At 61.5% G+C, this 54,596-nt stretch carries 60 protein-coding genes; 37 read left to right on the top strand and 23 right to left on the bottom strand.

The features are described 5' to 3' along the window. Positions 1-241: 241 nt before the first annotated feature. The gene (locus E4656_RS18140; RefSeq protein WP_135484732.1) at positions 242-1,039 is read right to left on the bottom strand and encodes a transporter substrate-binding domain-containing protein; all 798 of its coding nucleotides are present in this window, start codon (positions 1,037-1,039) and stop codon (positions 242-244) included. 11 nt (positions 1,040-1,050) lie between these two features. After that, the gene (locus E4656_RS18135; RefSeq protein WP_135484731.1) at positions 1,051-1,821 is read right to left on the bottom strand and encodes an ABC transporter ATP-binding protein; all 771 of its coding nucleotides are present in this window, start codon (positions 1,819-1,821) and stop codon (positions 1,051-1,053) included. Positions 1,822-2,173: 352 nt separating this feature from the next. On the opposite strand from E4656_RS18135, the gene iadA reads away from it, so the two are divergent. Both iadA and E4656_RS18125 read left to right on the top strand, forming a co-directional pair. After that, positions 2,174-3,334 (top strand): beta-aspartyl-peptidase, encoded by a 1,161-nt coding sequence (gene iadA, locus E4656_RS18130; RefSeq protein WP_135484730.1) that lies wholly within the window; start codon positions 2,174-2,176, stop codon positions 3,332-3,334. A gap of 17 nt (positions 3,335-3,351) precedes the next feature. Continuing rightward, the gene (locus tag E4656_RS18125) at positions 3,352-4,299 is read left to right on the top strand and encodes an isopenicillin N synthase family dioxygenase (protein WP_135484729.1); all 948 of its coding nucleotides are present in this window, start codon (positions 3,352-3,354) and stop codon (positions 4,297-4,299) included. 90 nt (positions 4,300-4,389) lie between these two features. Here E4656_RS18125 and E4656_RS18120 read toward each other — a convergent pair whose 3' ends face one another. Further along, a complete protein-coding gene (locus E4656_RS18120; RefSeq protein WP_135484728.1) occupies positions 4,390-5,373 on the bottom strand; it encodes a glutathione S-transferase family protein in 984 nt (327 codons plus the stop codon). Positions 5,374-5,572: 199 nt separating this feature from the next. On the opposite strand from E4656_RS18120, the gene pip reads away from it, so the two are divergent. From pip to dtd, 4 genes are read left to right on the top strand one after another with little or no spacing between them, the layout of a single operon-like run. Then, the gene (gene pip, locus E4656_RS18115; protein ID WP_135484727.1) at positions 5,573-6,535 is read left to right on the top strand and encodes a prolyl aminopeptidase; all 963 of its coding nucleotides are present in this window, start codon (positions 5,573-5,575) and stop codon (positions 6,533-6,535) included. Positions 6,536-6,538: 3 nt separating this feature from the next. After that, entirely contained in the window at positions 6,539-8,629 is a 2,091-nt protein-coding gene (locus tag E4656_RS18110) for a GNAT family N-acetyltransferase (protein ID WP_135484726.1), read from the top strand. A gap of 32 nt (positions 8,630-8,661) precedes the next feature. Next, positions 8,662-9,264: a histidine phosphatase family protein gene (locus tag E4656_RS18105; RefSeq protein ID WP_135484725.1), complete on the top strand. Its 603-nt coding sequence runs from the start codon at positions 8,662-8,664 to the stop codon at positions 9,262-9,264. Next, positions 9,261-9,698 carry a D-aminoacyl-tRNA deacylase gene (gene dtd, locus E4656_RS18100; protein WP_135484724.1) on the top strand — a complete coding sequence of 146 codons (438 nt, stop codon included), beginning with the start codon at positions 9,261-9,263 and terminating at the stop codon, positions 9,696-9,698. Before E4656_RS18105 ends, dtd begins: the two co-directional genes overlap by 4 nt. 58 nt (positions 9,699-9,756) lie before the next feature. On the opposite strand, the gene E4656_RS18095 is transcribed toward dtd, so the two are convergent. The 3 genes from E4656_RS18095 to E4656_RS18085 form a co-directional block, all read right to left on the bottom strand. Beyond that, entirely contained in the window at positions 9,757-10,905 is a 1,149-nt protein-coding gene (locus E4656_RS18095; protein ID WP_135484723.1) for a serine hydrolase domain-containing protein, read from the bottom strand. A 121-nt stretch (positions 10,906-11,026) separates the two neighbouring features. Further along, the gene (locus tag E4656_RS18090; protein ID WP_135484722.1) at positions 11,027-11,920 is read right to left on the bottom strand and encodes a TIGR01777 family oxidoreductase; all 894 of its coding nucleotides are present in this window, start codon (positions 11,918-11,920) and stop codon (positions 11,027-11,029) included. A 108-nt stretch (positions 11,921-12,028) separates the two neighbouring features. Further along, positions 12,029-12,586: a hypoxanthine-guanine phosphoribosyltransferase gene (locus E4656_RS18085; protein ID WP_135484721.1), complete on the bottom strand. Its 558-nt coding sequence runs from the start codon at positions 12,584-12,586 to the stop codon at positions 12,029-12,031. Between the two features lie 78 nt (positions 12,587-12,664). On the opposite strand from E4656_RS18085, the gene E4656_RS18080 reads away from it, so the two are divergent. From E4656_RS18080 to E4656_RS18065, 4 genes are all read left to right on the top strand, one after another. Beyond that, a complete protein-coding gene (locus E4656_RS18080) occupies positions 12,665-13,171 on the top strand; it encodes a dihydrofolate reductase (protein ID WP_135484720.1) in 507 nt (168 codons plus the stop codon). 3 nt (positions 13,172-13,174) lie between these two features. Then, entirely contained in the window at positions 13,175-13,696 is a 522-nt protein-coding gene (locus tag E4656_RS18075) for a phosphoribosyltransferase (protein ID WP_135484719.1), read from the top strand. Between the two features lie 149 nt (positions 13,697-13,845). Next, positions 13,846-14,265 carry a lysozyme inhibitor LprI family protein gene (locus E4656_RS18070; protein ID WP_135484718.1) on the top strand — a complete coding sequence of 140 codons (420 nt, stop codon included), beginning with the start codon at positions 13,846-13,848 and terminating at the stop codon, positions 14,263-14,265. 78 nt (positions 14,266-14,343) lie between these two features. Further along, the gene (locus E4656_RS18065; protein ID WP_135484717.1) at positions 14,344-15,060 is read left to right on the top strand and encodes an SDR family NAD(P)-dependent oxidoreductase; all 717 of its coding nucleotides are present in this window, start codon (positions 14,344-14,346) and stop codon (positions 15,058-15,060) included. Here E4656_RS18065 and E4656_RS18060 read toward each other — a convergent pair. Further along, positions 15,038-15,691 (bottom strand): methyltransferase family protein, encoded by a 654-nt coding sequence (locus E4656_RS18060; RefSeq protein ID WP_135484716.1) that lies wholly within the window; start codon positions 15,689-15,691, stop codon positions 15,038-15,040. The two genes, E4656_RS18065 and E4656_RS18060, sit on opposite strands and share 23 nt — an antisense overlap. A gap of 201 nt (positions 15,692-15,892) precedes the next feature. Between E4656_RS18060 and E4656_RS18055 the strand changes: the two genes are divergently transcribed. The 5 genes from E4656_RS18055 to E4656_RS18035 all read left to right on the top strand — a co-directional run bounded on the left by E4656_RS18055 (position 15,893) and on the right by E4656_RS18035 (position 19,565). Then, positions 15,893-16,705 (top strand): DUF3750 domain-containing protein, encoded by an 813-nt coding sequence (locus E4656_RS18055; protein ID WP_240754026.1) that lies wholly within the window; start codon positions 15,893-15,895, stop codon positions 16,703-16,705. Between the two features lie 40 nt (positions 16,706-16,745). Beyond that, on the top strand, positions 16,746-17,555 hold the full coding sequence (locus tag E4656_RS18050; RefSeq protein ID WP_135484715.1) for an AraC family transcriptional regulator: 810 nt from the start codon (positions 16,746-16,748) through the stop codon (positions 17,553-17,555). A gap of 101 nt (positions 17,556-17,656) precedes the next feature. After that, on the top strand, positions 17,657-18,277 hold the full coding sequence (locus tag E4656_RS18045) for an NAD(P)-dependent oxidoreductase (RefSeq protein ID WP_135484714.1): 621 nt from the start codon (positions 17,657-17,659) through the stop codon (positions 18,275-18,277). Positions 18,278-18,289: 12 nt separating this feature from the next. Continuing rightward, positions 18,290-19,060: a helix-turn-helix domain-containing protein gene (locus E4656_RS20400; protein ID WP_205849268.1), complete on the top strand. Its 771-nt coding sequence runs from the start codon at positions 18,290-18,292 to the stop codon at positions 19,058-19,060. Next, positions 18,984-19,565: a DUF4287 domain-containing protein gene (locus E4656_RS18035; protein ID WP_135484713.1), complete on the top strand. Its 582-nt coding sequence runs from the start codon at positions 18,984-18,986 to the stop codon at positions 19,563-19,565. The genes E4656_RS20400 and E4656_RS18035 overlap by 77 nt, the downstream gene beginning before the upstream one ends. Here E4656_RS18035 and soxR read toward each other — a convergent pair. Beyond that, positions 19,531-20,013 (bottom strand): redox-sensitive transcriptional activator SoxR, encoded by a 483-nt coding sequence (gene soxR, locus E4656_RS18030; protein ID WP_135484712.1) that lies wholly within the window; start codon positions 20,011-20,013, stop codon positions 19,531-19,533. The genes E4656_RS18035 and soxR overlap by 35 nt on opposite strands. Positions 20,014-20,182: 169 nt before the next feature. Here soxR and E4656_RS18025 point away from each other — a divergent pair, with 169 nt between their 5' ends. The 4 genes from E4656_RS18025 to E4656_RS18010 all read left to right on the top strand — a co-directional run bounded on the left by E4656_RS18025 (position 20,183) and on the right by E4656_RS18010 (position 24,048). Further along, positions 20,183-20,746 carry an NADPH-dependent FMN reductase gene (locus E4656_RS18025; RefSeq protein WP_135484711.1) on the top strand — a complete coding sequence of 188 codons (564 nt, stop codon included), beginning with the start codon at positions 20,183-20,185 and terminating at the stop codon, positions 20,744-20,746. Positions 20,747-20,797: 51 nt separating this feature from the next. Next, the gene (locus E4656_RS18020) at positions 20,798-22,216 is read left to right on the top strand and encodes an MFS transporter (protein ID WP_135484710.1); all 1,419 of its coding nucleotides are present in this window, start codon (positions 20,798-20,800) and stop codon (positions 22,214-22,216) included. Between the two features lie 230 nt (positions 22,217-22,446). Then, positions 22,447-23,217 (top strand): helix-turn-helix domain-containing protein, encoded by a 771-nt coding sequence (locus E4656_RS18015; protein WP_135484709.1) that lies wholly within the window; start codon positions 22,447-22,449, stop codon positions 23,215-23,217. Positions 23,218-23,313: 96 nt separating this feature from the next. Beyond that, positions 23,314-24,048 (top strand): alpha/beta fold hydrolase, encoded by a 735-nt coding sequence (locus E4656_RS18010; protein WP_135484708.1) that lies wholly within the window; start codon positions 23,314-23,316, stop codon positions 24,046-24,048. Between the two features lie 188 nt (positions 24,049-24,236). Here the strand turns inward: E4656_RS18010 and E4656_RS20300 are convergent, their stop codons facing one another. Then, positions 24,237-24,386, bottom strand: coding sequence for a hypothetical protein (locus tag E4656_RS20300; protein WP_167856131.1), 150 nt, complete (start codon positions 24,384-24,386; stop codon positions 24,237-24,239). Between the two features lie 52 nt (positions 24,387-24,438). Between E4656_RS20300 and E4656_RS18005 the strand changes: the two genes are divergently transcribed. Continuing rightward, positions 24,439-24,690, top strand: a complete 252-nt coding sequence (locus tag E4656_RS18005) for a type 1 glutamine amidotransferase family protein (RefSeq protein WP_135484707.1) — start codon at positions 24,439-24,441, stop codon at positions 24,688-24,690. Positions 24,691-24,699: 9 nt separating this feature from the next. On the opposite strand, the gene E4656_RS18000 is transcribed toward E4656_RS18005, so the two are convergent. Genes E4656_RS18000 through E4656_RS20295 form a run of 3 tightly spaced genes read right to left on the bottom strand, consistent with a single transcriptional unit; the run spans position 24,700 to position 27,790 of the window. Next, positions 24,700-25,374 (bottom strand): RloB family protein, encoded by a 675-nt coding sequence (locus E4656_RS18000; protein WP_167856130.1) that lies wholly within the window; start codon positions 25,372-25,374, stop codon positions 24,700-24,702. Then, positions 25,367-26,791: an AAA family ATPase gene (locus tag E4656_RS17995; protein ID WP_135484705.1), complete on the bottom strand. Its 1,425-nt coding sequence runs from the start codon at positions 26,789-26,791 to the stop codon at positions 25,367-25,369. Before E4656_RS17995 ends, E4656_RS18000 begins: the two co-directional genes overlap by 8 nt. 12 nt (positions 26,792-26,803) lie before the next feature. After that, positions 26,804-27,790: an alpha/beta fold hydrolase gene (locus E4656_RS20295; RefSeq protein ID WP_167856129.1), complete on the bottom strand. Its 987-nt coding sequence runs from the start codon at positions 27,788-27,790 to the stop codon at positions 26,804-26,806. Positions 27,791-27,892: 102 nt separating this feature from the next. Between E4656_RS20295 and E4656_RS17985 the strand changes: the two genes are divergently transcribed. Continuing rightward, on the top strand, positions 27,893-28,918 hold the full coding sequence (locus E4656_RS17985) for a GlxA family transcriptional regulator (protein WP_135484704.1): 1,026 nt from the start codon (positions 27,893-27,895) through the stop codon (positions 28,916-28,918). Further along, positions 28,915-29,241 carry an antibiotic biosynthesis monooxygenase family protein gene (locus E4656_RS17980; RefSeq protein WP_135484703.1) on the top strand — a complete coding sequence of 109 codons (327 nt, stop codon included), beginning with the start codon at positions 28,915-28,917 and terminating at the stop codon, positions 29,239-29,241. Before E4656_RS17985 ends, E4656_RS17980 begins: the two co-directional genes overlap by 4 nt. Positions 29,242-29,250: 9 nt before the next feature. Here E4656_RS17980 and E4656_RS17975 read toward each other — a convergent pair whose 3' ends face one another. The 4 genes from E4656_RS17975 to E4656_RS17960 form a co-directional block, all read right to left on the bottom strand. Then, complete coding sequence (locus tag E4656_RS17975) at positions 29,251-29,688, bottom strand: MarR family winged helix-turn-helix transcriptional regulator (protein WP_135484702.1); 438 nt, start codon at positions 29,686-29,688, stop codon at positions 29,251-29,253. Between the two features lie 74 nt (positions 29,689-29,762). Then, entirely contained in the window at positions 29,763-31,061 is a 1,299-nt protein-coding gene (locus tag E4656_RS17970; RefSeq protein WP_135484701.1) for a TRAP transporter large permease, read from the bottom strand. Then, positions 31,062-31,580 (bottom strand): TRAP transporter small permease, encoded by a 519-nt coding sequence (locus E4656_RS17965; protein WP_240754025.1) that lies wholly within the window; start codon positions 31,578-31,580, stop codon positions 31,062-31,064. It lies immediately after the preceding gene. Positions 31,581-31,674: 94 nt separating this feature from the next. After that, positions 31,675-32,805, bottom strand: coding sequence for a C4-dicarboxylate TRAP transporter substrate-binding protein (locus E4656_RS17960; RefSeq protein WP_135484700.1), 1,131 nt, complete (start codon positions 32,803-32,805; stop codon positions 31,675-31,677). Between the two features lie 192 nt (positions 32,806-32,997). Between E4656_RS17960 and E4656_RS17955 the strand changes: the two genes are divergently transcribed. From E4656_RS17955 to E4656_RS17930, 6 genes are read left to right on the top strand one after another with little or no spacing between them, the layout of a single operon-like run. Further along, positions 32,998-33,762 carry a crotonase/enoyl-CoA hydratase family protein gene (locus E4656_RS17955; RefSeq protein ID WP_135484699.1) on the top strand — a complete coding sequence of 255 codons (765 nt, stop codon included), beginning with the start codon at positions 32,998-33,000 and terminating at the stop codon, positions 33,760-33,762. Then, positions 33,759-35,027, top strand: a complete 1,269-nt coding sequence (locus E4656_RS17950) for a thiolase family protein (RefSeq protein ID WP_135484698.1) — start codon at positions 33,759-33,761, stop codon at positions 35,025-35,027. Before E4656_RS17955 ends, E4656_RS17950 begins: the two co-directional genes overlap by 4 nt. Positions 35,028-35,029: 2 nt before the next feature. Beyond that, positions 35,030-35,794, top strand: a complete 765-nt coding sequence (locus E4656_RS17945; protein ID WP_135484697.1) for an SDR family NAD(P)-dependent oxidoreductase — start codon at positions 35,030-35,032, stop codon at positions 35,792-35,794. A 12-nt stretch (positions 35,795-35,806) separates the two neighbouring features. Beyond that, positions 35,807-37,549: an acyl-CoA dehydrogenase family protein gene (locus E4656_RS17940; RefSeq protein ID WP_135484696.1), complete on the top strand. Its 1,743-nt coding sequence runs from the start codon at positions 35,807-35,809 to the stop codon at positions 37,547-37,549. A gap of 26 nt (positions 37,550-37,575) precedes the next feature. Further along, positions 37,576-39,429, top strand: coding sequence for a feruloyl-CoA synthase (locus E4656_RS17935; protein ID WP_240754024.1), 1,854 nt, complete (start codon positions 37,576-37,578; stop codon positions 39,427-39,429). Beyond that, positions 39,422-39,874: an acyl-CoA thioesterase gene (locus tag E4656_RS17930; RefSeq protein WP_240754023.1), complete on the top strand. Its 453-nt coding sequence runs from the start codon at positions 39,422-39,424 to the stop codon at positions 39,872-39,874. Before E4656_RS17935 ends, E4656_RS17930 begins: the two co-directional genes overlap by 8 nt. A gap of 1 nt (position 39,875) precedes the next feature. Here the strand turns inward: E4656_RS17930 and E4656_RS17925 are convergent, their stop codons facing one another. Continuing rightward, complete coding sequence (locus E4656_RS17925; protein WP_135484695.1) at positions 39,876-41,420, bottom strand: carotenoid oxygenase family protein; 1,545 nt, start codon at positions 41,418-41,420, stop codon at positions 39,876-39,878. Between the two features lie 112 nt (positions 41,421-41,532). Between E4656_RS17925 and E4656_RS17920 the strand changes: the two genes are divergently transcribed. Then, positions 41,533-42,177, top strand: a complete 645-nt coding sequence (locus E4656_RS17920) for a TetR/AcrR family transcriptional regulator (protein WP_205849267.1) — start codon at positions 41,533-41,535, stop codon at positions 42,175-42,177. 38 nt (positions 42,178-42,215) lie between these two features. Continuing rightward, the gene (locus tag E4656_RS17915) at positions 42,216-43,121 is read left to right on the top strand and encodes an urea carboxylase-associated family protein (protein ID WP_135484694.1); all 906 of its coding nucleotides are present in this window, start codon (positions 42,216-42,218) and stop codon (positions 43,119-43,121) included. Here E4656_RS17915 and E4656_RS17910 read toward each other — a convergent pair. The 4 genes from E4656_RS17910 to E4656_RS17895 are packed head-to-tail and all read right to left on the bottom strand — an operon-like array spanning position 43,082 to position 46,962. Next, a complete protein-coding gene (locus E4656_RS17910) occupies positions 43,082-43,900 on the bottom strand; it encodes a heme ABC transporter ATP-binding protein (RefSeq protein ID WP_135484693.1) in 819 nt (272 codons plus the stop codon). The genes E4656_RS17915 and E4656_RS17910 overlap by 40 nt on opposite strands. A 14-nt stretch (positions 43,901-43,914) precedes the next feature. Beyond that, the gene (locus tag E4656_RS17905; RefSeq protein ID WP_135484692.1) at positions 43,915-45,018 is read right to left on the bottom strand and encodes a FecCD family ABC transporter permease; all 1,104 of its coding nucleotides are present in this window, start codon (positions 45,016-45,018) and stop codon (positions 43,915-43,917) included. After that, positions 45,015-45,893, bottom strand: a complete 879-nt coding sequence (locus E4656_RS17900; protein WP_167856128.1) for a heme/hemin ABC transporter substrate-binding protein — start codon at positions 45,891-45,893, stop codon at positions 45,015-45,017. Before E4656_RS17900 ends, E4656_RS17905 begins: the two co-directional genes overlap by 4 nt. After that, positions 45,880-46,962, bottom strand: coding sequence for a hemin-degrading factor (locus tag E4656_RS17895; protein ID WP_167856127.1), 1,083 nt, complete (start codon positions 46,960-46,962; stop codon positions 45,880-45,882). Before E4656_RS17895 ends, E4656_RS17900 begins: the two co-directional genes overlap by 14 nt. 99 nt (positions 46,963-47,061) lie before the next feature. Between E4656_RS17895 and E4656_RS17890 the strand changes: the two genes are divergently transcribed. From E4656_RS17890 to E4656_RS17870, 5 genes are all read left to right on the top strand, one after another. Then, positions 47,062-49,065 carry a TonB-dependent receptor plug domain-containing protein gene (locus E4656_RS17890; protein WP_167856126.1) on the top strand — a complete coding sequence of 668 codons (2,004 nt, stop codon included), beginning with the start codon at positions 47,062-47,064 and terminating at the stop codon, positions 49,063-49,065. 112 nt (positions 49,066-49,177) lie between these two features. Continuing rightward, positions 49,178-50,395, top strand: a complete 1,218-nt coding sequence (locus E4656_RS17885; RefSeq protein WP_167856125.1) for an HmuY family protein — start codon at positions 49,178-49,180, stop codon at positions 50,393-50,395. 8 nt (positions 50,396-50,403) lie between these two features. Beyond that, positions 50,404-51,351, top strand: a complete 948-nt coding sequence (locus tag E4656_RS17880; RefSeq protein ID WP_135484687.1) for a TonB family protein — start codon at positions 50,404-50,406, stop codon at positions 51,349-51,351. 15 nt (positions 51,352-51,366) lie between these two features. Further along, the gene (locus tag E4656_RS17875; RefSeq protein ID WP_205849266.1) at positions 51,367-51,717 is read left to right on the top strand and encodes a hypothetical protein; all 351 of its coding nucleotides are present in this window, start codon (positions 51,367-51,369) and stop codon (positions 51,715-51,717) included. Positions 51,718-51,761: 44 nt separating this feature from the next. After that, positions 51,762-52,079: a hypothetical protein gene (locus E4656_RS17870; RefSeq protein ID WP_135484686.1), complete on the top strand. Its 318-nt coding sequence runs from the start codon at positions 51,762-51,764 to the stop codon at positions 52,077-52,079. Positions 52,080-52,084: 5 nt separating this feature from the next. On the opposite strand, the gene E4656_RS17865 is transcribed toward E4656_RS17870, so the two are convergent. Further along, positions 52,085-52,426: a TraR/DksA family transcriptional regulator gene (locus E4656_RS17865; protein WP_135484685.1), complete on the bottom strand. Its 342-nt coding sequence runs from the start codon at positions 52,424-52,426 to the stop codon at positions 52,085-52,087. Positions 52,427-52,604: 178 nt separating this feature from the next. On the opposite strand from E4656_RS17865, the gene E4656_RS17860 reads away from it, so the two are divergent. Together E4656_RS17860 and E4656_RS17855 are read left to right on the top strand one after the other, a co-directional pair. Beyond that, on the top strand, positions 52,605-52,952 hold the full coding sequence (locus tag E4656_RS17860) for a type II toxin-antitoxin system RelE/ParE family toxin (protein WP_135484684.1): 348 nt from the start codon (positions 52,605-52,607) through the stop codon (positions 52,950-52,952). Beyond that, complete coding sequence (locus E4656_RS17855) at positions 52,949-53,269, top strand: helix-turn-helix domain-containing protein (protein ID WP_135484683.1); 321 nt, start codon at positions 52,949-52,951, stop codon at positions 53,267-53,269. Before E4656_RS17860 ends, E4656_RS17855 begins: the two co-directional genes overlap by 4 nt. Positions 53,270-53,994: 725 nt before the next feature. Here E4656_RS17855 and E4656_RS17850 read toward each other — a convergent pair. After that, positions 53,995-54,477 (bottom strand): hypothetical protein, encoded by a 483-nt coding sequence (locus tag E4656_RS17850; RefSeq protein WP_135484682.1) that lies wholly within the window; start codon positions 54,475-54,477, stop codon positions 53,995-53,997. Between the last annotated feature and the right edge of the window lie 119 nt (positions 54,478-54,596).

Raw genomic sequence — 54,596 nt, 5'->3', positions numbered from 1 at the left:
CTGGCGCAACACCAGATGCAGTGGGCTTTCTGACCGCCTGTGCCATGCTCTGGTCATTGTTATTGTAGAGTCAATATCACCCCAGCATTGTCACCAAAGCAATTGATCTGTCGCAAAAAACAAGTATTTGTTCGCAAAACAAAACCGTTGCCTGGCGCCGTCGGGGTATTGATGAACCTCCATTGAAGTCCGCATGCACTGATGTGGCGCGGGCTGCAGGGCACTGCGCCACAACTGCGCATCAGATCATGATGTCATAAGCAAAGTAGTTGTTCATGATGGCCTCATAGGTGCCATTTTCCTTAACCCGGCGCAGGCCTTCATTGAAGGTTTCGGCCAGTTCCTGTTCGTCCGGGTGAAAGGCAGCGCCTACACCGTCCCCGAAAATGTGGCGCGGCTCGTTGACCGGCTCGCCAATGACGGCATAGCCCGGGCGGCCCAGAATGGTCTGCTCACCGACCGGGAAGTCCAGAAAGATGGCATCCAGTCGACCGCCTTCGAGATCCAGTACGATGTCATCCGCAGTGCTGAAGCGGCGCACATCAATGCCTTCCAGATAGTCGGTGACATAGTCGTCCTGAATGGTGCCGCGCTGTACCCCGACCCGCAGACCGACCATGGAAGCCGGACTCTGCGGATCGAAACCGGCATCCTGACGGGCAAACCAGCCGCTGGGGGTGGTGTAGTAGGGGGCCGAGAACAGCACGCGCTCGGCGCGGTCCGGTGTAATGCTCATGGACGAAAAGATGACTTCGTAACGGCGGTCCAGCAGGCCGGGAATGATGTCGTCCCAGGCCTGCACGACCCACTGACAGTACAGCCCCATTTCCTCGCAGACGGCCTCACCCAGCTCGATCTCGAAGCCGGTCAGATTGCCATCGGAATCATAGTATTCGAAGGGTTCATAGGGCACATCCACGGCCATGCGGATGGTGCGGTCCTGTGGCTCGACCCGGTACAGGTCAAGCACGAACAGGGACGCGGCAATGGCCAGCGAGAAGACGATCAGGGGCGCTATGTAGCGGCTCTTGTCGGTCATGGGGCGGAAGCTCAGTACTTGGGTTTCAGAAAGGCGCGCAGGCGTTCGGATTTGGGGTTGCCAAACAGCTCCTTCGGCTCGCCCTGTTCTTCCAGCCGACCCTGATGCAGGAACAATACCTGACTGGACACGTCACGCGCAAAGCCCATCTCATGGGTGACCACGACCATGGTACGACCTTCGCGGGCCAGGTCACGCATGACCTGCAGGACCTCACCGACCAGTTCCGGGTCCAGTGCCGAGGTGGGCTCGTCGAACAGCAGCACCTCCGGCTCCATGGCCAGGGCGCGGGCAATGGCGGCACGCTGCTGCTGGCCCCCGGACATCTGTGCCGGGTAGGCGTCCTTGCGTTCATAGAGGCCGACCTTGCGCAGCAGGGCCTCACCTCGTGCAATGGCCTCATCCCGCTTCAGGCCCAGCACCTGTATCGGGGCTTCAATGACATTCTGCAGCGCGGTCATGTGCGACCACAGATTGAAACTCTGGAATACCATGGACAGGCGGGCCCGGATGCGCTGTACCTGTTTGGCATCCACCGGGCGCCGGTCATGCCCGTCGCCGCGAAACAGAATCTCTTCACCATGGACCCGGATCTCGCCCTGGTTGGGAATCTCCAGCAGATTGATGCAACGCAGAAAGGTGCTCTTGCCGGAGCCTGATGAGCCGATCATGGAAATCACATCACCTTTGTGGGCAGTGATGGAGATACCCTTCAAGACCTCGGTGTCGCCGAAAGATTTATGGATATCCTGAACCACCAGCGGTGGGTGTGCGTCAGACATGATGACTCCCGAATCTGTTGCGGTGCCGGCTCGCAGCCTCTGGATCGCGCTGCCTCGCGAGGCCGGCAGTTGTTGTTGTGCCAGTTTGACGCACACTAAAGCATCATGGCACTGACCATTGCAATTCTGCTGTCGCAAAACCAAAGCATCTGTTCGCAAAGCCAAACCGGTCCCGGTATTGGCTCTGATCGTGCTCTGGTAAGGTAAGAGCGCAGCGATTGCCCGAACCCGATCCGAAGCAAGATCGGCGCCAGAGCATTTTGCCACAAATTTGCAGGCAATGGCGTCAAGAATACGCCCGAGCCGACGATGCCCGTCAAGCAGACTGCACAGCACTTCAGCAGAGGACACCATGACCCCTCAGTCCGCCAATCCCCCGTTGTTGCTACGCAACGCCCGGGTTTATGCCCCCCGGCCCCTCGGCCTGCGTGATCTGCTGATGGTGGAAGGCCGCATTCTGGCCGTGGATGCCTCAATTGAGATCACCGGCCTGCCCGGCCTGCACGAAATGGATGCACAGGGCGCCGTGGTCAGCCCCGGACTGGTCGATACCCTGACCCATATCACTGGCGGTGGCGGCGAAGGAGGCTATGGCTCGCGCATGCCGGCCATGCCACCCGAAGATGCCTGGCTCAGTGGGGTGACCACGGTGACCGGCGCCCTGGGCACGGATGCGGTGCAGCGCAGTCACACCGAACTGCTGGCCCATGCCCGCCTGCTCGCCACCGCCGGGGTGTCGGCCCATATCTATGCCGGCAACTATCATCTGCCCATCCGTACCCTGACCGGCTCGGTACAGACCGATCTGGCCTGGATTCCGGAGGTCATCGGCGTCGGCGAAGTCGCCATTGCCGATCATCGGGGCAGCCATCCCAGTGCCGCCGAACTGGCCCGTCTGGCTTCAGAGGTGCGCGTAGGCGCCATGCTGGGCGGCAAGCAGGGTGTACTGAGTATCCATGTGGGGGATCATGACGCCGGGCTGAATGTGCTGTTCGAGGCGGCCGAGAACTATCCGGTGCGCCTGTCGCACTTCTACCCCACCCATATCAACCGCACCCGAGACCTGTTGCAGCAGGGTTGTCGCTTTGCCCGCGAAGGCGGCACCATCGACTTTACCGCCACCACCAATGCAGGCCTGCTGGCGGCCGGGGATGTGGACAGTCCGCTGGCAGTTGCCGAAGCGCTGGCCGCCGGCGTGCCGGGTGATCGCATCACATTGTCCAGCGATGCCTATGCCAGCCTGCCCGAATTCGATGCCGAAGGCCGTTTTCTGCGCGTTGGCATGGGGCGCCTGGACAGCCTGGCGGATGCGGTGCAGCGCGGTGTGCGTGATGTGGGGCTGAGCTTTGAGACATTGCTGCGTACCGTATCGCTGAACCCGGCCGAGACCCTGGGTCTGCCGCGCAAGGGGCGTCTGGAGGCCGGGGCCGACGCCGATCTGGTGCTGTGGTCGGAGCACCATGAGGTGCTGGGGGTGATCAGTGGCGGCGTGGTGCGCCGCTGGCCCGACTGAAGCGGAGACTGTGCGCCATGAGTGAAACCGCAGCGCCAGAGCACACCATTCCCGTGTTCGATCTGCGTGAGCAGGCCCGGCAGCCGGACGAGTTTGCCCGATGCCTGGGTCGGGCCTATCGGCAATGGGGGTTTGTGGGGGTGCAGCAGCACGGTGTGCCGGACGCAGTGATCGAGCATGCCCTGGATGCTGCGGAAGCCCTGTTTGCCCTGCCCGCAGCCACCAAGCTGCAGTATGCCGGCAGCCCGGGCGGCGCCCGGGGCTATACGCCCTTTGCGCGCGAGGTGGCGAAGGGGGCGGCGGTGCACGATCTGAAAGAATTCTGGCATGTCGGGCGCGAACTGGCGGCGCCCCGCTACGCGCAGCTGCAACCCAATATCTGGCCGCAGGAGCAGCCGGCCTTCAGAGCGGCGGCGCTGACGCTCTATGCCGAACTGGAGCGTGTGGGGCAGCAGCTACTGCAGGCGCTGGCCCGCTATCTGGACTTGCCAGCGGACTGGTTTGCTGCCCGTACCGACCAGGGCAACAGCATACTGCGCGTGCTGCATTATCCGCCGCTGCCTGACGAGCCTCCGGCCGGCAGTCTGCGTGCCGCCGCGCATGAAGACATCAATCTGATTACCCTGCTGGTCGGCTCGCGCCAGTCCGGGCTCGAGATCCAGAGCCGGCAGGGCGACTGGGTGCCGGTGTCCCTGCTGCCCGGCACCATAGTGGTCAATATCGGCGACATTCTGCAGCGACTGACCAATGGCCTGCTGCCCAGCACCACCCATCGGGTGGTCAACCCCACCGGCCCGGCGGCCAGAGTCAGCCGCTACTCGGTGCCGTTCTTTCTGCATCCCAATCCGGATATGGACCTGAGCGTACTGCCGCAGTGTGTGAGCGCGGACAACCCGCAGCGGTATGCCCCGATTACGGCCCATGAGTTCCTGCAAGAGCGCCTGCGCGAGATCGGTTTGCTGTAGGTCCGCCTCATTTGTAGGCTGTGGCCCTCGGCCACGCATGCGTGAGCAAGGCTCACCGCCTACAGATATGCAGCCCCCTGTTGCTCTTCCTCATCCCCGCCCGTGCGGTGCGTCCAGGTTCAGTGCCGGCCCCTTGGGCACGATCCGGGTCGGGTTGATGGTGTCGTGGCTGTAATAGTAGTGCCGCTTGATATGGGTCATGTCCACGGTGGCGGCAATACCCGGCTGCTGATACAGCTCGCGCAGATAACCACTCAGGTTCGGGTAGTCCGCAATGCGCCGCAGGTTGCACTTGAAGTGCCCCACATAGACGGCATCGAAACGCACCAGGGTGGTAAACAGCCGCCAGTCGGCCTCGGTGATGCGATCACCGGCCAGGTAGCGTCGTTCACCCAGCAGCTCATCCAGCCAGTCGAGACTGTCGAAGAGGTCGGTAAAGGCTTCCTCGTAGGCTTGCTGGGTGGTCGCAAAGCCGGTCTTGTAAACACCATTGTTGACGGTGTGATAAACCCGCTCGTTGATGGCATCAATGTCGGCGCGCAGCGACTCCGGGTAGAAGTCGTCGGTATTGCCGGTGATGTCATCGAAGGCACTGTTGAACATGCGGATGATGTCGGCGGACTCGTTGCTGACCATGGTCTCGCGCTCGCGGTCCCACAGCACCGGCACTGTAACGCGCCCGGTGTAGTGTCTGTCAGCCTTCAGATAGAGCTGGTAATGGAAATCATGGCCATACAACTGGTCGCCGACTGGGGTCGGTGAATCCAGCGTCGGGCCGCTGTATTCCCAGCCATTGGACAGCATGTCCGGGTGCACCACACTGACGCCGATGTGTGCGTCCAGCCCTTTCAGATGACGGACAATCAGCGTCCGGTGGGCCCAGGGGCAGGCCATGGACACAAAGAGGTGGTAGCGTCCGGATTCGGCCCGGAACCCGTCCTGCCCGGTCGGCCCGGCACTGCCGTCGGCCGTCACCCAGGAGCGGAACTGCGCCTCTTCACGCTTGAAGCGGCCGCCCGTCTTGCCGGTGTCGTACCATTTGTCGTGCCATTGCCCTTCTACAAGCAGACCCATTGCTGCCTCCTGTCATACTGAAAACCGGTCCGCAGTCTGCCCCATTAGCGAACGGCGAGACAGCGGAAACATCTGAAACCCTGGTTCACAATATTTGAATACGCGCTGATTCGCCCTCTCCTCGGGTGTGGTTTCCGAACCTCGGGGAACCCTATATAGTAGATGGGCTGAATTCCTGTTTGCCCAACCGGAGCTGTGCATGCGCTACTATCATCCCGAAATCCAGCCCTACCGGGAGCAACACCTGGCGGTGGGTGACGGGCACAGTCTCTGGGTCGCCGAGAGCGGGCACCCGGATGGCATACCGGTACTGATGCTGCATGGTGGCCCGGGTGTGGGCAGCAGCGAACGCGACCGGCAGTTCTTCAATCCGCAACACTATCGCATGATCCAGTTCGACCAGCGCGGCTGTGGGCACTCGACCCCGCATGGCAGCCTGGAAGACAATACCCCGCGCCATCTGCTGGCTGATATCGAACAGATTCGCAGGCGTCTCGGCATAGAGCGCTGGCTCTGTTTTGGCGGTTCCTGGGGGACCACCCTGGCGCTGCTCTATGGCCAGACCTACCCCGAGCGCGTACTGGGTTTTCTGCTGCGCGGTGTTTTCCTGTGCCGTGATGAGGACCTGAACTGGCTCTACGAAGGCGGTGCCGGCCACGTGTTTCCCGAGCACTGGCAGAAGTTCCGGCAGGCGGTGGGTGATGAGAGCCCCTTTCTGACCTCCTATCATCGACGTCTGACGGGCCCGGATGAACTGGAGCGGTCCCGCGCCGCCCGCGCCTGGGCCGCCTGGGAAGGGCTGATTGCAACGCTGAAACCGTCACCCAAGACGGTGGCGCGCATGATCGGTCATCACACGGCCTACAGCATGGCCCGCCTCTGTACCCATTATTTCTCCGGTCGGGATGAGTGGCTGCCGCAGCCGCTGCTGGCGGGCATGGACAGGCTGGCCGAGCATCCGGCCATTCTGGTGCATGGTCGCTATGACATGGTCTGCCCGGTCAGCAACGCCTGGGATCTGAAACAGGCCTGGCCCGGCGCCCGTCTGGAAATCATCCGCGAGGCCGGTCACTCGGCGCATGATCCGGCCATGGTGGATGGCCTGGTCAAGGCGGCTGAGGACCTGGCGCATATGCTGGGTGCGCCCGAAAGCTCCGCCTGAGCCATGGCTGTGCCCACTCCCGACCAGACATCCCGCCCCGCCCTGAGCCGGCTGCCGGATCGGCAATGGTGGTTGCTGGAAGGTGACGACACGGCCCTGGCGCAGGCCATCCCTGCCCTTGCCGAGCAGGCCCATACCGGCAGCGACCGGACCCTGTGGGTCACACCCGAGCCCGACTCCGAAGACAACTGGCCCGAGACCCTTCCCAGCCGACAGCTTTATCGCCTGCTGGGGCAGACCGTGGATCGCCTGGTTCTAGACTGGCGCCAGGGCTGGCACCTCAACCACCTGACGCAGGCGGCCGGTGCCGTGCGCGCCGGCGGTCAGCTGGTTATTCTGCTCAACCCGGATTGTTCCGAACGGTTCGGCTGGCAGCCGGGGCAGGCCTCGAACTGGTTTGTACACTGGCGCCAGGCGGTGCTGGCGCAGGGCGCCCGGGTGCTCAGCCAGGTGGCCGAGCTGCCGGCCCCTGAGGCGGCGGCGCCCCACTTGCACAGCCCGGTGCGCCAACCACTCACTGCGGATCAGGCTGCGGCCACCCGGGCCATCATCGATCTGGCTGCAGCAGCCGAGGGCTCTGCCCTTGTCATGACCGCCGCGCGCGGCCATGGCAAAACCATGGCCCTGTTGCTGGCGGCCCGGGCGCTGGCTCATCAGGGGCAGCGCCTGACCTGCCTGGCGCCGCAGGGCGAGCCCTTGCGCAGCCTGCAAAGCGGCTGGGCCGAAGTGACCGCAGACCTGCCAGCGGTACAGGCGCCCCGCTTCTGCACCTGGGACCAGTGGCTGGCTGAGCCGGATGCGGGCGATCTGGTGCTGGCCGACGAAGCGGCCATGCTGGGCGTGTCGCGTCTGCAGACCCTGTTTGCACGCAGCCGCCGGCTGGTCTGTGCCACCACCACCGAGGGTTATGAAGGCAGTGGCCAGGGCTTTCTGCTGCGTTTTCTGCCCTGGCTGCAGCAGCAGGCCCGGGAACTGACGCATGTACGCCTGCAGCAGGCCATCCGCTGGCGCAGTGATGATGTCATGGCGCGAGCGCTGCGCCAGTCCCTGCTCTATCCGGTGCGAGAGCCGCTGGAATGGCAGGCCGATCGACCGCAGGATACTGCTACTGCAGATCAGTTGGTGATCCGCGAACTGCCGCTGGCGCAGGTGGTGCACCGACCCGAATGGTGCGAAGACTGGGTGCAACTGCTGGCCACGGCACACTATCAGACCCGACCCGATGACCTGCGCCAGTGTATCGACAACCCGGACCTGCTGGCGCTGGGTGCCTTTGACAATAACCGCCTCGTGGGCCTCCTGGTGGCGCTGCATGAACCCCAACTGGAGCCGTCGTTGGCCGCAGCCATATGGGCCGGCCAGCGGCGACCGCCACAGCAACTGGCCAAACAGAGCCTGCTTGGCCAACTGGGTCATCGGCCGGCCGCCCACTGGACCGGCTGGCGGGTCTGGCGCCTGGTCGTGCATCCGGGCTGGCGCCGCCGGGGCATTGCCCGCCAACTGGTGCAAACGCTGACCCGGCAGGCTGCTGATCAGGGCGCAGATTATCTGGCGGCGGCCTTTGGCCTGACCCCGGAGCTGCTGGACTTCTGGGTCCGGGCCGACTTTGTGCCGGTGCGGCTGGGCCGACAACCGGAAGCGGCCAGTGGCCAGCTGTCGCTGCTGATGCTGCGGCCGCTGCAGGAGCGGGCGGCCGCATTCAGTCAGGACAATGCCAGGCTGCTGGGAGAGAGCGTCCTGCTGCATCCAGAGCAGGCGCGCCGACTGGAACCGGAACACACGCTACTGGCGCTGGCACGGGCGCTGCCTGCCCCGACGCTGTCGGCGCTGGAGTGCGAGCGGCTGACCCATTGGTGCCGCAGTCACCAGCCGGAGGCGAGCCTGCAGCCGATCCTGGCCAAGGCCTGGTGGGCTTGCCTGGCGCAGCAGCACACCGGCCCCGAACCTGTATTGAGCTCGGTGGCGGTGCGTCGTCTCTGGTGGCAGCAGACCTGGCCGGAGGTGCAGCAGGCGCTGCATCTGGCGGATCGCAAGGCCATGCAGGCCGACCTGCGTCGGTTGTTGGATATAGCGCCAAATGGCAGTCTGTGGTAAAAGGTCGGGTCCATCGGAGTGAGGTAGATCCCATGATTTTTCTGATTCGCCATGGCGAAACGATCTGGAACACAGAAGGTCGCCGTCAGGGGCGTGGCGACTCTGCGCTGACCGACGCCGGCGTTGCGCAGTCACGGGCGGTGGCACAGCAACTGAGACTGCTGCTGGAAGGTGAGAAGCGTATTCATGTCGCCACCAGCCCTGCCGGCCGCTCGCGCCGCACGGCAGCGATCATTGCCGAGGAACTGGGCATTGATCAGGACCGCATTCAGGCAACCCCAATGCTGGAGGAGATGGATTTCGGTGACTGGCAGGGGCTGACCGACGACGAAATAGCCGAACGCTTCCCGGATCAGTGGCGTGAGCGTCAGCTCAACCGCTGGGGCTTTGCTTATCCGAACGGCGAGAGCTATCCGCTGCTGTGCAGCCGGGTGGCCGAGTGGATGGAGAATGCCCAGGAGCAGGGTGGCGTCACCATTGCCGTCACGCATCAGTGGACCAGTCGCGTGATCCGCGGTCAGTATCTGAAGCTGCCCAAGCAGGAAATGTTTGCGCTGATGCACCCGCATCGCCAGATCATTCAACTGCACAATGACGAGGAAAAGGTCATCCTGGTGGAGGAGACCCGGGCTTGAAAGCGCTCTTGCAACGGGTGTCGGAGGCGGCCGTAGTGGTTGCAGATGACACCGTGGGGGCCATTGACGAAGGGCTGCTGGTGCTGGTCGGAGTAGAGCCGGCAGACGATGAGAGCACCGCGCGTCGCATGGTCGAACGGCTGCTGAATTATCGGGTCTTTGCTGATGACGCGGGCCGCATGAACTGCAGCCTGCGTGATACCGGAGGCGGCCTGTTGCTGGTATCACAGTTCACACTGGCGGCCGATACCCGCAAGGGCAATCGTCCCGGTTTTTCCACTGCGGCGGAACCGGCGGCCGCAGAAGCCCTGTTCAGTCGGATGGTGTCCATGGCCCGGCAGGCTCATCAGCCGGTCGCCACCGGCGAGTTCGGGGCCATGATGTCGGTGCAACTGGTCAATGAAGGGCCGGTGACCTTCCTGCTGGAAGTCTGACCCGGCATAACCTTTCTCCTTTTGCTTTCCCGTCTGCTCCGGCGCCGCGTCCTGTTGTCTACCAGTTGTAGTCGCGCCTGACCGCAGCCACGATATCATCAATGATGCGATCACCCCGGTCGCCGTTGGTCATGACCACCACACCGTGTCCGTCCTGCAGGTGGCCGATCATCCGGGACCGGTAGCCGGGCGTGATGCCCTCGGCGGACAGTATGGTGCCACTTTCCATGCGTTCGACACGCATGCCCAGACCCCAGCCGCAGCCCTGGGGAGACAGCATCTCGTTGATCAGGTTGGAGTCGGTCAGAACGCGACCGACACCCTGTTCCGCCGCCATGATTTCCATCAGTACCCGTGCCAGATCGCTGGGGCTGGCCCAGAGGCCGGAGGACGCGCGCTCCACGAAGCGTCTGAAACCGCCGTCCAGTGTCTCGCCGCGCCAGTCGTGGCCCAGGGCTGGTGATGGCAGGCCGATCAGCCGATAGCGGGCGGGAATGTTCAGCGGTGTCAGCACCGTGCGACTCTGCCAGAGGGAAAAGTTGTCGCCGGTCTGGTTTTCCAGCCAGTAAGCGAGCACTTCATAGGCCGCAGCAGACGAGTGACAGGTTTGTCCGGGCTGGCCGGCCAGTTGCACCGGTGCCGAGCGGGCCGGCTCGGTGCCATTGAGCAGGGCATCCCAGTTGGGCTGGCGCTCACCGAAGCGGTAGCCCTGAAAGCGAGTCGGAGTCAGGCCGCTGCGATGACTGAGCAGATGGCGGACTGTGACATCGTCACCGGACCAGCGGCTGTTGTCGGGAATCTGCCAGTTGTCCAGGCCCTCGTTGACTGCAGTGTCCAGCGGAATATCGGCCTGCTGCAGCCACGCCAGTACGCCCATTGCCGTGACCACCTGGGTCAGGTCACCGGCCTGAAAGGGGGTGACCGATGACAGCAGCCGACCGTTCTGGTCAGCATGGTCGCCCATGGTCCACTGACTGACCAGGCGACGGTTGTCGATGATGGCCACACTGACGCCAGGCACCCGGGCCTCCGCCAGCCGCTGCTGCAGTTCGCTGGCACAATCCGGGTGCTGGTCGGGGCGGCTGCACAGCTCGGCCTGCTGGCTGCAGGCGGCCAGAAACAGCACTATGGGTACCATCCAGAGCAGGGCTCTGGACGCAGTCGATTTCGGGTTCATCAGGCAAGGGCCCGCAGGCAGGCTGGACATGACAGCATCATGCCATAGAGCCTTCAGCGCAAGCAAAAAAGAGCCCTCAGCGGAGGCAGAGAGGAGCCCTCAGCGGAGGCAGAGGAGGAGCCCTCAGCGGAGGTGAGCAGGTGAAATGCCCTCAGCGGCGGCAAATAGCCGCCAGCGCCGGCTCCAGCTCTTCATGAGTCCACTCGAACCCGGCCTCCACCAGCCGATCCGGCAGCGCGCGGGTGCTGGCCAGCATCAGGTCACTGCGTTCGCCCAGTATCGGTTTCAGCAGCCAGCGCGGCGGCGTCAGCCAGACCGGCCGCCGCAGCACCCGGCCCAGACAGTGGGCAAAGGTCTGGTAGCGTACCGGATGTGGCGCCGTCAGGTTTACCGGCCCTTGCAAGGTCGGCGTGTCGATCAGAAAACGTACGGCTCTGACCCAGTCGTCCCGATGTATCCAGCTGTACCAGAATTCGCCATCGGCCAGAGACCCGCCGAGACCCAGTTTGAAGGCCGGCAGCAGGGGCTGCAGCAGGCCACCGCCGCTGCCGAGCACCAGGCCGGTGCGCAGATAGATGGTGCGGATGCCGCTCTGTTCGGCTGGGCGGGCCGCACTCTCCCAGGCCATGACCATTTCCGTTGGCCAGCCCATGCCGGGTTCGCTGTCCTCGGTCAGCAGGGTATCGCCCTGATCCCCGTAGAAACCGACTGCCGAACCGGTCAGGAAGACCTGTGGTTTCTGTTTCTGTGCAGCCATCCAGGCCACCAGCTTCTCGGTCGTCCGTATGCGACTGTCGAGCAGCGTCTTTTTGCGTCCACTGGTCCAGGGCAGGGTGAACAGGTTGGCCCCGGTCAGATTGACCACAGCCTGCACCGGCTCCCGGATGTCCTTGAAGGCACCGACCCATTCCGCCTGCAATTGACCACGGGCCCTGTGCTTGTGTGGATGACGGGTGTGAATAACCAGCTCATGGCCATCGGCCAGCAACTGCCGGGCTAGCGCCTGGCCGAGAAAACCGCTGCCGCCACAGATCAGAACACGCATGTCGCCGCCCCCTCTGTTGAACCCTGAAGAAAGAGTCTAGTCCAATCGGTGGCTGTACAACACCATGGATGGTCGATAACAGGGGGTGTCAGTTTCCGGTGACAGTCTCTACATGCCCTTCACGGCATAGATACCGTCGGCATTGCGCCAGTAACCCTTGTAGTCCATGCCAAAGCCGAAGATATAGCGGTCGATGCACTTCAGGCCCTCGTAGTGGACCTCCATCTCCGGGCGCACCTTGCGTTCATGGTCCTTGTTGACCAGCACGGCGATCTTTACGTCGCGGGCGCCGGCTTCGTAGCAGTGGTCCACGATGGCGGCCAGGGTGCCGCCTTCGTCATAGATGTCATCGACGATCAGCACGCTGCGGTCGGTTACATCCTGTGCCGGAAAGGCGCGCCAGTCCAGATCACTGCCGACGGTCTTGTTGCGGTAGCGGGTGGCGTGCAGATAGCTGATTTCCAGCGGGAATTTCAGGCGTGTGACCAGATGACCGGTCAGTACCAGGGCACCGTTCATCACCGAATAGACGACCGGATTGGCCTCGGCCAGGTCGCGGTTGATGCCCTCGGCCATCTGGTCCATGGCCACATTGAGCTGGTCCGGTGTGTACAGCAGGTCGGCTTCCTGCATCACCTGGTTGATTTCAGTCAGGGTGACAGACATGAAGGGTCCATAGCGTTCGAAAAGCGGACGCGTATAATCCACATACAGCACACAAATCTCAAGGATATTCGGCAATTCATGCGTAAAGCACTGATCTGGGCCCAGGCGCGCAACCGCGTCATCGGCCGCAACAACAAACTGCCCTGGTATCTGCCCGAAGACCTCAGGTTCTTCAAGCGCACCACCTTCGGCAAACCCGTTATCATGGGGCGTCGCACCTTCGACTCCATCGGCAAGCCGCTGCCCGGGCGCGCCAACATCATCATTACCCGCCACCCGGATGACCTGCCCGCCACCGTGACCGGGGTTACCAGCCTGGAGCAGGCCATCGACACCGCCGAAGCCAATGCACTGGTCAATGGTGAAGAAGAAATCATCATCATGGGCGGCGCCCAGATCTACGAATTGGCATTGCCGCAGGCCGACCGCCTCTATGTCACCCATGTGCATGCCGATGTCGAGGGCGATGCCCTCTTCCCGGAGGTGGACTGGGCACAGTTTCAGGAGGTCAGCCGCGCCGACTTCAAGGCCAGCGGCCCCAACCCCTACGACTACAGCTTTGTGGTCTATGACCGGGTGGAGTGAGGCATGACTGCTGCTGACGAGGACCTGGTCCTCAGCGCTGAACAGATTCAGGCCGGTGTGGCCGCAGTGGCTGCCCGTCTGAATGACCGCTTTGCCGGTCAGGATGTGGTGGTCATCACAGTGGTGCCGGGCGGTATCCTGTTTACGGCTGACCTGGTGCGGCAACTGACCTTTGACGTCAGCATGGATGTGATGGCCTGTCCGCATACGCCGGGGGCACGTCACAACGACTCCCCCATCGTCTATCACCCGACAGTGTCACCGCAGCACCGCCATGTGCTGCTGCTGGATGATGCCATTGAGTCGGGCGGCACCATGCAGCGTCTGGTCGAGCACCTGCAGTTGGGCTACCAGTGCCTTTCGTTGTCAGTGGCAACCCTGCTGGTCAAGCCCGGGCGCGTCGACATCCCGGTGCCGCAGTACCATGCCTTCGAGATGGACAACGACGATCTGCTGGTCGGCTATGGCCTGCCGTGGGAAGACCGGCGCCGCAATCAGCCCTTTGTTTCCCGCCTGAAAGTCTGATCTGCAGGGCCTGACGTGGCATTCATGAGACCGTTTTCACAGTTCGGGCACATCCCGCTTACATCTGCTCCCCGGCTCCTCTAGCCTGCTTGTTCGCGCTCCGCGCATGTTTTTTCCGGATGCACAAACAGGTGAGGTGATTGACTGACATGCACAAATACACAGGGCTGATACTGCTGTTGACCCTTGGCTTGATGGCGGCAACGTCAGCTGACGAACTCGATTGCGACAAGGCGGTCACGACCCCGGACGTCAACCACTGTGCGGGTCTGGAATTGCAGGCTGCCGAGGACACCATGGCCGAGTACCTGGCGGCCAGTCTGGAGCGCCATGGTGATGACCCGGAGACGGTCGCGGCCATCCGGCAGGCACAGGTGTCCTGGCAGGCCTACCGCGACGACCACTGCGGCTCTGTCTTTACCTACTGGCGGGGCGGCACCATCCGCACCGTGATGAGCATCACCTGCAGCGAACGCCTGACCCGGCAGCGCACGCATGATCTCTGGATCAGCTTCCTTACCCATATGGACAGTGCCCCGCCGGTATTGCCGGAGCCCGATATTCAATAAAACAGACCCCGAGCTTGACTTGAACCAAGGTTGAACTTCTATAACTCAGGGTTCCACAGTCAACCAGAGGGATCAGTCATGAGGATATTGATAGTCGGGGCCAGTCGTGGTCTGGGTCGGGCGTTTGTCGAAGGCTTGTGTGAGCCGGGCGACACCGTCATCGGCGTTTCACGCTCGCGCCCGCAGCAGCTGCAGGCGCCGTCCGGAGTCGAGTTGCAGTGGATAGAGGCGGATCTGGCGTCGCCCCAAACGGCAGTCGAGCAGATAGAGCAACAGGCGCCGGACACACTGGATGTCATTCTCTACAACGTCGGCGTCTGGGAAGATCGGGCCTTCTCGGACGAGTACGCCTTTCTGGAGGATGACGAAGCGGCCCTGGCCGACCTGATCAACATCAATGTCACGGCGACGCTGTTGCTGCTGAAAAGGCTGCTGCCCCGCTTGTTGCAGTCCGCCAGACCACAGGTGGTGCTGACCGGCTCCACCTCCGGGCTGCGCCAGAGCGGCCAGCCGGAAGTCGCATTCGGCGCCTCCAAGTTCGCCTTGTCAGGCATTGCGGATGCCCTGCGGGAAGGCTTTCGTGAGCAGAAACTGGCGGTCACCACGCTGCAGCTGGGGTATCTCAACACGGATGATGGACTGAATACTCCCCTCAGCCAGGCGGTGGCCACCAGCCAGGGCGAGCAGATCCCGGTGCATGATGTGGTCGCCATGGTACGGGCGCTGCTGAAACTGTCCGATGCTTCCTTTGTGCGGGAACTGGTGATGCCGGCTATTCTGGATCAGAACTTCTGACCCGAGAGGTCAACGCCGCAGAGAACCGGAGCCAGCGCGGCACCTGCTGACGATAGCGTTGGTAGGTGTCGCCAAAGGCAGCGGCCAGGGCCTGCTCCTCGCGGCGAGCCTGGCGCACCAGCACACTGACCCCCACAATCAGGCAGACCCCGGTGAACAGGCTGGGCAGCGCCAGAAAGAACCCGAACTGCCCCAGCATGATGCCCAGAAACAGCGGATTGCGTGAACGCCCGAAGGGTCCCTCGGTTAGCAGCGGCTGGCTCTTTTCCTCGTCAATGCCCGAGCGCCAATCCTGCTGCATGTAGGCGTGGACATAAGCAATAATGGCGTAGCCGGCCAGCATCAGTACCATGCCGGTCAGCAGGACTGGCGGCTGATACAGTGCCGGGATGACCCCCAGCCAGGGGTCGATGGGCCACAGAATACGGGCCAGACAGACCCCCAGGATTGTGGCCCGAAACAGGTTGAACACCTGGCGATTCCACCAGGTGGCGGAGCCCCTGGGACCATACTGGATGTGGCTGATGCCGGTACGACGCCAGAGCCCCAGCGCCGTGCTGGTATAGTGCAGGCCGATCAGCAGGAAATAGAGGCCGAGAAAATGGCGGACGAGCAGGTCGATTTCGGGCATGGCAAGGCTACTTCTTGTTCCGTTGTTGTCCTGCTATTACAGGGATGGCAGTGCATGTACGGTTTGATATTAGCGTTTAACAGGCGCCCTTGAACCTTCTTTACAGACTACGTGATGCGGCCTGCGACCTCAGGGTGCACTATATTCGCTGCGCCCGATCCGGCAGGTCGATAGAGGCCGAACAATGCGGAGTCGAAAACAGTGTCGATAGCGAAGAATATTGTACGCTTCATCAAATGGTCGGCTGTCGTTGTCGTCGCTTTGCTGCTGCTCTTGCTGGCAGGGCCACTGGCGGTGTCGCTGTCCGGCGCCCATCAATACGATTCGAACTGGCGCACGGCCAGCCGTGACAGCGCCGGGCTGGCGCCGGCACCGGAAGTGACCCCGGAGGCCGTGGTGCAGGTTTATGGTGCCCGTGCCTTCAACTGGCGCGGTTACTTTGCGCTGCATACCTGGATCAGTGTCAAACAGTCCGATGCCGACTACTATACCGTCTATGAAGTGACCGGCTGGCGGCGGCCGGTGGTCAATGCCCGCCGCGATGTGCCGGACCGGGCCTGGTATGGTGCGGCGCCCCGCCTGATCGCAGAGCTGCGGGGGGATGCCGCAGAGGCGGTGATACCGGACCTGCTGCAGGCGGTGGAAGACTATCCGTTCAGTGACCGCTATGTGGCCTGGCCGGGCCCCAACAGCAACACCTTTGTGGCCTGGATCATTCGGGAAACGCCGGGGCTCGAGGTGGCATTGCCGAGTCATGCCGTCGGCAAGGATTATCTGGGCCAGACAGTACAAGGCAGCCTGCCGGGTGGTTCCGGTTTCCAGTTCTCGCTGGGCGGTGTTGCCGGCATTCTCGCCGGCCCGGCAGAAGGCTTCGAGCTGAACCTGCTCGGGCTGGTGCTGGGGGTCAATCCCCGTGTACCGGCCCTTAAACTGCCCGGCCTGGGCGACTGGCCCAGCGGCCAGGCCAGTGCCGCCGGCGCTCAGCCGGAGCGGGATCTCGCTTCGGATTTCTGACCTGCCGGCAGGTCAGAGGCCCTGATTGGAGGTGCGGCCCATGCACTATCGGGAGTACACAGCGCCGGCTGCACTGCGGCATCTGGTCCGGTTCTTCTGGACTCTGGAAGTGCCGGCCGGATCGTCAGCCAGGCATTACAACATAGTGGCGGATGGCTGCCCCGGCATCATGTTTCATCGCGGCGCGGTGGCGTATGCCCGGCCGTCCCTGGCACCGCAGAGGCTGCCTCACCTTTTTGTCTATGGGCAGTCCACTGGGCCGGGTCGGTTGTACCTGCAGAATGCGGACCGGCTGTTCGGCATCAATCTCTTTCCGCACGGGCTGACCATGCTGCTGGGAGTGGATGCGCGGGAGTGCACTGATCAGATATGGGACCTCGAGCCACTGGCGGGGAGCCTGGTCGACCAACTGTTGAATGCACCGACTGCGGCGGCTGTGATGGGGCTTCTGACCCATTTTCTGACCCGACAACAGAGGCAGTCGCCGGACCGGGACTGTGCCGTGGAAAGCAGCATCCGCATGTTTGTTCAGAGCCAGGGTTGCCTGCCTGTTATGGCACTGACGCAGACCCTGCAGATGTCGGAACGGCAGTTTCAGCGCCGGTTCAGGCAGCAGGTCGGTGTGCCACCCAAGCTGTTTGCCCGCATCCTTCGTTTCCAGTCGGCGCTGCACGTGATTCAGCGTGAAACCGAGCGTCCTCTGACCGAGATAGCCTTTGCCAGCGGCTATGCTGACCAGTCCCATTTCATTCGTGACTTCAGACGATTCGGCGGCCTGACGCCGGGCGATTGCAGGCACTCTGCCGCTCAACTGCTGTGTGGTCATGATCTGGACCTGGCACTGCCCTGACTGACGCCGCGTCATGTCGGGTTTGTTCTATTGCCGTTACGGGCCCCCGTATACGGTTGCTGTCATCTTCAATACCAGCAAGTGACAATGAGGTGACAAGCATGAAACTGTTGATCTTTGGCGCCACGGGAACCATTGGCAGAGAAGTGGTGCGTCAGGCCCTGGCGCGCGACTTTCAGGTCACTGCACTGGTCCGATCTGCAGACGCGTTCGAGCCGCAAAGCGGGCTGACGGTGGTCACGGGCGATGTGCTCGACCCGGATGATGTCGAGCGTGCCTTTGACCGGCCGGATGCCGTGATCTGTACCCTGGGTGCCGGTGCCAGAGGCACAGTGCGGTCCACCGGAACGCGCAACATCGTGCAGGCCATGGTGGCGCATGATGTTCGTCGGCTGATCTGCCTGTCGACACTGGGTGCGGGTGACAGTCGGGTTCATCTCGATTTTTTCTGGAAATACATCATGTTCGGGCTGTTGTTGCGACGCGCTTACGCCGACCATCAGCAACAGGAGGCCTGCGTGATGGCCAGCGTACTCGACTGGACCCTGGTGCGGCCAGGCGCATTTGCCGACGGCCCGCTGACCCGCGCGTTCAGGCGGGTCAGCGGACCGCACGAGACCGGTCTGGCACTGAAAATCTCGCGGGCGGACGTGGCCTGGTTCATACTGGAGCAATTGACGAGCAATGAATACCTGCACCGGGCACCGGGAATTACCTACTGATGACTCAGGCTCATGTCGGATAGAAATCATTTTGCTGCGCGCCTGGTGACCCACGGGTCGGGTCCGCTGGCGCTGTTGCCCACGCCCTTTGCCACGCTCGTGAGGGCAGCGGGAACGGTGCGGCTGTTCGGGCCGCACAGCCGGGTGCACTGTCTGCAGCCGGAAGGATCTGTGTCGGTACTGTTTGCTGCACCAGCCTTTATCAAGGCCTTGCTCGGCCATCCGCGCTATTTCCTGAACCGCAGTTTTTCGCCCGCTGAGCTGTCGTTGCTGGCCGTCTTTCAGGACAGTTCACCGTCGGCCTGGTTGGCGCTGCTGGAGGATCTGCGCGCTGCAGTCACCATGACCCATGATGAATATCAGTTCACCGAACTGTGGTCCTTGCTGGTCCGGCAGCGATTCAGGCCCGGCGACAGCGGCCAGGAGCGCCAGGCGGAGCGCCTGTGCAGGCGTTACGCCGGGCAGACACCGGGCGCCGTCAGCAGGCAGTTGCGGCTGGCCCGTCAGCTGGCCCGGGATCTGGCCGCGTCAGAGCATGTGCCGACCGGTGACTATGCCGATCAGTCGCACTATATCCGCGAATGTCGCAAGCACACCGGGTGCACCCCCAGTGAATGGAGAAATGTGTCGGCAACGTTCTATCGCTGCGGGCAGGACCTGCAGACAATAAGGGTGTCTTTGGCAAACACCGACAGGAAGGATCATCATGGCACTTGGACCCAAGGCGATGGGCGAAGCCATTGCCGCCAATCTGAAAACGAAAACCGGCAAGACGCTGGATGAGTGGTTGCGCGCGGTGAGCGCGCAGGGTTTGACGGAGCAGAAAGCGATAGTGGCATGGCTGAAAGAGCAGGGCCTGGGCCATATCCAGGCGCGTCTGGTCGCCGACCGCTGGGCTGGCCAGCCGCTCTATGACAACCCGGAGCAACTGATCACAAGCCTGTTTGACCGCTACCCTGACCAGTATGCGCTGTGGAACACCCTGATGGAGCGCTTCCGTGTCGCACAGCAGTTTGATATCAACCCCTGCAAGGGCTATGTACCGCTGTATACGCCCAGGGGCAGGATTTTCGCCTCCTTCAAACCCATGCGTGACGGGCTGTATCTCGGCCTGACGGGCACTGACTTCGATTTTGCAACGATACCGCACAAGCTTTCACGCGGGGGTGCGGACAGCATGACTCGGGGCCTGTTTGTGGAGTCGCTGGCGCCGGGTCTGCGGGCCTTGCAGGCGGCCTATCAGAGCACTCACCTCACTCAGCCTGTTCCTCATCCCAGTCATCGCTGAACATGATCGGACCCGGCCCGGCGTCGGCGGCGACGTCGTCCGGGTTCTGCAGCGGGCAGACCTCGAGGGACAGGCACCCACAGCCAATACAGCCATCCAGTTCGTCCCGCAGCAGGGTAAGCTTCTCAATGCGCCGGTCCAGATGCTGCTGCCAGTGCCGGGACAACTGCTGCCAGTCCGATGGCGTCGGCGTACGGCTTCTGGGCAGGGTGGCCAGAGCGTCCGCGATATCCGACAGCTTGATACCCAGACGCTGGGCCGTCTTGATGATGGAGACACGGCGCAGCACTTCGCGCGAATAGCGTCGTTGCCCGCCATCATTGCGCCAGCTGCTGATCAGACCCCTGGATTCGTAAAAGCGCAGCGCTGAGGCAGCCACCCCGGTTCTTTTGGCCACCTGGCCCACGGTCAGTACCTTTCCCTTGACGCTGACATTCTGGCTGGACATGTCGATCTCCTGCCTGGTTTGACGTGAAGCTGCCTCGCCGTATGGCGGCAGTCAGCTGTTTGCAATCTTTACAATAGTAGCAGCAATTGACCCTTGATTTAAAGTTAACTTTAACAATTAGACTGCCGGTGAAATCAACAAAACGCGTAAAGAACGCAGGGAGTCTGACATGAACTCGACAACCCATATCGGCGTCATCATCGGCAGTGCCCGTGAAGGGCGTCTCGGAAGCTCAGTGGCGGGCTGGGTCGGCCAGGAGCTGGATAAACGCTCTGATCTGACCTGGTCTCTGATCGATCCGCTGGAATTCGATCTGCCAGCCAGCATGGCTGAGGAATCAGAGGCCCTGTGCCAGCACCTCCGGGTGGCTGATGCCTTTCTGGTGGTGGTGCCTGAGTACAACCACAGTTTTCCCGCCGTCCTCAAGCAACTGATCGACTACGGCTACTATGAATGGCAGGCAAAGCCGGTGGGCTTCGTCAGCTATGGCGCCCGCTCCGGGGGCATACGTGCTGTCGAGCAGTTGCGTCCGGTATTTTCCGAACTGCATGCGATCACGGTCCGTGATGCAGTGGCGCTGCCCAATGTCTGGGACCTGTTCGATGCCAATGGAGCCCTGATTGAGCCCGAAGGCCCGACCCAGGCGCTCGGTCGGGTCTTCGCACAGTTGGCCTGGTGGGCAACTGCCTCCCGCCTGGCGGGCAATGAAACACCCTACTCGCAGGTGGCCTGATCCGGTGGTCGATAACCGGCCCCCTGTCCGAGCTACAGAAGGAGAAGACAGATGACCGCAAGGGAACAACTGCCAGCGCTGATACCTGACTCGGCAGAGGACCGGAATACCCAATGGAGCGCGGTGATCGTTCTGGCTCTGGCCACCCTGATCATCGCCAGTGAAATGACGATGGCCGCTTTTGCATTGCCGCTGATCAGCACGGATTTTGCCGTCGCCCCCGAGACAACGGCCTGGGTACTGTTGGCCTACAGCCTGCCCATGGTGGCACTGGCAATTCCGGCCGGGCGCTGGGCTGATGGTGCCGATATCCGTCTGGTGTTCCTGCTGGCGCTGGCACTGGTGGCTGTCGCCAGCATACTGGGGGCAGCGGCTCCCAGCTATGCTGCCTTGATGGTCAGCCGGGTAATGCTGGGTCTGGCTTCGGCATTGTATCTGGCAGTCTATATGCCGGTGGTGTCGCTCACCGTGAAGAGGGCCCAGCGCGGGCGTGCCATCAGCATGGTGGCCACCATCATGATGCTGGGCAGTGTGGCATTGGCGCCTCTGGGCGGCTGGGTGGCCGATCATCTGGGGTGGCGCATGGTTTTTCTCGTCAAGCTGCCATTATTGGTTCTGGTGCTGTGGCTGGGTTACCGCGTGCTGCCCCGGAAAGCGGGAGACTTGACGCTGCGGCAGCGCTTGCCATGGCCGGATCAACCCATGCTGTGGGAAACCCTGCTGATCGGGGCAGCACTGTCTGCTGTGCTGATGGCCTTTGAAGTGGCTGCGCAGCAACGCCTGCTGGCCGCAAGCCTGGTCACGGTCGGTGTGGCCATTCTGTTCTGGTGGAGCCGACTTGCAGCATCCAGGACTCTGTTGACCCTGGTCCGACATCCCGGCTTCGGGCTGCCTGCGCTGTCGCTTTTGCTGATAGCGGCGCTGATCGGTCTGATCAGCTTCACGCTGCCTTTCTTCGTGGTTGAGGTCATGGGCAGGGGGTCACAGACATTGAGTCTTGCCGTGTTGGGTTTTGTCATTGCCGGGGCCCTGATGTCACCGCTCGCCGGCATCCTGGCAGACCGCTATGGAGCGCTCAATATTGCCTCTCTGGGTGCCGGACTGACTGTTCTGGGCCTGCTGACCCTGTTGCAGCTGGATGCCCAGGCCTCTGTCGCGGGGCTTACTGCTCGCACGGCACTGGTCGGGGGCAGCATGGCCATATTCAACGCGCCGGTGATGGCCACCCTGATGGCTGCTGCACCCGGCGACAGAATGGGCACGGCCAGCGGGCTGGCCAGTGTAGCCAGAACCCTGGGTTCCATTGTCGGGCCGGCAGTGGCCGCATTGGCCTGGACTCTCAGTGGTGGTGGCGTGGCCGGACTGCACAGCGGTGTGCTGGCCCTCGCCGCGATGGCGCTGGTGGGCTGTGTTGCCCTGATCTGGGCTCGCTTTCATTCCTGGCTGCATCGAGCCGAGGCGGACGCCTGACCGGTATGGCGATCTGATGTCGATACCGGCTCGGCTTATTCGATCATTTACATGCCCGTACATTCAGGTACAGGAAGGAGATCGTATGATGAACAACAGGCCGATTATACTCAGTCAGCCTCAGGTGTGACGACGTTGCGGGTGCTATGGCTCAGGACGTCCATTTTTTACAAGTTCGAATCGACCGGGTCGGTTAATCTGATCGGCTGTCTGGGGAGGGAGGACTGAATATGGAAGAAGCGGTGTATGAACCCGGGCCGCTGCTGGCAGGGTTTGTCGATGGTTTCTGGTCGGTCAGCCAGCAGCAGCCGTATCCGGGTGTTGGTGATGGGGTCTATTACTCCATTGCGGATGTCATGACCAAGATCGTCTTCGCCTTTCAGACCCGGCCCGGTTCAACCGACGTCGTGTTCTCCGGCTTGCAGGGCCAGACCCGGCAGCCGGATCGGTTCACATCGACCCCACAGTGTAATGAAATGATTGGCGTGGGGCTGTACCCGCAGGCGGTGCCGTTGCTGTTCAGGATGCCGGCCGGTGAACTCAGTGAACATATTCTGGAACTGTCCGACCTGCCCTGGACCAACCTGAATGAGCTGCTGGATAGGCTGTCGCAGACGACGAGCACCTGCCAGCGCGTAGGTCTGCTGCGCCGTCATTTCGAGCAGCGACTGATTGGCCTCAGGCCCGGGCATGCGCTGGCCGCTGACGCCGAAAGGTACATCAGGGCTCGGCATGGCAATGTCACGCTGGCGGAACTGAGCGTCCGTTATGGCTTGTCGGTGAGACAGTTCGAACGGGTATTCCGCCAGCACACCGGCTTTCTGCCCAAGCTGTATGCGCGCATTGTCCGCTTCGGGAATGCAGTGGATCTGTTGCCACAGGTGGCGTCGATGACGGAGTTGGCAATGACTGCCGGCTACTACGATCAGTCGCATTTCAATCGCGAGTTCAGGTCCTTTTCAGGTTTCAGTCCCGGGGAATTTGCAGTGTTGTACGGCTAAGGCGTCATTGTCGGATTTGTACAATTGCAGCCGAGGCGCCGGGTTTATCATGCGGTGACCCGCCAGGGAAAGCGGCCCAAGGAGAAGTCAGATATTATGAATCGACGTACCTTTATACTGGTTCCGGGTGCCTGGATGGATGAGTGGATCTGGGCCGGGATCGAGCAGCGGTTGCGGGCCAGAGGGCAGGTTGTCCATGCGATGACCCTGCCGGGCCTGGAGTCACCGCCACTGCTCCATTACCAGATCAGCCTCGAGAACCATGTCCAGTATGTGGCCGATTTTCTGACAGTATCCAACCTCAGGGAGGTGATACTGGTGGGTCACAACTATTCGGGGCTGGTCGTGGGGCAAGTTGCCCAACGGTTGCCCGAACAGGTTTGTCATACCGTCTTTCTGGAAGCCTATGTACCGGAAGACGGCTGCTCTCTGCTGGAACTGGCGGGCCTCGACGTGGAGGCCGTGCAGCGGCAGATCGATGGCAATCAGGGTCTCTGGCCGGCTCCGAGTCAGGACGTTCTGGCCTATGAAACACGGCTGACAGAAGCTGATCGGGCGGCACTCGAGCAACGCTTTGTAGACCACCCCGGCAGAACGGTCACCGACCCTGCCCGCCTTCAGGGGTCGCTGGCAGGCCTGTCAGCCACCTATGTGGGTCGCCAGGCACCGACTGTCATCAGGGACTGGCTGGCGCAACCGGAGTCCGAGCGGAACTGGCAGCACATTCTGCTGGAGGGTGGGCACTGGCCGATGCTGTCCATACCCAACCAGCTGACCGCTGCGCTGCTGGCCGCCGACTGCAGATCAGCCGCCAGGGCACTGCAGACCTGACGGCCGCCAACGGTGCCGAATGCGATCACGTACCGGTTGACCGCGCGGCCAGGTGATCGGTCAACTGCGTAATGACCTGCGGCGCCTTGAGCACATCGTAGTGTCCGAGGCCCCGGGTAAAACAGGTGTCGGCCTGGTGCCAGTAGGAGGCTACCCGCTCGATTTCCGACCAGGGGATTTCGTCGTCATCACGGCTGGCCCAGAGTGGCCTGAATATTCACCAGCACGCGGGCAAATTCGAGTACTTGCGCAGCGTGGGCAGGGTGCATGCCATGGGCCGGCAGATCGAACCGGGCGCTGGGTTTGCCGTGAAAGGGGCGGAACCAGAGCTGCTGCACTGGCTCCTTCCTGCTGGCCCGGGCGGGCCTGTTCAGTCATTCGCCGGCGCTGATGCACTGGCGCAGTGAAGCCAACTTTCGGCAACTGTTTCCGGGCGTGCGCACCGATACGCGTTCGGTGCTGGCCGACTATGGGCGCATCATCTGTACCACCAGCGGTGCCCAGACCGCCTATCATCTGGTGCTGCATCTAGCGGAGCGTTACGGCAGTCGACAGCTTGCGCTGACCAGCGCCATGAAGGTGCGGCGCAAGCAGGTGTCGGAACAGTATCGGGACGAGATCGAACAGCTCTATAGCGACTGAGGACTGCCCTCAGCTCGCGATCTCGTCAATGGCTTCAAGCACTTCATAAACGTTGGTAAAGGGATTCAGGCAGTAAGGGCGGTCTTTGTTGCCAGGAGAAGCCGACCTCGATTGTTCATTAATTCTGCGAGCACGTTCTTTAGCTTGATCAATTCGTTGTTGGTCCATGAGTTTTCTTGTTATATCTGGCTGTCCTTTTTCATAGTCGTGAATTCCAATCTCCTGTAGAGCTAACCTGAAATCTCTTGAACTGATCAGGTCGTCACAGTTTACGGCGGGTCGGCTGGACTCTCTCATATGCAAAAGCACCCAGTACTCAAAACAGACATTAGATAAGGCTACTTCGATGTTATTCCTTTTGGCCTGATCCCAAGCCTTTGAGTGATCATCTTCAGAATATTTGGAAATAGCCTCTCGGTCATACATTACCCAGACCTGATCATCTTTAATGCACTCTGCTGGGTCTCTGGTCAATTTTACGGCTTCTTTTACCAACTGTTTCGGCGTGTTTTTAGTAGTTCTCTTGATGGTTATCGGCCTTTCGGCATCCTTCAGGCGTGCACAGGCTGGATGAAATTCTCTGATATACTCACGAATATAGTTGGGCTCGGTCTTTTCGCCTTCACAAAATATATGAATCTTTGGCTTGACGCGCCTGCGAGACTGTTTCCTTCGCTTAGGCATCCCGACCTCCATTTTCACCCCAACGTTCCAGCATAGCTTCTATTTTGTTGCTGCCAATGGCGGGCAATCCGCCCAGTCTGCCTTCATCGTACCACTTGGCAAACGGACTCGATGGTTTCAGGGTGGAGTCAAACTCGTCCAGCGAAATCAGCTGTGTGGCCCCGTTGACCTTCTCAGTCAGCCATAGTTGGTCCTTACGCATTTTGGATGAATCCATGAGATCGAGGTTGTGGGTAGTAAACAGTAGCTGTGCATGGTGACGATTGACGGCAGGGTTGTTGAACAAACTTACAACCAATTCTGATACGTGCGGATGCAGGCTTGATTCCAGTTCGTCCCAAATCAGGACGCGCCCTTCTTTCAATACATGGAACAGTAAGGGCAGACTGTGAAAAAGGGCCTGAGTACCATCCGACTCTTCGTTTTCCGTAAACAGAACAGGCCTGCCGTCTTCAGCCTTGTGCTCGAAATAATTGACCAGCGAAATCTCTTCCAGCACCCGGCTCTTGATTGCATCAGGCAAATCTTCTGGCAAGTGGCGAATAAAGTCTTCATCCTGTTCCTTTTTTATTACCACTCGACTAATGCCTGTGTCGATCAAGGACAAAAAATTGCCCACTTGGTTGACTAGGTCCTGATCCTTACGCCATCCTGGCTGATTGCCCGATTCTTTAGGCGCAAAAATTACGTTCCGTCGGAAAAATTGATAAACTTTTCGAATTATTCCGGGTGCGTCTGGGCTGTTTCCTGCTTTGGATAAATAAGCCTGGTTGTCAAATACGGGAATCTTTCTGGTCCCTCCCTTGAAATAAGTGCCAAAAGTAATGTCCTCCCATGTTGCATTCTTCGCCCTTTCGAATAATTTTGAGCGAACTTGCCGGCTTGCGCCCTGGGAGTAGAAGTCCAGTCTTTCTGAAATGATGCGTTTTGCGTCCAGCTCTATTTCATAAACATAGCGCATTCTGTCGACGATGAATTCGATGGCAAAACAACTGGGTAATTCCTGGTGCTTTGCCGAGAGCCGGTATGGTTGGTATTCCTCAATGCTATCTCCCTCGGATAGCCGGTGGCTGTTACTTATAAAATCGAAGAAGTTCTTGAGTGCATCCAACACAGTGGACTTACCAGAGGCATTTGCTCCATAAATTCCTGCCGAGGCAAGAATGCCCAGTTTTTCCGAGCTGGGGTAATGGATAGAGCCTGCAAAGTGATTGACATGGTTTTGCGCATAAAAGCTGAAAGTTTGCTCGTCGCGAATTGAACGGAAGTTCTTTACTGTGAAGTCAACAAGCATGGTGATTGGCTCTAAGTTGATATTTAGGCAAAAAAGTGCCTGAAAAAGACTTACAAAGAATGATAACACCATCAGTACAAGTTGACGAACACTGAAGCGATCAGGGAGCTCCTTGTACTGCATTGTTTTTGCATCTTACTTGTCGACTGCATCCACGGTTGGCTTCCTAGACATGCTTAACACCCTACCAACCAGAGTCTCGACAACCCCTGTATCCTTGAGCACATTGTAGTGCCCGAGGCCCCGGGTAAAACAGGTGTCGGCCTGGTGCCAGTAGGAGGCTACCCGCTCGATTTCCGACCAGGGGATTTCGTCGTCATCACGGTCGGCGATCAGCAGGCCCGGGTCATTCAGATGCCGGCGCACAAAATCATGTGACAGCAATTCGGTCAGTGACATCGGCTGGCCTGTCCACTGTTTGGCAATGGCGCGCACGGTCCGGTCAACGCGTGCTTCAAAGCGAGTCTGCAGGGGGCTGATCAGGCCAAGAGCGGCACCAAAACGCTGCATCATCACTGTCATGTCGAGTGCCGGTGCCACAAACACCGGGTACTGCGGGCTGAACCCCATGGCCATGGCCTGCACCACCGACTGGCAGCCGAATGAATGGGCCACCACGGCCGCTGGTTGGCCCAGAGCGGCCTGAATATTCACCAGCACCTGGGCAAATTCGAGCACATGCGTAGCGCGGGCAGGGTGCATGCCATGGGCTGGCAGATCAAACAGGCCGACCTGATAGCCTTGGGCCACCAGTGGCTGGACCAGATGGCGAAACTGCACGCCACTGCCCCGCCAGCCGTGCACACCCAGCACCAGGGGCGCATCTGGCTGCCCCCACAAATGAACCCGGATATCCTCGCGCGTACTGTTTACCGTACATTCCCGCTCCGCACTGCGCCAGAAGGCTCGGGACCGGGCGCTGGGTTTGCCGTGCAAGGGTCTGAACCAGAGCTGCTGCAGCATGGCGGCCCCTGTATTCGGGCTGATGCGGGCCAGGGTATTGAGTGAGCCTGCAAGCAACCGCAAAACCGGAGAAATGGGGCTGGCCGAACCCCTGGCTTGAGCCGGTGATTCGATGGTCTGAGCGTTTTGTGCGGAATTGGTTCTGGGGTCTGACATCATGGATCTGCACCCGTTGCTGACTTGACGGACCCAATCTTGCACCTTGCCGCTGTTGCGCATAAGTGTCATATTTGACCAATAAATGGCGAAAACGGACATTTCATGAAGCTGATGATACTGTTGACCGACCGTTGCCTGGGCTCGCTGCCGGTCAGCCTGATTGATGCCCTGATCACCGTGAACTACTGTCATATCAAGGCAGCCGGGCGGGCGCCACTGTTCGAGTGGAAGACGGTATCGGTCGACGGCCAGCCCGTCCTGCCCTTCAATGGTGTGCCCCTGCCGGCCGACTGTTCGCTGGCAGAGGCGCTGGCAGATCGCAGCGCACCGGTATCGGACCAGCTCTGGGTGGTACCTTCGGTGTATGACGCCATCTCCAGCCAGACGAAGATTGAGGCGGTACTGGAGCAGCTCAGCCCCATGGTGGACGGAGTGGCAGAGCATTATCGACGCGGTGGCCTGGTGGGAAGCTGCTGTACCGGTTCCTTCCTGCTGGCCCGGGCGGGCCTGTTCAGTCATTCGCCGGCGCTGATGCACTGGCGCAGTGAAGCCAACTTTCGGCAACTGTTCCCGGGCGTGCGCACCGATACGCGTTCGGTGCTGGCCGACTATGGGCGCATCATCTGTACCACCGGCGGTGCCCAGACGGCACATCATCTGGTGCTGCATCTGGCGGAACGCTACGGCAGTCGACAGCTGGCCCTGACCAGCGCCAGGATGATGCTGGTCGACCCGACACCGACGCCGCCACCGGTCTACAGTGTCACGGATGATGTGCAGGCCCATGCGGATGATCTGGTGCGGGCGGCCATGACCCGACTGCGGGAATCACTGCATCAGACGGTCAGCCTGGAGCAGATGGCGGCCGAGCTCAGCATCAGCACACGCCAGCTGGTGCGTCGTTTTCAGCAGGCCACCGGGCTGTCGCCGCTGAAGTTTCTACAGAAGGAACGCCTGAAACGGGCCTGCCAGTATCTGGAAAGCAGTCAGCTGACCTCGGCTCGCGTGGCGCTGGAGGTGGGGTACCAGGACGAAAGCCATTTCCGGCGCCTGTTCAAGCGCGAGCTGGGCATGACCATGGAACAGTATCGCGCCCAGTTTGGTCCGCTACGGGAGGCACAGCCATGAAATACATTTTCGAAGTGCATATCAAGGACGGCTACAGCGCCGAAGACTATGCCGATGCCTGGGTGCGGGCCAGCGCGCTGATTCAGCAGGCGCCGGGGGCACGGGGCACCGAGCTGCACCGCAGCATCGACGACCCGAAAAAGCTCATCGCCATCGCCAGTTGGGACAGCAAGGCCGACCGGGATGCGATGGAAAGCCGGCCCAACGAAGATATCAAACGCATTATCCGCAGTGCGGCACCGTTTTGCGAGATTCGCACCATCGGCGAGTTTCATGACCCGGAGTGGGTGGTGTATCCGTCTGGCGCAAACAACAATGGATAGCTGACTGTCTCAGGCCCGAATCACGCGGTCGAGCAGGTCCAGCAGCCATTCCTTTTCGCCGGGTTTCATTACCCGGTCGAAATGGGATTCATGCTCCTGCACCCGCTCGTGCAGCCGTTGTGTGAATTGTTCACCCTCCGGGGTCAGAAAGAGGGCATAGGAGCGGCGGTCGTTGTCGGAGGGGCGACGCTCCATCAACTGTCGCTTTTCCAGCTTGTCCACCGCAGCGACCATGGCCGAACGGTCGGTGCCCATGGCCTGCGATACGGCGGTCTGGGTCAGGCCGGGGTTGCGCTGGACCACGGCCAGAATGCCGAACAGGCCGGGTGTGATGCCCTCTTCCGCACAGGTCGCCGTGAAATCCTCGAAATAGGCCAGCTGCGCCTTGCGCAGGCGATAGCCGACCAGCGAATCCAGCAGCGAATAGTCGATGGAGGGGTCTGTCATGGGTCAGGGTTCCTGCTCTCTGTGTCTGTCCGTTTGTGGGGCCTGTTCATTCTACGGCATTGGAGGATGATGGTTCACCCACTGGTCAGCAGCATCACGATATCGGGGTAGAAGATGATCAGCGCTACCACGGCGACATCCGCAATCAGGAACCAGCAGACACCCCGGAAAATATCCACCAGAGACGCATACTGGGCGGCCACGCCCCGGATCACGAAAATATTCATCCCCACCGGGGGCGTGATCATGCCGATTTCGAGCAGTTTGACCAGCAGTACACCGAACCAGATCAGGCTGACATCATAGGTTTCGAATATGGGCAGAAAGATCGGCAAGGTGACCAGCATGGCGCCGAAGGGCTCCATGAACAGCCCCAGAAACAGATAGATCAACACGATCACCAGCATCAGTTGCAGGTAGGTCGGGTCCCAGCCGGTCACCAGGCCGGAAATGGCGCCGGCCATGCCACTGAGGCTAAGAAAGGTGGTGAACATGGTGGCGCCGACGCCGATGATCAGCAAGGCGGCGGTGGTCGCCAGGGTGTCCAGCAGCGATACGCGCAGGCGGTCCCAGCCCAGTCGACCGAGCACGGCGGAAATCAACACGGCGCCGGCAGCGCCTACAGCACCAGCTTCCGTGGCTGTGAAATAGCCGCTGAACAGCCCACCAAAGACCATAAGGCCCAGTACCAGAACCGGCCAGATGGCCCGCACCGCCTCGACAGCGGTCATGTGCTCGGCCTCTTCGGTACGACGGGGCACGATGTCGGGACGTATCCAGCTGACGAACAGCACGATCAGCGCATAGCTGACGGCCGTCAGCAGGCCCACGGCGATGCCGCCCAGAAAAACCTGGGTGATGGAGACCTGGGCAAAGACACCATACAGGATCATCAGGATGCTGGGCGGTATCAGCGCGCCTATGGTGCCACCGGCAGCTATGGTGCCGCAGGCGAAGCTGGGTCGGTAGCCGGCGCGCACCATTTCCGGGATGGCAATCCGCCCCATGGCCGCCGAACAGGCCACACTGGAGCCGCTGACGGCCGCAAAGCCGGAACTGGCAAAAATACTGGCAATGGCCAGATTGCCGGGCACCCAGCGAAAGACCGCCTTGGCGGCATCGAACAGGCCGGCGGTCAGGCCGGTATGGAAAGCCACATAACCCATCAGCAGAAACATGGGAATGGCCGACAGCGACCAGCGGGCCACAAACTCGTAGGGCGTGCTCGCCAGCAGACTGATGGCCACGCCGAAATCCAGCATGTAGGCAATGCCACCCAGGGATACCGCCATCAGTGCCACCGCCACGGGAATGCGCAGCAGCAACAGAATCAGCAGGATGATCAGCCCGTAAACTCCGGTTTCTACCGACATCTATTCAGCTCCGGCTTGTTGTGGTTGTGTCGGGTATCCGGTCAGCAGGAACAAGCCGCGCACGCAGCAGACCAGAGACGCGAGGAAAAAGGCCAGGGGTAATACGAAATAGGTGGGCCAGACCGGCAGGCGCCGGTCCAGTGCCATCACATAGGACCCGGTGTTGAACTGATCCACGGCCTTGCCCCAGGTGGCCCACATGAACACCAGGTAGATCAGCAGGCAGAACAGAGTGACGAAGCCGTCAATCCAGGGCTGCAGACGAGCGGGGATCATGTCGGCCGCAATCTCCACCGAGATCATGCGGTTCTTCCACTCTACCCAGCCCAGTGGCATCAGCGCCAGCAGCACCATGTAGTAGCGGGTCACCATCTGCAGTGTGGCCGGCATGGATACTGACAGCGTGGAGCGCAGCACAATATCCAGCGTGACATGCAGCACAATGGCGGCGATGCCCAGGGTGCCCAGCAGGGCCAGGGTCATCACCAGGCGGTCAGTCATCAGTTGCAGTCGATGCACACCAGGGTCCTCAACACGGGAAAGGCTGACAGAACGGGCAGCCAGAGGCCTGATATCAGCCTGTGCTGCCCGCCCGGTTTATCGCTGGTCCGAATCAGAGACCATAGGTAGCAAAGTCTACCTCATCCCAGATTTCCCGGCTCATGGCTTCTGCCACGGCAGCGGGATCATTGTCGACGGATTCGGCAATGTCTTCCCACTTGTTCACCAGCACCTGGAAGCGCGCCACCTTGGCCGAGGCATCGGTCAGTCCGTCTTCACCTTCGGCGCGGCCGGGGATGCTGTCCAGATCACCGGCGATAAAGCGCTCAGAGGCTTCGATCAGTTCCGGAGTCGGGTCCAGGAACTCGATGCCCTTGTCCAGCGCGTTGCTGGTGGCGATCTCAGGCAGTTCGTAACCCCAGCGCTGGGTGGCCATGGTGCTGGCGTAGCTGGAAGACTCGGCCACAATGCGACGTTGCTCCGGGGTCAGGTTGTTCCAGGTTCGGTTGTTGAAGGTGTGCGAGATGGTGGAGTGGTAGGTGCCCAGCGGCAACGTGGTCACATAGTCCACCACATCGTCCAGCCGGAACGAGATCATGTCCGAGGTCGATGTCAGGGTGCCGTCCAGCACGCCTTGTGAAATAGCCTCGAAGGTCTCACCGACCGAGGTGTTGGACGGAGAGCCGCCCATCGATTCAACCCAGCGCGCATAGTGGGGGCCGCCGACACGCAGACGCAGGCCGCGCAGATCATCGGGCGATTCCACCGGCTCGGTGGTCAGGAGGTGGTAGATGTCGGACGAGTGGCTGCTGGTGTAGACCACACCCAGACGCTGCAGTTCAGCCTGGCAGTCGTCACAGGTCACGACGTATTCGGTCATGGCAGCTGCCATGGCCATGGGGTTGTTGCCCATGAAGGACAGATCACCCACCAGATTGATGTTCGGCAGGTCGGACGGGAAGTAGGCCGGCAGGAACATGCCCGCATCCGACAGGCCGGAGGTGATGGCGTTGCGCATGTTGCCGATGTTGGCCACTTCGGTGCCCAGGATCTGGCCGCTCAGTTCGCCGTTCGAGCGCTCTTCAAGCTGCTCCTGGAACACAGTGAACAACGGTGTATGGCCCGGGTGTGCCGGGGGCAATCCCGGTGTCAGACGCAGTTCCTGAGCACTGGCGATGCCACTCAGCAAGGCAAAGGCAGCAGCTGCAGCCAGCGTTATTCGAGTAATGGATGACTTGTACATGGTCAGAGTCCTCACCTATTGGATTTGTTGTGGGTCGCGACAATTATTACTTGTTCTGTACTTGTTCTGGCAGCTCCATCAAATTAATGGGCTTAAAACTGTTTATACACATAATTGTTGTGGTAGTAAACAGTATTGTTTATACTCGCGGTCAATCACAATGACAACACATCCTGATACAAGAGCCTGACCATGACTGATTCCGCACTGATCCGCTGTGACGTGCAGGGCCCTCTGGCCCGTCTGCGGCTGAGCCGGCCGGAAAAACACAACGCCATCAATGACCGCCTGCTGCTGACGCTGGAGCAACAGCTGGACGACCTGCCGGACAGCGTCCGCGTGATCGTGCTCTCCGGTGAGGGCGAGAACTTCTGCGCCGGCCTGGACCTGTCGGAACACCAGGCCCGGGAACCCTTTGCAGTGGTTCGTCACTCGCAGATGTGGCACCGGGTGCTGGGCAAGCTGCATCGCTCCGGCCTGCCCGTCGTGGCCGCGCTCAAGGGCGCTGTCATTGGCGGCGGACTTGAGCTGGCGGCCTGTGCGCATGTCAGGGTGGCGGATGAGTCGACCTATTTTCAGTTGCCCGAGGGTCGTCACGGCATCTTTGTCGGCGGCGGGGCCTCGGTGCGCGTGGCCAATATCATCAGCAGCAACCGGATGGCGGACATGATGCTCACCGGTCGGCGCCTGTCGGCAGCGGAAGGCGAGCAGTACGGTCTGGTGCACTATCGGGTGGAGGCCGAGGCGCTCGAAACCCGGGCCACCGAGCTGGCGGAGACCATCAGCCAGAACTCGGCGCTGTCCAACTGGGCCATGGTAACGGCCCTGAGCCGAATCGAGAGCATGTCCATGGACGACGGCCTGTTCACCGAGTCTCTGGTCGCCGGCATGACCCAGACCAGCCCGGAAGTGCAGGCCCGAATTGGTCAGTTTCTCAACAGGAAGCAATCATCATGACGGCATTCTCCCAATCAGAACAGCATGCCCTGCAGGCCAGCTATGACGATGTCTGGCTGGTGGACGGCCGCCGCACCCCCTTTGCCGACCTCAGTGGCGTCCTGCGTGATGTGTCTCCCACCGATCTGGGCATCCAGGCAGCCAGAGCCCTGTTTGAGGCCAGCGGCATAGCACCCTCCGAGGTCAATGCCGTCATTGCCGGCAATGTGGCTCAGGCCAGTTTCGATGCCTACATGCTGCCACGGCATATCGGCCTGTACAGCGGTGTGCCGCAGCATGTGCCGGCGTTGCTGGTGCACAGACTCTGCGCCACCGGCTTCGAGGCCATCATAACGGCGGCCGACCAGATCAGCCTGGGGCGCGCGCAACTGGTGCTCTGCGTGGGCGCAGAGTCCATGTCGCGCAACCCGGTGGCGTCCTACACGCATCGTTCCGGGTTCCGCATGGGCCAGGTGGACTTCCGGGATTTTCTCTGGGAAGCGCTGCATGACCCGGCGCCTGATGTGTCCATGGGCCACACCGCAGAGAATCTGGCCGCACGTTATGATGTCTCGCGGCGCGAAGCCGACGAGTTCGCGGCACGCAGCTTTGCCAATGCCGAAGCGGCGTGGGACAGCGGCTATTTCGATACCGAAGTGACCCCGGTGCGCAATGCCGAATGGACGCTCGACGGCTACCAGCCCCGGCGCCTGAAACTGGCCAACCGGGTCGAGGAGCTCACCCGCGACAACCATGTGCGACCCAGCCCGCTGGAAGTACTGGAAAAACTGCGTCCGGCCTTTGGCGGTGTGCAGACCGGGGGCAATTCGTCCGCCATCGTTGATGGTGCCGGTGCCGTATTCGTGGCCTCGGGTGATTTCGTGCGTGCCCACGGGCTCAAGCCACTGGCGCGTATCGCCGGTGGCTCTGTGGTCGGCGTGCCGCCCGAGATCATGGGCATTGGCCCGGCGCCGGCCATTCGGGCGCTGCTGACCAACCGGGGCATGACGCTGGACGAGGTCGGCCGGTTCGAAATCAATGAAGCCTTTGCGGCCCAGGTCATTGCCTGCGAACGCGAGCTCGGCCTGGATCGTGAGCGGCTGAACCGTAAGGGCGGATCCATTGCCATGGGCCATCCGCTGGCGGTATCCGGCGTTCGCCTGACCCATACCCTGGCGCGTCAACTGCAGCAGGACGACCAGCAGTTCGGCATCAGCTCGGCCTGCGCCGGCGGCGGTCAGGGCATCGCCATCCTGCTGGAAAATGCCGCAACGGGAGGGCACTGATCATGCGTCCGGATACCCTCAACTGTGTCGTGACCGGGGCCAGCTCCGGTCTGGGCGCGGGCACGGCCCGACACCTGGCCGGGCTGGGCGCCCGCGTCACCCTGGCCGACCTCAACGAGGAAGCCGGCGAGGCGCTGGCCGCCGAACTCGGCCCCGGGGCCCGTTTCATTCGTACCGATATCACTCGCGAGGAGGATGCCAGCCGCTGTTTCGATGCCGCGCTGGAACAGGGGCCGCTGACCGGCCTGATCAACTGTGCCGGTATCCCTGGCGCGGCGCGTGTGCTGGGGCGCAAGGGGGTGCATGATCTGGATGCCTTTGCGCGCTCGGTACAGGTCAACCTTGTGGGCACTTTCAACATGGTGCGCCTGGGTGCTGCAGCCATGGCGGAGCATGAACCCGACCGCGCGGGTGAACGCGGTGTCATCATCAATACGGCATCCATAGCGGCCTGGGACGGTCAGATCGGCCAGGCCGCCTATGCGGCCTCCAAGGGCGGCATTGTCAGCATGACCCTGCCGCTCGCCCGTGAACTGGCTGCCCAGGGCATACGTGTCATGACCATCGCGCCAGGGCTGTTTCGGACCCCCATGATGGAGGTATTGCCGGAAGACGTGCAGCAGAGCCTGGGTGCCTCGGTACCCTTTCCGCCCCGGCTGGGTGACCCGGATGAATTTGCTGCCCTGGTCAGCCACATCATCGGCAACCCCATGCTCAACGGGGAAGTCATCCGGCTCGACGGAGCACTGCGGATGGCACCGCGCTAGGAGGCAGCATTCATGGTCTATCACCCGCCTCTGGCAGATATCCGGTTTGTGCTGAAGCACCTGATTGGCCCGCAGCAGCGGGCCTCGGTGCCGGCCTTTGCGGATCTGGATGAGGACACTGTGGACGCCATCCTGCAGGAAGCCGCGCGCTTCGCAGTCGAAGTGCTGGCGCCCCTGCAGCGGGTGGGTGATCAGCAGGGCTGTCGGCTCGACGAACAGGGCCGGGTGCGCACGCCGGAGGGCTGGACTGAAGCCTTTGCACAGTTTCGTGCCGCCGGCTGGACGGCCGCCCGGGCCCCGCAAGAGCTGGGCGGGCAGGCCCTGCCGCAACTGCTTGCGACCATGATCACGGAATTCTGGCAGGGCGCCAACATGGCGTTCAGCCTGTTGCAGCCGCTGACGGATGGCGCTCTGGAGGCACTGGCTGAAGGTGGCGCCACCGACTTGCTGGACAAATATGGTCCCGGACTGACGCAGGGGGAGTGGGCAGCGACCATGGCGCTGACCGAACCCGCTGCCGGATCAGATCTGGGCAGGGTTGCCACAAAGGCTGTTCCGGCCGGGGATGGCAGGTACCGACTCAGTGGAAACAAGATCTACATCACCTATGGGGATCATGATCTTGCTGCGGGCATACTGCACCTCGTGCTCGCACGGGTACCTGACGCCCCGGCCGGCAGCCGTGGCCTTTCTCTTTTTGCCGTGCCTTCGCATCTGGATGTCGGGCAACGCAATGCGGTGACCTGTACCGGTCTGGAACACAAGCTGGGTCTGCACGGCAGTCCCACCTGCAGCCTGCAGTTCGGGGCCGAAGAAGGTGCTCTGGCGTATCTGGTCGGCACGCTGCATCAGGGTCTGCCCATCATGTTCGTGATGATGAATGCGGCCCGTCTCAGTGTGGGCATGCAGGCCGTGGGGGTCATTGAACGCGGTTATCAGACTGCTCTGGGCTGGGCCCGTGAACGCCGGCAGGGCCACCACCCGGTGACCGGTGAGTCCGCCGTGCTGATTGAGCATCCAGACGTCAAACGGCTGCTGCTGCGGATACGCAGCCAGACGCTGGCGCTGCGCCTGCTGGGCTATTGGCTGGCCTTTCAGCAGGACCGCGTGGCCAGCGCTGCTGACGTGCCGGCCCAGGGCTTGGTCGATCTGCTCACCCCGGTGTTCAAGGCCTATGCATCGGAGGCGGCCAACCGACTGGCCGGTGACGTGATCCAGATCTTCGGCGGTCTGGGCTTTGTCGAGGAGACCGGCGTGGCCCAGCTGTATCGCGACCTGCGCATCAGCACCATCTATGAAGGCACAACCGGCATTCAGGCGCAGGATCTGGTGCTGCGCAAACTGCTGCGTGATCAGGGCACTGTGTTCCAGATCTGGGTCGATCAGGTGGCTGCCGACCTGGAACTCTGTCGGCACCCGCAGGTGACCGTCGCCATGCCCCTGATCAGCTCAGCACTGCAGCAACTGGATCGGGGCGTGCGCACGCTGTTGCAGACCTCGGCGGAGAACCCCATACGGCTGCATGGCGGCAGTGTCGCCCTGCTGGAGGCCATGGGTGTGCTGGCCAGCGCCTGGCAGCTGGTGCGAGCGGTGACGGCCATGGACAGCACCGCCCCGGCAACGGACCCGCAGGCCGATCTGCCGGACCTGCTCAACGCCTACTGCGCCCAGTTTCTGCCGGATGTGGGCGCGCACCTGCAGCGTCTGCAACGGGCCGACTGGGGGCAGGCAGCTCGCCTGGCGGTCGAACAGTGACAACAACAACAGGAACAGGTTTCAACATGAGGCAACCCATAACCGCTGAATACCGAGATGTGACGATTGGCAGCAGTACGCTGATCATGCGTGAGCGGCCCGACGGTACCCGACTGCTGACTATCGAAGAACCGCTGGCGCCCTATCCGGAAACACTGATGTCCTGCCTGGACCACTGGGCAGACGCACGTCCGGATCAGGTGCTGGTGGCCCGTCGTGATGCCGACGGGGCGTGGCGGACCGTTACCTATGCACAGGCCCGACAGCAGATCAGAGCCCTGGCCCAGGCCCTGCTGAACCAGTCCCTGAGCCCCGAGCGACCCCTGGTCATACTGTCCGGCAACAGCATCGAGCACCTGCTGCTGGCCTTTGCCGCCATGTATGTGGGTATTCCCTACGCCCCGGTGTCCCCGGCCTATTGTCTGGTCAGCCAGGACTACAGCAAGGCGCATCATATCTGTGATCTGCTGACGCCCGGCGTGCTGTTTGCGGATGACGCCGGGGCCTATGCCCCGGCACTGCAGGCCCTGGTCAAACCCGGCATGCAGGTGCTGGCGGTAACCCCGGACGGCTATGACGGGCCCGTATCGACCTTTGCCGACTGGCTGCGTACCGAGCCCACGGAAGCTGTCGACGCGGCGCATCGGAACTGCAGCGCCGATACCATTGCCAAGTTCCTGTTCACCTCGGGCTCGACCGGCATGCCCAAGGGGGTCATCAACACCAATCGCATGCTGTGTTCGAACCAGTCCATGCTGCGGGGCCTGATGCCCTTCATGGCCGAACAGCCGCCGGTGCTGGTGGACTGGCTGCCCTGGAATCACACCTTTGGCGGCAACCACAACGTGGGCATTGTGCTCTACAACGGCGGCTCGCTGTACATTGATGACGGCAAGCCGACGCCGGACCGCATGCGGGAGACCCTGCGCAACCTGCAGGAACTGTCGCCCACCGTCTATTTCAATGTGCCCAAGGGCTTCGAGCTGCTGGCCGCCGAACTGGAGCGCAACGACCGCCTGCGTGAGTCCTTCTTCTGCAACCTGAACCTGATGTTCTTTGCCGGTGCCGGTCTGGCGCAGCATGTCTGGGACCGCCTGGACGAGCAGGCCCTGCGCACCCTGGGCTGCAAGGTCGGCATGCTGACCGGACTGGGGGCCACCGAGACCGCACCTTCGGCCATGTTTGCTTCACTGGAAGAATCGCGCTCAGGGGTGATAGGCCTGCCGGCACGCGGCGTCGAGATCAAGCTGGTGCCTGACGGTGACAAGCTGGAGTGCCGCGTCAGAGGGCCCAATGTGATGCCGGGTTACTGGCGCCAGCCCGAGGTGACAGCGCAAAGTTTCGACGACGAGGGGTTCTACTGCCTGGGCGATGCCGCCTGCTTCATAGACCCCGACAAGCCGGAACGGGGCATGCGGTTCGATGGTCGCATTGCGGAAGATTTCAAGCTTGATACCGGCACCTGGGTCAGTGTGGGGCCGCTGCGGACCCGCATCATCAGTGCCGGTGCGCCCCATGTGCAGGATGTCGTCATCGCCGGTCTGGACCGGCCTTATGTGTCGGCGCTGGTCTTTCCGGACGAGTCGGCCTGCCGGCAACTCGCCGGCCTGCCCGCGTCGGCCAGTCGGGCCGAGGTTCTGCGCAGTGAGCCGGTGCGGGAACGCTTCCGGGCCCTGCTGCGGGAACTGAGCGAAACCAGTACCGGCAGCTCGAACCGGGTGCGGCGTCTGGCGCTGCTCGAGCCGCCGCCGCGTCTGGATGCCAACGAGATCACCGACAAGGGATCCATCAACCAGCGCGCCGTGCTGACGGCCCGTGCCCATCTGGTAGACAACCTCTACAGCGACAGTCCCGGCGATCAGGTGATTTGCTGTGACTGAAGACAAGCAGACTATTCAGGAGTCCATCATGCTGACCAACCGCGTCAACAGAACCATAGAATGGGGTGACTGCGACCCCGCCGGCATCGTCTTCTACCCGCGCTACTTCGCCTTCTTCGATGATGCCACGGGGCAGTTGTTTGCAGCGGCCGGTTTCCCCAAATACGAGATGACACAGCGGTTCGATATTGTCGGCATCCCCATGGTGGATACCCGGTCCAAATTCTACATTCCGTCGCGCTACGGCGACGAAGTCGTGATCGAAAGCACGGTTACCGAATTCCGGCGCAGCAGCTTCGACGTCACGCATCGGCTCTACAAGGGCGAAGCCCTGGCAGTGGAAGGCTTCGAAACCCGGGTCTGGGTGCGCAGTGCACCGGAACGGCCTGGCGGCATCCAGGCCCAGGCCATTCCCGAAGAGGTACTGGGGGCCTTTGCCGGCTGAGTCATGCCAGCGGCTGCCACCAGCCATGAAAGCTGATGGGCAGTGCATCCTGCAGCCAGATTCTGGCCAGCGGGCCGGCAGCCACCTGGCGGGCGTCGAACACGGCGTAGAACGCCCGTCCGCTGGCACCATCCAGGCACTGCGCCAGCAACCAGCCGGCATCCGTCTGGTCTGACGAATCAGCTGCAAAAACAGGTTCGCCGACATGGGTGCCGGGCCCGAAATCGAACACCTGTTCCGCGCCACTGTCCATGTCCATACGCTTGATGCCGGTATTCATCGTGCCGATACCGGACCAGGCAAAATAGCCGACGCGATGCCTGAGGGTGGCCGTTCGCGGGTCCACGAACGGGAATTCGTGGTTCCCGTTGTGCAGTATCTCCTCGCGCAGTTGACCGGTACGCAGGTTGATCACATAGCGGCGAATGCGGCCGGGTTCCTCTGCCGCACCCATGCGGCCCTCCATCAGGGCGCTCAACAGGGGTTCACGCCCGTTGATGGGGATGAAATGGTCCGGATGATCATAGGCCACAATATCCGCCACTATCTCGTCACCGCGTTCGTGGGCGTTCAGTGCATGCCACATGAAGGCGCCTGTGGCTTCAAAATTGCGCGGTTCACCACCTGACCGGGGTACGACCACGACCCGGTTGCCCAGCTCCGGCTGCCATTCCAGCGAGTCGACCACACTGCGCATGCCGAACAGAAAACCGAACGGGTTCAGCACACAGGGGTGCAGCACGAACACATAATAGTGCTCGGTGGCCAGAAAATCATGGAAGTAGCGCAATGGCTGATCGGAGACCCTGTGCTGGTGCAGCAGATCACCGGCCTGATCGTGAATCACCGTATTCAGGCTGCTGACGCGCCCGAAGTCCTGCCCGGCCAGCAGCCACTCGCCGCTGACGGGGTCCAGCTTGCTGTGCGCCTTGATGCCGATATTGCCTTCACCAAGCTGATGACTGCCCAGGGTGGCCAGGGTGTCGGGGTCAAGTGACCAGGCCGGGTTGCCCTCATCCAGCGCATAGACCCGATCACCCACCGGGTACACAGTAATGCCCGCCTGAGACTGCATGGGCCCGCCCCCCAGGTTGCGCAGGGGGCCACCCGGACGGGGCGTGGTCCAGGTCGAATAGAGGAACCGGTCTGCGGCCTCTTCGCGCTCGAACTTGGGGGTCTGCACAAAGGCAGCCCGAAAATGGACCCGACCCTCTGCAAAGTGCAGACGCTGAACGAAACCGTCGCCGTCCAGCAGGTGTTTCTTCCGGCGTTGGCCCCGATCAAACCGGCCGGGCCCGTTGCGATACAGGGTGCCGGCAAGGTCGGCTGGCAGTGTGCCTTCGACTTCGGGTGTGTACGCAGCAGGCCCTTCGACAGACCGGGCCAGCGGCAGAATCCAGTCCGGCGGCGGAGCGGTCTCGCGCTGCAGACCCTCTGCCACCGGCTGACTGCGGCTGCAACCGGCAGCGCCCAGACTTGCCAGGGCGGTGCCTGCCATACCGGCCTTGAGCAGATCCCGTCGTGTTGTATCTGTGTGATCGTTCATTCCTGTACCTCCAGGCTTATCTTGTAACTGTTAAGATAAATCTTATTTTAACGTTGTCAAGATTTGATCTGTTACACTTTATTCATGACTGAAGCCGCTACAGGAGCCTGTCTTGAAGTCTGTCGAACAGCCTGCATCCGAATCATTGTCAGGTGCGGGTCAGCGTTATCATCACGGGGACCTGGCCCCGGCACTGGTTCAGGCCGCCCGGGAAATACTGGAGACCGAAGGGCTGAGCAAACTGAGTCTGCGTGCAGCAGCCCGTCGGGCCGGTGTGTCGCAGGCGGCGCCCTACCATCATTTTCGGGACAAGACTGCCCTGCTGGCAGCGGTGGCGGCTGAAGGCCACCGCACCTTTACACGGGCCATGGTGGAGGGGATGTCACAGGCCGGTACAGACCCCGCCGAACGGCTGGTGGCCTGCGGTGTGGCCTACGTGGATTTTGCCACGCACAATCCCGGGCTGTTCCGGCTCATGTTCGGCGGCACCATTGAACAATGCGAGATTTTTCCGGACCTGGTTGCGGCCGGGGCGGCCTCCTACCGCGTGCTGGAAGACACCGTGGCGGCTCTGACTCCGGGGCAGTCAGAGCCCGAGGCCCTGCAGATACAGGCGCTGGATGCCTGGAGCACCGTGCACGGGCTGGCCATGCTGATGATTGATGGCGGTCTGGACCCGGTGCACTATGGTCTGGATTCGACATCCGACCTGACGCGGGCGCTGCTCCGGCGTCGTCTCACCCCCTTGTCCTGCTGAAAGGGGGCAGCGACACATTACAATTGTGGAGAAATCTTATGAAGCGTACGCCCGAGTATCCGACCCCCGCGGACGCCGCCGCGCGCCAGGCCAGAACGCCGGTGGTGGCCTATTCGGATACCACCCTGCCCGACCCGGACCTGGCGCTGTTGCAGCGGGCGCGCGACACCCTGACCCGGCAGCAGTCGGTGCTCGTGCCGCCGCGTGAGGCCCGTACCTTTCGGGTGCCGGCCGGAGCCTTCTTTCGCATTATCAGTGTGGAGGGGCCGCAGGTCGGTGACCTGAATCTGTGGGCGGCCGACAACCTGCAGGAACACTTCTACAGCGGCAAGACACGGGCTCTGCACGGCACCCACCTCAGTACTGGCGACCGGCTGTGGAGCCGTTTTCCGTGCCTGCGTCCGCTGGCCACCATCACTGCGGATACGCTGGACTGGTACGGCTTCGATGCCGATGGCGGCAGCGTGCATGATGTGATCGGCACCCGCTGTGACCCTTACACCCAGCGTCTGCTGGCGGGTCACGACTACCACCACTGCTGTCACTCCAATCTGACCCGGGCCCTGGCTGCCGAAACCGGCCTGTCACTGCACGAGGCCGAGCCGCTGGTGCATGACGTGCTCAATGTCTTCATGTGCACCGGGTTTACCCGAGACACGCATCAGTACTTCATGAAGGCCAGTCCGGTGCGGCCGGGCGACTATCTGGAGTTCTTTGCCGAGGTGGACCTGCTCGGCGGGTTGTCGGCCTGCCCGGGCGGGGATTGTGGCAGTGAGCATTCGAGCGACACGGCGGCCTGCTTTCCGCTGCAGATCGATATCTACCAGCCGGACCCGGCGCTGCTGGCGCAGCGGCAGCCGCCGCCGGTCTCGGCCTATGATCGCACTCACGGCCGGTTCGGTGATCAGTCGGCCAGTGCTTCGCCCAGTCGCGGCAGGGGCTGATCGCGCAATGGCAGGACCCAGGGCTGACCGGTCAGGGCATCCGGTGTGCACTGTACGCGCAGGCCACTGAAGGCCTCGGCAATCAGCTCCGGGGTCAGTATGGCCTGCGGCGTGCCCTCCGCCAGCAATCGACCCTGTCGCAGCACCAGCACCCGGTCGGCAAACTGACTGGCCAGGTTGATGTCATGGACCACGGCCATCACGCCCAGGCCCCGGGTGGCCAGTTGGCGGGCCAGCGAAAACACCTGCTGCTGATGCAGCGGGTCCAGGCTGGCCGTGGCTTCGTCCAGAAACAGATATTGCCGCTGGTCGGGCGCAAAGGGCCACAGCTGGCTGAGTACCCGCGCCAGTTGCACACGCTGCTTTTCGCCGCCGGACAGGGTCGGATAGACCTGGGTCTGCAGGTGGGCCGTCTCGGTCAGGGCCATGCACTGGCGGACGGCTTCGCGGGTACGGGCGCGCGGTTCATTGAAGGGCATGCGCCCCAGCGCGACTACTTCATGCGCCTGAAAGGGAAAGCCGAGCTGCACACTCTGCGGCATCACGGCCCGGATACGGGCCAGGTCGACCATTCGATAGTCGCGCAGTGCCCGCTCATTGAGGTGCACGCTGCCGCCCTGAAAGCGCAGGTCTCCGCACACAGCGCCCAGCAGAGTCGACTTGCCGGCGCCGTTGCAGCCCAGAACGGCGACCAGTTCGCCCGGCCTGAGGGTGCAGCTCACGTCAGCAAGCAGCGTGGTGGCGCCAATGCGTACGGTCAGATTCTGTGCGCGCAACATGGTGGTGAACTCCTTCAACTGAACTGCCCGCGTTGCCCCTGGCTGAGCAGCAGCCACAGGAAGAAGGGGCTGCCGATCAGGGCGGTAATGATGCCGATGGGGATCTCGGCCGGGGCGGCGATGGTGCGGGCGATCACATCTGCCAGGATCAGCAGGCTGGCGCCGCTCAGGGCACAGGCCGGCAGCAGGCGGCGATGGTCCGGCCCCAGCCAGAGGCGCATCAGATGCGGCACCACCAGACCGACAAAGCCGATCATGCCGGCCACCGCCACCGAAGCGCCCACGGCCACGGCCGCTATGGCAATCACCACCTTCTTGATGCGCTGCGCACTCATGCCCAGATGCTGTGCCACCTGTTCTCCGAGCAGCAGTGCATTCAGAGCCTGACGAAAGAACGGCAGCACGATCAGCGTCAGCATTATCCAGGGGCCGGCCGTCCACAGCGACTGCCAGGACAGCCCGCCCAGGCTGCCCATGCTCCAGAAGGTCAGGGTACGCAGCTGGCCGTCATCGGCCAGATAGGTCAGCACCCCGGTCACGGCACCGGTCAGCGCACTGATGGCCACGCCGGCCAGCAGCAGAGTGAAAATCCGCGTGGTGCCGTTCATGGTGGAGATGCGATAGATCAGCGCCGTGGTAATCAGGCCGCCGGTAAAGGCGGCAATGGGCAGCGCCACGGCTTCGAACTGGCTCAGCCAGCCGACCAGAATCACATCGCCAAGTACGATCAGCGTAATGGCTGCCAGCGCCGAGCCGCTCGATACCCCGATCAGGCCCGGGTCGGCCAGCGGGTTGCGGAACACCGCCTGCACCGCTGCCCCGGCAACCGCCAGCCCGGCACCGATCAGCCCGCCCATCAGGACCCGGGGCAGGCGCAGTTGCCACACAATCAGTTCCTGCGCCACCGTGTGGTCACCGATGCGCCACCCCGTGAGGCCGGATACCAACGCCGTGGTGACATCCACGCCGGGTATGGCGGCAGCGCCAAAGCTCAGGCCGGCCAGTATGGACCCCAGCAGCAGACTGCTCAGCAGCAACCAGGGCAACAGCGGCTGCCGGGGCAGTCGGCTGACCGCGCGCAACAGGCTTGGGCTGGCGGGTCGAGCCAGTACACTCATGGCGTCATGCGGCTGTCAGCGGACAGGCCAGCCGTATCACCCTGGCCATTGCGAATCAGCTCGCTGAGTTCAGTCACGGCTTCGCCCAGCCGCGGCCCGAACTGCAGCCAGTGCGTGTCGTCAATCGAATGGATGCGCCCGTGGCGCGCTGCCGGGGTGTGTTGCAGGGCCGGGTGTTCGTAGAGCGCAGCCACGTCGCCTTCCATGTGCGACACCAGAATGACATCCGGTGCCAGTTCCAGAGCGGCTTCATTGGCCAGCGGCTTGTAGCCGTCCATGGCCGCCAGCGGATTACTGGCGCCTGTCAGCTCAATCAGCGCATGGGCGCGGGTGCCGCTGCCACTGACCATGAATCCCCGGCCGCCGCCGCGCAGCACGAACAGAATGCGGGTGTCGGGGTCAATCTGATCCCGTGCGGCCTCGACCTGGTCCCGCAGCTCCTGGCCCAGCGCCTCGGCTTCGTCTTCCAGCCCGACTATCTGCCCCACCCGTTCGATCAGGGCCTGGGTGCCGCTGGCGGAGTAGTCGGCCTCCAGCATTTCCACTCGCAGGTTGGCTTGCCGCAACTGGTTCAGCACGGCCGACGGCCCGGCATCCTGCGTGGTCAGCAGCAGATCGGGAGAGAGCGACAGAATGCCCTCCGCCGACAGCGCGCGCAGGTAGCCGATATTGGGCAAATCCTCGGCCTCCGGCGGATAGATGCTGGTGGTATCCACCCCCACGATGCGGTCTTCGGCGCCCAGAGCATAGAGTATCTCCGTGAGCGCACCGTCGGCGACGACAATGCGCTCGGCGGCGCCGGCCAGCCCGGACCAGAGCAGCAGGCACAGGGCCATCAGGCGCTGGCCCGTGCATCGGCGATCAGTGCGCAGCATGTGGCATCTCCTCGGCCAGCGCGCGCCACTTGAGGCTCTCCGGTTCGCCTTCATGACGTTCACCGAAAAACTGCACAATGGACTCGCCATGCCGATCAAAGGCCTCGACGGCGGTGACCACCCCGTCGCGTGTGGGGCGGCGCACCACCCAGGCTGACTGAATGGTTTCGGTGTTCAGGTGCAGGTTGAAATCCGGGTCCAGAATATTGAACCAGGGTCCGGTGCGCAGCAGTCGGCCCGGAGTACCGGTGTGGATCTGTACCACGTCGCCGTTGCCGACAAAGATCATCAGCGGTAGCTGACGCTCGTCGGCGAGCTGGATCAGGCGTTCAACAGCTTCCGGCTGAATGGCCCAGGCGCGCTCTGTGCCGGCGTACTGGAAGGCCGTCAATCGGCGCAGATCAAAGTCCTTCAGCAGGCCATGAAACTGGTGCACATCGGTAATGGCATCCCAGCGTTGCTGCAGGTAGCTGATTTCGTCCCGGTTCAGTGTGGCTCGGTGGCGCTTGGGTTCGTCTGGCCGGATGTCCCGCTCCAGCGGCGACTGGTCGGTGGCCACAAACCGGCTGACCAGTTGCTGCCAGGCCGTCTTGTCGGTGTCAGCGGTGGTAAAGATCTTGAAGCTGGCGCGTCCCTGGGCGTTGAAGAACTGCACGCTCTCGCGCTTGTCGTCCTGCACGGCGAAGGCGCGTGTCCAGCGGTGGGCAAACAGGCGCTGGTCCTGGGCGCCGAGAAACAGCCGGATATTGCCCTTGCCCTTCAGTTCGCCAAAGGGGCCGAGGGTTTCATGCACGGCCCCATCATTGCGGGCCAGAGCCATCAGCCGGCCACAGCGGTGGAGTTCGCCCAGCAGGTCATAGGGTTCCAGCGCCAATCGCGTCACGGTGTCACCGCATTCGGTGGCCAGCAACTCCGCTTCGCTCACCCCGAGCAGTTCGGCTGCATTGCGAATGCGCAGCCCGGGTTGTTGATCGAGCAGGGCCAGCCAGCGCTGGCGCAAGGTATCGGCAGGACTGCCCTGCCCGTTCTGTCCAGCGGTGGTGACCGCCTCCCTGGTTAGCTGTGTCATAACCCCTCCCGGAAATGCTGCAAAGTTCGAGTTGCATTTAATAGAATGAGAAGTATTATCGTTTGCATTCATAAAATCAACCCAGCAGGGAGCAAGATCGTGACAAGGCGCTATCGGGCAGGAAGGATCAGGGCCCTCGGCCTGCTGCTGGCAGCAATGACGGTGACGGCAGCCGCCGAGGAAACAGCACTGGATACTCTGGTGATTACCGGCACCCGCACCGAGAAGTCGATCAGCGATTCGCCGGTGCAGGTCACTGTACTGCAGCGGGAAGAACTGGAAGCGCGGCAGGTGAACACCGTCGCCGAAGCCCTGCGCCACATACCGGGTGTGCAACTGGGCAGCATCCACGGGGACGAGGGCGAACAGGTCATCATGCAGGGCATGCAGGGCGACCAGGTAGCGGTGCTGATAGACGGCATGCCGGTGTCGGCCTCGACCGGTTCCACGGTGAATCTGTCGCGGCTGAATCTGAATCAGGTCGAACGCATCGAGGTTGTGCGCGGAGCCACCTCGGCCCTGTACGGCAGCGATGCGATGGGTGGTGTGGTCAACATCATCACCGCCGAACCGGCTCGCCCGGAAGGCCGGGTGCGCTGGCAGGGCACTTCCTACGGGGATCTGAACACGGACGATGCGGCGCTGGGCCTGCTGGGGGAACAGCGCCTCAGCCTCAGTGGCGCCACCGGCCAGATCGGTCCGCTGAGCAACCGGCTGAGCTTCGACTTTCGTGAAAGCTATGGTTCGGACCGAAACCCCGATGTCCGCACTCAGGACACCTTCAGCGGCCAGACCTGGTCGGTGGACAACCGCCTCAGTCTGGAGCACGGAGCCCATAGCTGGCGCCTGGATACCGAGCTGTTCGTGACCGACCTGTGGCGGCCGGTGGATGAAGACGGCGTGCCCTTCAACTATACCGACGAGACGTTGCGTCTGGCGGGCGCGCTGCGCTGGCAGCGGCCCTCGGTGCTGGGTGATGACATCGACAGCACTACCCAGGCGCGCCTGGAGCGCTTTGATCAGACCACCACGCAGGATGCCATCCTGACCGATGTGACCGAGCGCGAGCGGGAGGCCGAGATGTGGCTGCGTTCGGTCAGCCAGCAGTGGGATGCGCAGTGGGGTGAGCACCTGCTGACCCTGGGCATGGACTACCGCTACAGCAGCCTGGAGCAGACCCGCACCACGCAGGCACTGGACGGCACCACGTCTTCGACCGAAGAGGTATCCGAGCGCAGCCAGCAGGATTTCGCGTTCTATGTTCAGGATGATTTCTTCGTCGGCGATCGGCTGGAGCTGCTGCCCGGTGCCCGGGCCCAGTGGGACGAGGGTTTCGGCTTCTTCCTTGCGCCCAAACTGAACCTGCGCTGGGACCCGACCTGGCTGGAGTTTCCGGGCGCTACCGGCCATCTGCGCGCCGGTGTGGGCGTGGGTTATCGCGTGCCCAACCTGAAGGAGCGGTACTACTTCTTTGACCACAGCCAGTTCGGTTATCAGGTACGCGGCAACCCCGACCTGGACCCGGAACAGAACCTGTCCTGGCAACTCGGAATGGCGCTGAGCGGCCAGCGCTGGAGTGCCGATTTCGGCGTCTATCTGAATCAGGCCGAGAACCTGATTGTGACCGACCTCGACGAGGCGGCCAGTCAGCAGGCCAACCTGGATATCTATCGCTACCAGAACATCGACGAGGCCGAGATCAGGGGTATGGATGCCGAAGGGCGCCTGCAGCTGTCACCCCAGTGGGAGACGCGTCTTGCCTACAGCTACACGGAGGCCCGCAACCGGGAGACCGACAACAGACTGCCGGGACGCACACCGCATGTGGTGACGGCCGGTGTTGAGTGGCAGCCGCTCGATCGGGTGCAGTGGCTGGCGTCGGCCAGGCACCACAGCCGCACCTGGTCGGACAGCGACAATACCCAGCGCACTCCGGCCTGGGTGGATCTCGGCACCGTGGTCAATGTCGAAGCGGGCCGTCATCTGGAGCTGTTTGCCGGCGGCGACAATCTGCTCGACGAGTATCAGCCCCTGGATACCAGTGGCGACCGCCGACCGCTGATCGGTCGGCGGGTCTTTGCCGGCGTGCAGGGCCGGTTCTGAAGCAACGAGTCAGCCATCACGACACAGGCGCTCCGCTGCAACGGAGCAAACGGAAAGGAAATCAAATTTGGGAGTTATCGTCATGTCGTGTTCACACAAGGCATATCAAACATTGGGTGGAACCCTGCTGCTGACCAGCCTGGTCGCTCTGGGCGGCTGCTTTGACAGTTCCAGCAGCTCCAGCAATGGCAACAACAATGGTGGCGGATCGACGGATTTTGCCGCCGATCTGCAGGCCGGAAAGGTGGCGTCCGTGGTCGTGGACGCCTCCAGCTATACAGACCTGACCGGTGTCAATCTCCAGACCGGCGTCATGACCACCGACCTGTCGGGTGACGACTGGCACGTCGCACTGCAGCGCTACAATATAGTGATGCTCAATGGCGGTGTTGCCGGTACCGGCTCGGTCACGGCCGCACTCGCCCATGCCCAGGATGCCTTCTATGACGGCAATGGTGACCCGGTCGAGAACACCTTTGTCAATGCCACGCCGGAGATGTATCTGGCCGACCTGACCTACCCCTATGACCCGACTGATCTGGATTTTGCGGCAGAAGACTTCCAGCCGGCTTTCGGGGCCTGGAGTGACTGGGCGACCTACCGCAGCGATCTGCCCGCAGGGCGCCCGGGGGGTGGTTATGTGACTGCGAACGAGGACCACTACTGGGCCGTGCGCAGCACCGAAGGGGACAACTTCATTGTGCAACTGCTGGACAATAATGAGCCGCTGTTTGATACCCGGGATACCGATGCCAGTTTCGATGATGCCGCCATTATTCTGCGTATCACGCCGATGTCCGGCGACGGCAGTTTCGACCTGACGGGCGGCACCGAACTGACAGCAGAACTGGATGACCCCAGAGGCTCGGTCTATATCGACCTCGACGCCGGCACCTACAGCACCAGTGCCACTGCAGACTGGGATATTCGCTATACCGTCGAAACCACCACCAGCGCCCAGGGTACCGGTTCGGTCGGTGTGCTGCGCCTGAACGGCGGTGTGACCGGCGATGGCAATGTAGCCCTGCATGTCGACTCGCCCTATACCGAAGCGGAGGTGAATGCACTGGATGGTTCCGATACCGCCTTCGGTTTCGGCTTCGAAAGTGACTCGGCAGACAACGTCTTCACCAGCAATGAGTGGTTCCGCTACGGTGTGGCCGGAGGCCATCGGCTGCATCCGAACTACCGGGTCTTTGCGCTGGATCTGGACGGCGACGAGGCCACCACGGACGACATCGTGCTGGTACAGGCCACGCGCTACTACCATCCGGACTCCGGTACCAGTGGTTACATCACCCTGCGTGCGGTCCTGCTGGAAACTCCGTAGGGCCAGCCATGCTGGTAATGAGCGGTGACAGCCAGGTACTGCCGGCGGAATTGACCCGGCGTCCCGGCCCCGAGCCGCCGGGGGGTCTGGTACCTGCCGTTGCGCTGTCACTGCTGGCCCATGGTCTGCTGGTCTGGGCCTTGTTGTCGGAGGCACCGCCGTTGCTGGCGGCCGCCGAAACACGGATGCCGGAACCGGTACAGATGGAACTGATGGCCATGGCAGTACCCGCCCGGTCGGAGCTGGATCCCCCCGATGCTGATGCCGTCATTGCCTCGCCGGCCGGCGCCTGGCAATGGGCGCTGCCGGCACCCGTTGCCACCCCCGAACCCCTGCCCGAGCCGCTGCCGGAACCCGAGCCAATCACGGTGCCAGAGCCCGAACCGACAGCGGAACCCGAGCCGGAAAGACCCACTGCCCAGCCGCTGCCTGAATATCTGCAGAGAGAGTATCTGAATCGGAATTCTGCACCGGATCAACCTGATCTGGAGGCACTCAGAGACGAACTGCAGGCCTTTTCCACTGCCGCCTCCCGGGAGGTGGATACCCGGGCTCTGGAACAACGGCTGAACGAACGCCGTGCCACAGACTGGGCACTGCCCGGTGATGTGGCTGTGCCTTCACCCGGCCCGCCTGACGGCGAAGAACTGGAAGCCGAGATGCGCCCGCAATACGAGGCGCTGATTCAGTCTGCCCTGGCCAGGGCCCATCAGTACCCGCGCCGCGCCCAGCGGCTGAATCAGGAAGGTACGGCGCTGCTGGCGTTCGAGGTTCGTGCCGATGGCCGGGTAGAAAGTCTGGGCCTGCGTGAATCCACCGGCTACGACAGCCTGGATGCCGCCGCCCTGGCGCTGCTGGATCATCTGGATGACCTGCCGCCGCTGCCGGATGAACTGACCCGGCAGGGCATTGACTCGCTGCGTTTTGAAGTGCCGGTCGATTATCGGCTGCAGTGAGTTTACTATCTCACCATGAATCAATCCCCGCATTCCGGTTGGGCCGGCCGGCTACTCTGCTGTCTGATGCTCGGCCTGCTGACAGCCTGTGCCGATCCGGTCATGGAGCGCTCACTCGACCGCCTGGTGACCTACCAGTCCGGCTACAACGGGCGCGACGTGATCACCGAAGGTACCGTGCGCATGTTCGACGACCCCCTGCATTACTGGATCGAGGACGCACAGCTCAACCGGGTCGCCATCGAACCGGCCGCGCTGGTGGCTGATCATGTGGGCGAGCGGGTACGGGTGCAGGGGCGATTCATGGTCAACAGAGACGGCGGCAGACTGATACGCGCCAGCGAAGTGACGTTGGCGGAGGACTGAGGCCCTGCCGGTGCACAGGCGCGGGAATTCGAACAGGGAAGACCATGACTGACGACATCATCTGGCTGATCTACCTCAGGGCCGCGATCGGCGAAGCCTCGGCTCAGCGCCTGGACGGCTCGACCCAGACCTGCTGTATTGCCGCAGTGCCCGAAAAGGATCTGGAGCAGGCCCTGAAACTTCTGCATGAAGACCTCAGTGCAGACGACATGACGCTGCTGGAGGTGTACAGGTGCCAGCGCACCGATGTCGAGCAGATGCCGGGCGAGGCCAGCCTGAACGAGCATCTGGACTATATCTGCCGGACCGCCACCGCCCGTGGCGTGATAGCCATGGCCACCATGGGCGACGAGGCTTTTTGAGGGTATCAGCTGGCGCAGCCCATGCACTTGAGTACGGTCGGGTCGAACGCCAGCCGTTTGGCCTCAATCCACTCATCGCATTTGATACAGGCACCGAACTCGCCGTTGTCGATGCGGGTCAGCGCGGCGTCGATACGCCGCATCATCAGGCGTCGGCGTTCTTCCTCGGCGTTGGCCATGGCCTGACCCTGCAGCGCATCCATGCGGGAGAGGCGTCCGACCGTGGTCTGGTCCAGCACCACCGTCGAGCGCGCACCTGCGGAGCCCTTGCTCTGGGCTTCCAGCTCTTCGCGCAGGGTACGCAGCTGGCGGGCCATGTCCTGCATGTCGAGATCGGGGTGGTTCATGAAATTGCTCCCTCGCGATGAGCAATACACTACACCAGCCGCGTCACCTCGACCACCTGGTCGATCAGGTGCTTACATGGCACAGAATATCGCGATCTCTACGATAATGTCGTTCTCTGTTTTAGGTTTAACTGCGCTGTTGAGTTGCACGATGTATCTTTTTTGATACACTTAGTTCATGCCTGAACCGATACTTTCTGTAAGATTCTTCTGCACTGCCGGTGGCAGGGAGCCTGTTAGAGACTTCCTGCGAGATCAGACAGCAGAAGACCGGAAAACAATCGGGACAGACATCAAAGCCGTACAGTTTGGCTGGCCACTGGGCATGCCATTGGTGCGAAAAATGGGTGATGACCTGTGGGAAGTTCGATCGACCATCAACGATGGCATCGTGCGAGTTCTTTTTACTGTGGTAGACAGCCAAATGGTGCTGTTACACAGTTTTGTGAAGAAAGATCAAAAGACGCCCAAGAAAGAACTGAAGACGGCAGAGCAACGTCTGAAGACACTGAGGAGTACATCATGAACAGGCATATTGGCTCTGATTTTGACGACTTTCTGGAAGAATATGGCGTCAGGGAAGATGTTACTGCCGCCGCGATGAAGCGCGTCATTGCCTGGCAGTTGTCACAGGCGATGAAGCGGCAACACATTACCAAGACGGAAATGGCGCGGCGAATGCACACCAGCAGGCCGGTCATCAACCGCCTGTTGGATGAAAATGACACCAGTGTGACTCTGGCCACACTTGCACGTGCCAGTGTGGCGGTGGGAGCCTCGTTCAACATTGAACTGTCAGGCTACGATAAACCGGTCAGCAATGATGCTGCGGAGATACGTTAGCAGGTTGTTGCATTGGTAATGATACAGAAGCATTAGTAGCCGGGTTACATCCATATGGATCAGGCCGGTGAGGTTGGTCTCGTACTGGCCGGTGTACAAAATCAACGACTCTGACCCCTTTGATTGTTGGCTGCTCCGGGATCTCACTGATAGGCATAGTGCTATCCTGTCCAGCCCAATAGATTACTTGATCTTGATTCAGTTGAATAGCGATTCCACAAAGTCGAAAAATACGCCCTTTGCAATATGACTCAGAGATATAGTCTGATAAGGAGCCGAAATCTCTTCGGTATATGTATCTATACAAAGACTTGTTGCCCTGGCCGCCCGTGATCAAAATATTCCAGCCTGGCTCTCTCTCAGCTGGAGGGATGTTTCCAGTTAAAACTATCTCGTCAGTATTGCTGGACTCAATAATATAACACGGCTCCTCTGAATGATTTAAGTTACATGCAGAGAATGTTTCCGCTGTGTTGTTGTGTAAATAGAGAACGGCTGGGCGTGTGCATCCGTAAATTGTCGTGAAAGCAACAAGAAGCAACGATGTTATTATATGTCCAGTATGATTGAGAGTGGCTGTTTTCACATGTGCTGAAAATTTATTCATAATATCTACCCGGCTACAATGACCTTCGCCTTTTCCGTATCCCTGAGCGGCCTGTTCGTATGGATTACTTTACCGTAGCGCATCTGCTGGCCAAGGTCACTTAGTAGATTGGATATCTTTATTGTTCCATAGCTGGAATAACCTTGTCTGGTTCAATTGGATAACCAGTAGGCTGCTCTTCAAAGTCCACTACGGGAGGTTTTTGGTTTGTTTCTAAAGCATACCCCAATTTGTCTGAGTTTATTTGTATGCGCAAGGTCCCATCGAAATATGGGCCATCACTTCCATCATGGGGTATGTTCCGATTATACCTCCATGTTTCTTGGTTAAATTCAATATGAAAATATGAGTAGGCGATAGGCAGTGTAACTGAACCTGCAGGTTCTGCCTCAGCGATATCAGTGGATGTGTCAATCTTTATTGTATGGCTCGTGTTGTTGTACACCTCTATATATGCTACTCGAGGACAGCCTAGTAATGTCAAATATATAGAAGAAGTGACAAAAAGTGTTGCTACTCTCTTCATTTTCATATTACGGATTACTCCATGGCCAAGGCCCTTTTCCATGCTCTGGTCCTTGTTCAAGAAGGTTGTTGTCATGAGTGCCTCCTCCTGTAACAACAGAAGCTGTCATGCTAATTAGTCGGTCCTGAAGTATCCGCTTTCTCACGCAACCATCATTTCTTGACGCTCCAGCATCAACCGGATTGGGCGGATAA

It is taken from the genome of Natronospirillum operosum (assembly GCF_004768465.1).
Lineage (GTDB): Bacteria > Pseudomonadota > Gammaproteobacteria > Pseudomonadales > Natronospirillaceae > Natronospirillum > Natronospirillum operosum.
Note: the sequence above shows the minus strand (reverse complement) of the source record. Positions and strands in the feature narration are given on the sequence as shown.

Excerpts from the sequence above, each read along its gene's own strand:
- E4656_RS18140 (WP_135484732.1), bottom strand. The coding sequence starts at position 1,039 with ATGACCGACAAGAGCCGCTACATAGCGCCCCTGATCGTCTTCTCGCTG.
- E4656_RS18135 (WP_135484731.1), bottom strand. The coding sequence starts at position 1,821 with ATGTCTGACGCACACCCACCGCTGGTGGTTCAGGATATCCATAAATCT.
- iadA (WP_135484730.1), top strand. The coding sequence starts at position 2,174 with ATGACCCCTCAGTCCGCCAATCCCCCGTTGTTGCTACGCAACGCCCGG.
- E4656_RS18125 (WP_135484729.1), top strand. The coding sequence starts at position 3,352 with ATGAGTGAAACCGCAGCGCCAGAGCACACCATTCCCGTGTTCGATCTG.
- E4656_RS18120 (WP_135484728.1), bottom strand. The coding sequence starts at position 5,373 with ATGGGTCTGCTTGTAGAAGGGCAATGGCACGACAAATGGTACGACACC.
- pip (WP_135484727.1), top strand. The coding sequence starts at position 5,573 with ATGCGCTACTATCATCCCGAAATCCAGCCCTACCGGGAGCAACACCTG.
- E4656_RS18110 (WP_135484726.1), top strand. The coding sequence starts at position 6,539 with ATGGCTGTGCCCACTCCCGACCAGACATCCCGCCCCGCCCTGAGCCGG.
- E4656_RS18105 (WP_135484725.1), top strand. The coding sequence starts at position 8,662 with ATGATTTTTCTGATTCGCCATGGCGAAACGATCTGGAACACAGAAGGT.
- E4656_RS18095 (WP_135484723.1), bottom strand. The coding sequence starts at position 10,905 with ATGTCCAGCCTGCCTGCGGGCCCTTGCCTGATGAACCCGAAATCGACT.
- E4656_RS18090 (WP_135484722.1), bottom strand. The coding sequence starts at position 11,920 with ATGCGTGTTCTGATCTGTGGCGGCAGCGGTTTTCTCGGCCAGGCGCTA.
- E4656_RS18085 (WP_135484721.1), bottom strand. The coding sequence starts at position 12,586 with ATGTCTGTCACCCTGACTGAAATCAACCAGGTGATGCAGGAAGCCGAC.
- E4656_RS18080 (WP_135484720.1), top strand. The coding sequence starts at position 12,665 with ATGCGTAAAGCACTGATCTGGGCCCAGGCGCGCAACCGCGTCATCGGC.
- E4656_RS18075 (WP_135484719.1), top strand. The coding sequence starts at position 13,175 with ATGACTGCTGCTGACGAGGACCTGGTCCTCAGCGCTGAACAGATTCAG.
- E4656_RS18070 (WP_135484718.1), top strand. The coding sequence starts at position 13,846 with ATGCACAAATACACAGGGCTGATACTGCTGTTGACCCTTGGCTTGATG.
- E4656_RS18065 (WP_135484717.1), top strand. The coding sequence starts at position 14,344 with ATGAGGATATTGATAGTCGGGGCCAGTCGTGGTCTGGGTCGGGCGTTT.
- E4656_RS18060 (WP_135484716.1), bottom strand. The coding sequence starts at position 15,691 with ATGCCCGAAATCGACCTGCTCGTCCGCCATTTTCTCGGCCTCTATTTC.
- E4656_RS18050 (WP_135484715.1), top strand. The coding sequence starts at position 16,746 with ATGCACTATCGGGAGTACACAGCGCCGGCTGCACTGCGGCATCTGGTC.
- E4656_RS18045 (WP_135484714.1), top strand. The coding sequence starts at position 17,657 with ATGAAACTGTTGATCTTTGGCGCCACGGGAACCATTGGCAGAGAAGTG.
- E4656_RS20400 (WP_205849268.1), top strand. The coding sequence starts at position 18,290 with ATGTCGGATAGAAATCATTTTGCTGCGCGCCTGGTGACCCACGGGTCG.
- E4656_RS18035 (WP_135484713.1), top strand. The coding sequence starts at position 18,984 with ATGGCACTTGGACCCAAGGCGATGGGCGAAGCCATTGCCGCCAATCTG.
- soxR (WP_135484712.1), bottom strand. The coding sequence starts at position 20,013 with ATGTCCAGCCAGAATGTCAGCGTCAAGGGAAAGGTACTGACCGTGGGC.
- E4656_RS18025 (WP_135484711.1), top strand. The coding sequence starts at position 20,183 with ATGAACTCGACAACCCATATCGGCGTCATCATCGGCAGTGCCCGTGAA.
- E4656_RS18020 (WP_135484710.1), top strand. The coding sequence starts at position 20,798 with ATGACCGCAAGGGAACAACTGCCAGCGCTGATACCTGACTCGGCAGAG.
- E4656_RS18015 (WP_135484709.1), top strand. The coding sequence starts at position 22,447 with ATGGAAGAAGCGGTGTATGAACCCGGGCCGCTGCTGGCAGGGTTTGTC.
- E4656_RS18010 (WP_135484708.1), top strand. The coding sequence starts at position 23,314 with ATGAATCGACGTACCTTTATACTGGTTCCGGGTGCCTGGATGGATGAG.
- E4656_RS18005 (WP_135484707.1), top strand. The coding sequence starts at position 24,439 with ATGCACTGGCGCAGTGAAGCCAACTTTCGGCAACTGTTTCCGGGCGTG.
- E4656_RS18000 (WP_167856130.1), bottom strand. The coding sequence starts at position 25,374 with ATGCCTAAGCGAAGGAAACAGTCTCGCAGGCGCGTCAAGCCAAAGATT.
- E4656_RS17995 (WP_135484705.1), bottom strand. The coding sequence starts at position 26,791 with ATGCAGTACAAGGAGCTCCCTGATCGCTTCAGTGTTCGTCAACTTGTA.
- E4656_RS20295 (WP_167856129.1), bottom strand. The coding sequence starts at position 27,790 with ATGATGTCAGACCCCAGAACCAATTCCGCACAAAACGCTCAGACCATC.
- E4656_RS17985 (WP_135484704.1), top strand. The coding sequence starts at position 27,893 with ATGAAGCTGATGATACTGTTGACCGACCGTTGCCTGGGCTCGCTGCCG.
- E4656_RS17980 (WP_135484703.1), top strand. The coding sequence starts at position 28,915 with ATGAAATACATTTTCGAAGTGCATATCAAGGACGGCTACAGCGCCGAA.
- E4656_RS17975 (WP_135484702.1), bottom strand. The coding sequence starts at position 29,688 with ATGACAGACCCCTCCATCGACTATTCGCTGCTGGATTCGCTGGTCGGC.
- E4656_RS17970 (WP_135484701.1), bottom strand. The coding sequence starts at position 31,061 with ATGTCGGTAGAAACCGGAGTTTACGGGCTGATCATCCTGCTGATTCTG.
- E4656_RS17960 (WP_135484700.1), bottom strand. The coding sequence starts at position 32,805 with ATGTACAAGTCATCCATTACTCGAATAACGCTGGCTGCAGCTGCTGCC.
- E4656_RS17955 (WP_135484699.1), top strand. The coding sequence starts at position 32,998 with ATGACTGATTCCGCACTGATCCGCTGTGACGTGCAGGGCCCTCTGGCC.
- E4656_RS17950 (WP_135484698.1), top strand. The coding sequence starts at position 33,759 with ATGACGGCATTCTCCCAATCAGAACAGCATGCCCTGCAGGCCAGCTAT.
- E4656_RS17945 (WP_135484697.1), top strand. The coding sequence starts at position 35,030 with ATGCGTCCGGATACCCTCAACTGTGTCGTGACCGGGGCCAGCTCCGGT.
- E4656_RS17940 (WP_135484696.1), top strand. The coding sequence starts at position 35,807 with ATGGTCTATCACCCGCCTCTGGCAGATATCCGGTTTGTGCTGAAGCAC.
- E4656_RS17935 (WP_240754024.1), top strand. The coding sequence starts at position 37,576 with ATGAGGCAACCCATAACCGCTGAATACCGAGATGTGACGATTGGCAGC.
- E4656_RS17925 (WP_135484695.1), bottom strand. The coding sequence starts at position 41,420 with ATGAACGATCACACAGATACAACACGACGGGATCTGCTCAAGGCCGGT.
- E4656_RS17915 (WP_135484694.1), top strand. The coding sequence starts at position 42,216 with ATGAAGCGTACGCCCGAGTATCCGACCCCCGCGGACGCCGCCGCGCGC.
- E4656_RS17910 (WP_135484693.1), bottom strand. The coding sequence starts at position 43,900 with ATGTTGCGCGCACAGAATCTGACCGTACGCATTGGCGCCACCACGCTG.
- E4656_RS17905 (WP_135484692.1), bottom strand. The coding sequence starts at position 45,018 with ATGAGTGTACTGGCTCGACCCGCCAGCCCAAGCCTGTTGCGCGCGGTC.
- E4656_RS17900 (WP_167856128.1), bottom strand. The coding sequence starts at position 45,893 with ATGCTGCGCACTGATCGCCGATGCACGGGCCAGCGCCTGATGGCCCTG.
- E4656_RS17895 (WP_167856127.1), bottom strand. The coding sequence starts at position 46,962 with ATGACACAGCTAACCAGGGAGGCGGTCACCACCGCTGGACAGAACGGG.
- E4656_RS17880 (WP_135484687.1), top strand. The coding sequence starts at position 50,404 with ATGCTGGTAATGAGCGGTGACAGCCAGGTACTGCCGGCGGAATTGACC.
- E4656_RS17875 (WP_205849266.1), top strand. The coding sequence starts at position 51,367 with ATGAATCAATCCCCGCATTCCGGTTGGGCCGGCCGGCTACTCTGCTGT.
- E4656_RS17870 (WP_135484686.1), top strand. The coding sequence starts at position 51,762 with ATGACTGACGACATCATCTGGCTGATCTACCTCAGGGCCGCGATCGGC.
- E4656_RS17865 (WP_135484685.1), bottom strand. The coding sequence starts at position 52,426 with ATGAACCACCCCGATCTCGACATGCAGGACATGGCCCGCCAGCTGCGT.
- E4656_RS17860 (WP_135484684.1), top strand. The coding sequence starts at position 52,605 with ATGCCTGAACCGATACTTTCTGTAAGATTCTTCTGCACTGCCGGTGGC.
- E4656_RS17855 (WP_135484683.1), top strand. The coding sequence starts at position 52,949 with ATGAACAGGCATATTGGCTCTGATTTTGACGACTTTCTGGAAGAATAT.
- E4656_RS17850 (WP_135484682.1), bottom strand. The coding sequence starts at position 54,477 with ATGACAACAACCTTCTTGAACAAGGACCAGAGCATGGAAAAGGGCCTT.